This window comes from Desulforhabdus sp. TSK (genome assembly GCF_022836495.1).
Taxonomy (GTDB): Bacteria; Desulfobacterota; Syntrophobacteria; order Syntrophobacterales; family Syntrophobacteraceae; genus Desulforhabdus.
Window position 1 is genome coordinate 1 of sequence record NZ_BQXM01000001.1, and the last position, 54,403, is coordinate 54,403.

A 54,403-nucleotide genomic window follows, 5' to 3' on the forward strand; every position below is an offset into this window, starting at 1 on the left:
TGGATTTGAGGGATTTGCGGACACGCTTCCACCTGAGATTGGCCTTCTTGAGAGCCCTCTTGACCGTCCACTCGCTCACCTGCTTTCCTCTCTTATCTTGAAGCAAAGCGAGTATTTTCTTCACATTGCGGGGCTCCTCGCCTATTTGGCTTCGGATAAACTCTTCATCCTCTCTGCTCAGCTTCAAGGGACGTCCCTCTCTGGGCTCATCAAAGAGTCCGGTGAGTCCCCTCTCTTCCCATCTGTCTATCCAGTAGGCCACGGCCTGTCTGTGAACATCGAACATAGCCGCTATCTTCTTTATGGTGTAGCCGTTATGGCTCTGAATCAGTGCAAATGCCCGCATGCGGGCTCGACGAGATGAGTGGTGCTCACACATTTCTCGAAGTGTGATCAATTCGGCTTCGGATAATGGCTTTACGTACTTCACGCAGGCTCCTCGTAGAGGCTTTGACATTAACATCGTAATATCACTTATCCGATTTCGTTCATCATATCAACTTTGTTTGAAAATATTTGCTTGGGTACTTAGGTCATACAAAAAATCCCCAATTTTCATTTATGGGACAACCATTTACACAGAATGCTCGGTAAAGTCGGGCTAGAAGAGAGAAAACCTTAATCTCCCGCAAATAATGAAAAAAGAAGTCGAAAAGAGTAGCTTCATCGAGAGTGAAGACTGAATCCATTTCCCTTCGGCGAAAAAGATAGTCTGCCACCTTGGCATCGTCTCGCTCTGCTGTATTCCAGAAGAGCCGTTCCAAAACGGTCTGTTGCATTTGTTGTCGAGTGGGCATGTCCAAAAACCTGGTTGGAAAGGAAAAGGTCTCTCTGTCATAGACATCTCCACTCTATTTTCAAGGAAAACGATTTGAATGTCCAGAATTATATTTCTAATTAATTTAAGGTATTTATGCATAAGTATCTGAAAATTCATAGAACTGATCTAAAACCTTATATCGGAGTTCTAGAAAATATGGTCTCGGAGGTCAGGAATAAAATGGCCAGTAAGTTTCGTTACGAAGTCATCATCTACTGGAGTAATGAGGATCATGCCTTCATTGCTGAGGTTCCGGAACTACCCGGTTGTGCCGCAGACGGTGCAACCTACCAAGAGGCCGTATCCAATGCAGAAGTGGTGATCCAGGAATGGATTCAAACCGCACAAGAGCTCGGTCGTTCCATTCCCGAGCCCAAGGGGCGGCTCATGTATGCATAGCATCTCCGCAAGAGAACCCATGCCCTAACGGGTGAACATTCCCAAACCTGGGGGAGGAGCTCGAAAATTAGGTGTCCCCACCGTAATGGATCGGCTGATCCAGCAAGTGGTACTGCAGACATTGCCGTCGGAGTGGGACAAGACGTTTTCGCAGTGGAGTTTTGGATTTCGACCCGGACGCAGTGCCCATCAGGCATTCAGGTGTGCTCAGAATCCATCTGAGAAACGGATAAGGATATGTGGTGGACATGGATCTGGAAAAATTCTTCGATCGATTCAACCACGACAAACTCATCCAGGAAAGCATCGTGACTCCATTGGGCCTTTCCCTTGCTGCCAATCATTCGAGCAGACGCCGGACCACGCCCGAGGTGTTGCCTCAGGTCCCCGGCCGGCGCTGCCAACTCCCCATTCGCAGCGGGCAAAGTGTACATACTCAGCACCAGAGCATGTGACGAGGTTGAATATGACGATCAAAGAAATAGCCATAAAAAGCATTGAAGAACTCCCAGAAGATGCCACCTGGGAAGATATCCAGGAGCGCATCAATTTCATGGCGGGTGTACGCAAGGGTCTTCGTGAACTTGATCAAGGCAAGGGAATACCCCATGAGAAGATAAGGGAGGAGTTCAGGGAATGGCTTTCAAGCTGATCTGGTCCCCCACGGCTCGGCTTGATCTCAAAGACATCGCCGCCTATGTCGCAGAGGACAGTCCCTCGGCAGCAGACCGATTCGTGAGAAGATTGTTTCAGGCTGTGGAGAGATTGGCCGATTTCCCGGAGTCCGGGCCTATCGTGCCTGAGTTTGGTTGATCCAAATATCCGGGAAGTAATCCGCAAGCCGTGCAGGATTGCCTATAGAATCCGTCGGAGGAAACGCACTATCGAGATAGCGAGGGTGTGGCACGCTGCCAGGGGAACACCAGAGGTCTAGTAGTTGCTAACGAACGCATGCGGTCGGACACGAAACCACGCGGGGCATCTCCCGCTACCTCACCTCCAAGCTCAAGCTCAAAGTAAATGAAGCCAAGAGTGCTGTCGGAAGGCCATGGGAGAGAAAGTTCCTCGGTTTTAGCTTCAGCCGCCGCGGCTTCCGGCTCTTTGTCAGTGAATCGGCAGAGAAGCGGTTCAAGGAGAAGGTCCGAGAGATCACGGGACGCACCCGTGGTCGGAGCATCCGCCAGGTCGCCAAGGAACTTCGTGCCTACCTGCTTGGGTGGCGGGAGTACTTTGGTCACAGTGAGGTCCGCTCCGGCTGCAAGGAGCTCGACTCATGGATTCGCCGCCGCCTTCGCAGCTATCATTGGAAACAGTGGGGGCGAAGAGGCTACCGGGAGCTGCGCAAACGGGGGGTGAGCCGTCGGCTGGCCTGGAATAGAGCCAAGTCGGCTCATGGTCCGTGGTGTCTCAGCCGCTCTCCTGCGCTTGCTTTTGCTCTTCCGGGCAAATATTTCGATGAGCTCGGAGTGCCCCGGCTGTACATCAAACGATAATCTCGACCGAACCGACTTGGTACGTGATCCGTATGACAGGTGGTGTGGGAGGAGAGGGGCCGTGAGGCCTCTCCCTATCCCGATCAGCAATGAAAAGCAGGAAAATGAATCCTTACAAGAGATTCGGCGGATGCAAAACGGGTAGAAAATAATCTTAGCTGCCGAAAGAGGAAATTGACTATATATGGCTGGAAACAATGAACTGGAAAAGACCCTGTGGGCGGCGGCGGACAAGCTCCGTTCGAATATGGATGCCGCCGAGTACAAGCATATTGTTCTCGGCCTGATCTTTCTGAAATACATCTCGGATGCCTTCAGCGATCTACACGAGCAGCTCAAGGCCGGCATTGGGGAATTTGAGGGAGCCGATCCGGAGGACACCGATGAATACCTGGCCCACAACATCTTTTTTGTACCGGAAAAGGCCCGCTGGCAGTATTTGCAGGATCGCGCCAAGCAACCGGAGATCGGCAAGTGGCTCGACGAGGCCATGGACGCCATCGAAAAGAGCAACCCCTCGCTGAAAGGCGTGCTGCCCAAGATCTATGCCGACCCAGAGCTGAACAAGCAGCGCTTGGGGGAGCTTATCGATCTCATCGGCACCATCGGATTCAACCAGAGCGGTCACCAGGCCAAGGATTTACTGGGACGGGTATATGAATATTTCCTGGGCCAGTTTGCCGATGCCGAAGGCAAGAAGGGCGGCCAGTTCTACACCCCGGCGAGCATCGTCAAACTCCTGGTTGCCATGCTCGAACCCTACCAGGGCCGGGTTTATGACGGCTGTTGCGGCTCGGGCGGTATCTTCGTGCAAAGCGAGCGCTTTGTGGCGGAACATCAGGGCAACATCAAGGACCTCTCGATCTATGGCCAGGAATCAAACCCCACCACCCTGCGACTGGCCAAGATGAACCTGGCCATTCGCGGCATCGATGCGAAAATCGAGCTGGGCGATACCTTGCTTGTCGACAAACACAAGGACCTGAAGGCCGACTTCATCCTTGCCAATCCCCCCTTTAACGTCAGTGACTGGAGCGGCGAGCACCTGCGCGACGACCATCGTTGGAAATACGGGATACCGCCGGTGGGCAACGCCAACTATGCCTGGCTGCAGCACTTCGCCCACAAGCTGAGCCCCAGCGGTACCGCCGGGATCGTGCTGGCTAACGGCAGCATGAACTCCAACTCCGGCGGCGAGGGCGAGATTCGGAAGAACATGATCGAGGCGGGACTGATCGACTGCATGGTGGCTCTTCCGGCCCAGCTCTTTTACAACACCATGATCCCCGCATGCCTCTGGTTCCTGGCCCGCAACAAGGCCAACGGCAAATTCCGTAACCGCTCCGGCGAGATCCTCTTCATCGACGCTCGAAAGCTCGGCGCCATGATCAACCGCCGCAACAAGGAGTTTTCGGACGACGACATTGCCCTGATCGCCGACACCTACCACTCCTGGCGTTGTAAGGGCGAACCCCCGTGTTCGCCCTATGAAGACATCCCCGGCTTCTGCAAGTCTGCCACCCTGGAGGAGGTCCGGAAGAACAACCATGTCCTCATGCCGGGTCGCTATGTCGGCGCCGAGGCGGAAGAGGATGACGGCATTCCCTTTGATGACAAAATGAAGGGTCTCACCGCCAAACTGGCGGAGCAGTTTGCCAGGGGCAGAGAGCTGGAGATGTTGATCCGCGAGAATCTGAAAGGGATCGGCTATGAGCTCTGATCTGGTCTTTTACGGCGAGCTCCTGGTCGAGATAAAGAACCGAATCCGTCGGGGCCAGACCCGGGCGGCTCTCTCGGCCAATGCGGAAATGATCGCGATGTATTGGGACATCGGCCGCATGATCCATCAGCGCCAGAAGAAAAAAGGCTGGGGTGCGGGCATCATACCCCGGTTGGCTATCGATCTTAAAAATGAGTTTCCCGAAGTCAAAGGCTTTTCGGAGAGAAATATCGGATACATGATTCGGCTTGTCCGTGAATACGGGCCCCAGCCAATTTTGCAACAGACTGTTGCAAAATTGGCTGGTACGGGTAACCCGATGGAAAAAGTGCCGCAGCCCGTGGCACAAATACCGGAGACGGATTCCCTCCCAATTTTGCAGCGGCTCGTTGCACAAATTCCCTGGGGCCACAATATCCTGTTGATGGAGAGGGTCAAGGATCTCCCTGCCCGCCTCTGGTATATGAGGCAGACCATTGAGCAGGGCTGGAGCCGGGATATGCTGGCAGTCATGATCAAAAGCACGGCCCATGATCGACAGGGAGGAGCGGTCAGCAACTTTGCCGCTCGCCTTCCCTCCCCCCAATCGGAGCTCGCCCGGCAATTACTCAAAGATCCCTATGTATTCGATTTTCTGACCTTTGAGGAACCGTTTCACGAGCGGGAGCTGGAAACCGGATTAGTCCGGCACCTGGAAAAATTCCTGCTGGAACTGGGGTCCGGGTTTGCCTTTGTCGGGCGTCAATATCACCTGGAAGTAAGCGACAGGGACTTTTACCTTGATCTGCTGTTTTACCACCTCAAGCTGCGCTGCTTCATCGTTATCGAACTGAAAAAGGGCGACTTCAAGCCGGAGTACGCCGGCAAGATGAACTTTTACTGCTCGGTTGTGGATGACCTGCTCAGGCACGAGGCCGATCAGCCCACCATCGGCCTGATCCTCTGCCAGACCAAGGACCGTATCCTGGCCGAGTATGCCTTGCGCGACATCCACAAACCTATCGGCATTTCCAACTATGAGCTGACTCGGGCTCTGCCGGATAATCTTAAGTCCAGCCTGCCGACGGTGGAGGAGATTGAAGCGGAATTGGGAGGGGATTTGGGATGAGTGTGGGAGGATGGGAAACAATTTTACTTGGTGACATTGCTCAATTTCGTTATGGAAAAATGCCCGACAAGAAGATCGTAACAAATGAAGGAGATTATCCCATTTTTTCAGGCTACAAAGTAAACGGGTATTACCCAAAGTTCAACTGTAAAGCCAACAAGTTAATCGTCGTTGCGCGTGGTGTTGGTGGAACCAGGGATGTAAAAATTACTAAAGAACAATGTTGGCTAACAAATCTTTGCCAGTCCCTTCGAAGGGGGTAAGCTGTATTTCCTCAATGAGCCTGTTGATGCGCTGGAGGACCTTTCGGTCGGTTCGCTGCCAGTAGAGGTAATCTTCCCAGGCATGCTCGGAGAAAAGGATCTTCACTCCATCAGCTCCCGTTCGGAGCCACCACCCGATTCGAGCTCTGCAATGGACTCCAGGAGTCTTCGGGCATTTTTCGGGCTTCTCAGGAGATATGCGGTTTCTTCAAGTGCCTGGTAGTCTTCAAGGGAGATCATCACGACCGAACGCTGGCTTTTGCGCGTGATGATGATCGGAGAGTGGTCATCGCAGACCTTGTCCATGGTTTTAGCAAGGTCTCGCCGAGCCTGTGAGTAAGTGACGGCGTTCATCCATGGTCCTCCTGCGGTGAATGTTTGTATTATTTATTGTACAACATAATTTAGCTTCAAGCGGATGATCCGTCAAAGCTGTGGCTTCCCTTTTCCGTACAAAGCGTACAATTGAAGAACTGGGATTTGCATTCAGTGCTGAACGGATGGAATTCCATGGCGGTAGGGTCCAGATCTACAGGCTATGCAAAATCGCCCCAGGCTCCGGTGAGGAGCTCATTCTGGATTTTCTTAGATGCTGCCTAAAAAATGAGTCAATCATTCTGAGCATGCACCTTGTTTCGTCATTCCGGCGGTCTTTTAGCCGGAATCCAGGTTTTTGGCTGGGGTGGATTCCGGCTAAAAGACCGCCGGAATGACGAGGAAACGAATTTTTAGACAGCCTTTTCTCGTCACACCGGATATTCAACAGGTGTGGGAAAACCGGTTGACCGTGGAATGGGAGGGCGGTACGTTCAGTGTAGTTTCCCCTGAGGGACTGATTGCTCTAATCCTAGAACGAGAGATCCAGGCTCTCTCTCCCCTATTTTGGGGGAGAGGGAGTCTTCAGAAAGCTTTTGAGTGAATGGCGGCAAGAAAATTCTGCAAGGAGGAATGAAATGGCGGAATGTAACAAATGCGGGACGAGTATCGATGCGGATGAATCCTATGATTACCAGGGGAAAGCCCTCTGTGAAGATTGTTATATAGATGTGATGAATCCACCGAAAACCTGTGACCCGTGGGCTGTCCACCTGGCAAAAAGTACGGTGATCCAGGAAGGAGCTCAGCTGACTCCACTCCAGGAAAAGATCCTCAATCTCCTGAAGGAGCACGGCGCTCTCCAGGCGGAAGAGGTGACGGCGAAGCTCCAGATCAGCGAATCGGAATTCCGTAATGCCTTCGCCACGCTGCGCCACATGGAACTGGCCCGGGGCTTCAAGAAGGGCATGGATACCTACTACACCCTTTTCAACAGCTGAGGTGCCGCTCCCATGGAGGACTCCCCCCGACCGGCAGCGTTTATCCTCAATCGGGACGACGTCTCCACTTCGTGGCCCGCGGAGCGCATGCTCCTGGATTTCCTGCGTCAAGAACGTCGCTTGACGGGGACGAAGGAAGGGTGCAGGGAAGGGGAGTGTGGAGCCTGCACGGTGCTCCTGGGCAAATTGGAGGGAGAATCCCTCCGCTACCGGCCTGTCAATTCCTGCCTGCTCCCCATGGGAGAGGTGGCGGGAGCCCATGTGGTGACCATCGAGGGCCTGAACGGAGAGGGATTGACTCCCGTTCAGCAGGCCCTCGTGGACGCAGGGGCGGTTCAGTGCGGCTTTTGTACTCCCGGCATCGTTGTGGCGCTGACGGGGTATTTTGTCAATGCCGACCGGTGGGAAGCGCAGGAAGCGGTTTCCTCCCTGGATGGCAATCTCTGCCGCTGCACCGGATACCTGTCCATGAAGCGGGCTGTTTCCAGTCTTTGCAGCGCGCTTCAGCCGCCCTGGAAAAATTCCCGGGACGTCTCCCCTGCCATGGAGGCCCGGTTGGAAGGCCTGGTGCAATGCGGTCTGCTTCCAGGCTATTTTCTGGATATCCCCCGGAGGCTCACCCTCCTGAGAGAGCAGGGGGAACACGTTCTTCCCTTCGACCCTCGGGAAAGCACGCCTGTCGCGGGCGGAACGGATTTCTTCCTGCAGCACAGGGCGGATGACGGTCGGCCAAAGCTCTTTTTCCTCTCGTCCCGGGAGGATCTCCGGGGAATTCACATCCATGACGGCGTCTGCCGCATTGGCGCCGCCACGACCGTGGAAGAGATGGTCCGCTCGGAGGTCCTGGCGGCGATTTTGCCGCACGTAAAGGAGCATCTGGGACTCTTTGGCACAACGGCCATTCGTGCTCGTGCGACCGTGGGCGGAAACCTGGTGAACGCCTCGCCGGCAGCGGACGTGGCCATCATTCTTCTGGCCCTCGGTGCGACGGTCGGTTTGGCGGAAGGGAAGAAACGTCGCCAGGTGGCGCTGAAAGATTTTTTCAAGGGATACAAGCTCCTGGACAAGGCACCGGACGAATGGGTGGAGTGGGTTCAATTCCCCTTGCCATCCCGGAATGCTGCCTTCCATTTCGAAAAGGTCTCCCGGCGGCCCCGAGGAGACGTTGCGGGCGTCAATTCTGCGATTCTCCTGGAGGTGGACGGCGGAGTGATCCGGCACGCCCACCTGTCGGTGGGAGGTGTTGCGCCTGTGCCGTTTTATCTTGCGGAAACCGTAAAATTTCTGGAGGGCAGCGAGCTGACCCTCGAAGTTGTTTCGGAGGCGGCTGCGGTGGCCCAGGGGGAGATTTCTCCCATCAGCGATGTCCGGGGCTCCGCCGATTACAAGCGCCTCCTCCTGCGCCAGCTGGTTCTCGCGCATTTTCTGACCCTCTACCCAAGTCTTGCCGGCAAGGGATGTCTCCATGGAGCCCCGTGACGTCTTCCTGCATGTCCGAGGGGAAGCTGTTTTTGTGGATGATGCCCTCCTGCCTGCTGAGCATCTTTTCGCGGCGATCCGGACTTCGCATGTGGCTCATGGACACGTTCGATCCCTTGACATCGCTCCGGCCATGGCCGTTCCCGGTATTTACGAGGTTTTCACGGCCAGGGACATCCCGGGAGAGAACCAGGTGGGGAAAACCATCCTGGACGAGCCGTTGCTGGCCGAAAGCGAAGTCCATTTTGTCGGCCAGCCTCTGGCCATCGTGGTGGGGGAGAGCGCTGAGGCTGCGCGGAGGGCCGCGCGTGCCATCCAGGTCGAAATCGATCCCCTGCCTGCCATTTACGACGTGCGTCAGGCCTTTGCCGAAGGGAGCCTCATTGCTCCCCCCCGGACATTCTCCTCGGGGGATGTGGAAAGCGCCTGGGAACAGTGCTCCGTGGTGGTCAGCGGTACGGTGGAATCCGGGAGCCAGGAGCACGTGTACATGGAAACGCAGAGTGCGTTTGCGCTGCCGACGGATCGAGGGGGAGTGAAGGTCGTCTCGGCGACACAGTCTCCGTCCATGGTGCAACTGGTCGTGGCCCGCATTCTCGGACTTCCCATGCACGAAGTCGAGGTGGAAGTGCCACGCCTGGGGGGAGGCTTCGGCGGCAAGGAAGATCAGGCCACGCACTGGGCAGCCATGGCAGCCCTGGCGGCCTGGCGCCTCAAGAAGCCCGTCAAGCTTGTCCTGACGCGCCACGAGGATATGACGATGACGGGCAAGCGGCATCCCTACCTGTCCGACTACAAATTGGGGCTCGATGCCGAAGGTCACATGCTGGCCTACGAAGTCACCTTTTACCAGAACGGCGGCGCGGTGGCCGATCTTTCCCCGGCGATTCTCGAGCGTTCGCTCTTTCATGCCACCAACGCCTATGCCATCCCTCACGTCAAAGCCGTCGGCATCAGCTGCCGCACGCATCTCCCCCCCAACACGGCCTTTCGAGGGTTCGGGGGGCCTCAAGCCCTGTTTGTCCTGGAATGCGCCATTTTCAAGGCGGCGGAGGCCCTGGGAGTCGAACCCCGGGAGATCCAGAAGCGCAATCTCCTGCAGGATGGGGATGCCTTCCCCTACGGCGCACGGGTCGAGCGTTGCCGCCAGCGCCGGTGCTGGGACGTGGCGGAGCAGAAGTACAATCTTCAAGCCGGGCTGAAGGAAGTGCGCCAATACAATGGGAGGAATGCCTGGCGAAAGAAGGGGTTGGCCCTCATGCCCATCTGCTTCGGGATATCCTTCACCAGCACCTTCCTGAACCAGGCCGGTGCCTTCGTGAATGTGTATGTCGACGGCAGCGTCGGCATCAGCACTTCTGCCGTGGAGATGGGGCAGGGGGTGAACGCCAAGATCCAGGAGGTGGCTGCCCGCATCTTTTCCATCCGACCGGAGCGCATCAAGCTGGAGACCACCAGCACGAGCCGCATCGCCAACATGCCCCCGACAGCCGCCAGCACGGGAGCGGACCTCAACGGGCATGCCACGCGTTTGGCCTGCCTGGACATCGTGGAGCGTTTGAAGGATGCGGCGGCCAGATGCCTGGGGAAGAATGCTCCCCACGAAATTGAAATCCGGGATGAAGCCGTTTATGCGTCAGGCGAAGCGACGGAGCTCACCTGGGAGAAGCTGGTGAACCTGGCTTATTTCGATCGCGTGAGTCTCTGCGCCCAGGCCCATTGCGCCACCCCGGACATTTTTTTCGATCGGGATACGAACAAGGGCAATCCCTTCGCCTACTATGCCTACGGTACGGCACTCGTGGAGGCCTCCCTGGACTGTTTGCGCGGAACCTGCAGTATCGACGCCGTGCGCGTCGTGCACGATTTCGGCCGGAGCCTCCATCCTCTCGTCGACCTGGGTCAGATGGAAGGGGGCATTGTCCAGGGTGTGGGCTGGATGCTCCTGGAGGAGGTGATGCATGATGCCGACGGCAGACTCCTGACGGATACTCTGGCGACATATAAGATTCCGGACATTCACTCCATACCCGGAGAAATCCAGGTGCACTTCCTGGAAGACGCTGAAAATCCTCCGGGGATCTTTCAATCCAAGACCGTTGGGGAGCCGCCTTTCCTCTATGGCATAGGAGCGTACTTCGCGCTGCTGCAGGCCATGAAAGCCTTTCGCCCCGATGCCCACATCCCGTTTTCTTCTCCCATGACTCCGGAAAAGGTCCTCCTTGCCTTGTACCCCGGGGACCGTCCGGTTTGAAGCCCATTTGCGGGGCAGCCACGCTCCGTATGATAACCCAACGGTAAGCAAATCCTCTCAAGTCTTTGCCCTCTTGGGACGATGGAAAGCATCGGAGCGGCTTTCTCGTGTTTCGGGAAGAGGGGGGATTCGAGGATGGAGGAGAAGCGACGGCGTGAAAAAATAAGATGCCCCCACTGCGGCCGTGAAGGGGAAAACCCGACGGAATGCCTCCGCTGCGGGATCATTTTCCAACAGTACCAGGGGGCGCTCGTGTCTCGGTCGAAAAGAGCCGGCTTCTCCTCCGGTTTCATCACTTTTTATGACACCGAACGAGAAATGCGGCAGTTCCTCTTCCTTGCTTTCCTGGTTGCTCTCCTGGCGGGTATCCTTTACTATAACCTACATGTTTCAGCAGATGTCCGGCATCCTCCAGGCATCCTGGTTCCAGCCGAACCGGAGCAGGTGATCCTTAAAAACGGGGGCTCCTGGCGCGACGGGGACCGCCTCTTTGTTCCCCTGGCGCGGTTCCACCTGGAGGCCCGGGTGCTCGGTGCAGAATGGTATCGCTTCGATCGGATGGCGGACTTTTGTCCGGTCGATCTGGCTCTGGGGTGGGGGCCCATGTCCGATCAAAACGTCCTGGATCAATTGGAAATCGGGCAGGGCAGCCGACGGTTTTTTCTGACGTCTCTCGGCTGCAGTCCTCCGCTGCCCTGGCCCATCATCATGTCCCACAGTTCCAACATGCACATGATTCCGGCAAACGGGGCCGTGAAGAAATCGCTCCAAAGCGTTCGGGCAGGGGAACTCATCGAGATCGATGGGTTTCTCATGGGAATTCAGGAAGGAGGCTGCTGGGCATGGTTCAGTTCCCTCAGTCGGACGGATACGGGGGACGGGGCGTGTGAGATCGTCTGGGTCGAGCACCTGGCCCGCAGGCGCAACTAGGATCACCGTTTTGGAAGGAAGGACGGTTCTTCCCCCCTGAAGCCAAAAGACTGGGTATCTGCATAAAATCAACGGTCGGGGCGACTTATGCGATTGACGATCTTCTGGCGCGCCATCCTGGCTCAAAGTATTTTGATCGCGCTCATTTCCTGTATAGGCTTCTATGCCCACTCCAAGCTCAACGAGATCACTCAGTTGGGCGCGAGCATCCTGGAGGTGGATACGGCGTGCATCCGGGAAGAAAAGCAGCTCATCAAGATCTTCCTGACGGAGCTCCGCAATGGCGAAAAGTATCTTCTCTTTCGTGACAAGAACCTCAAAGCCGCTTTCCTCCAGGCCGGAACGGATTTCAACGAGTCGCTGGAGAGGATAGCCGGTCTTGCCGATAGCCCCTGGGAGCAGGAGACCCTTGCCGGGATCCGTGCTTCCCACGAACGCTACGGCGCCGAAGTGTTCCGTCTGCCGGCCGCCGGGAAGCCGGAAGGCAAGAGCAAGCGGACTGAAATCAGTGATGATGTCCTGGACCGGACAAATGAACTGATCCGCTACCGCGAACAGGTCATTGCCGACAAAATGGCCAGGTCGCGTGACGAGGCATCCTCTGCTGCGGAAACTATTCATTGGGTTGCCTTGAGAGGCATTCTGGGGGCTGTCCTGCTGGCGTACTTTTTTGCCCGGGGGTTGAGCACCCCGCTGCGAAAATTGGCGCGCGAGATGCGCCGGGTGGGGCGGGGGGAATTCGCACGGTCGCTGCGGATCAGAGCGCCCAAGGAAGTCCACGAACTGGCGGAGAGCTTCAACTGGATGACGGACAAGCTCGCCGAGCTCGACAAGCTCAAATCCGACTTTACAGCCCACGTCTCCCATGAGCTGCGCACTCCCTTGACAGCCATCAAGGAGGGATCCTCGCTGCTCCTGGAAGAGATCCCCGGCCCTCTCACTCCCTCTCAGCGAGAAATTGTAGAAGTCGTCAGCGGCCACTGCCAGCACCTCTTCCAAAGCATCTCGTCCATTTTGGATCTGTCCAAGATGGAAGCAGAGATGATGGAATACGAATTCGTGCCCTGCGATCTCGCGGCCGTCCTTCAAAAGAGCATCCAGAAGGTGGAATTGATTGCCCGCAGCAGGCGTATTCAATTGGAATGCTCCCTGACGAAAGATCTGCCCCTTCTGCGTCTGGATGAGAAAAGGATCCAGCAGGTTGTCGACAACCTGCTGAACAATGCGCTCAAATTCACTCCCGAGGGAGGGAAGGTGTCGGTGGAGAGCATTCTGAACAACGGCGGCAGCGATGGGCATGGCCAGGTCCAAGTGAAGATTTCCGACTCGGGAGAAGGGATCCCACGGGAAGAACTGAATCGAATTTTCGATCGTTTCTATCAAGGGGCCTCGGGCAATGGAAAAAGCCACGGGACTGGGCTGGGGCTGGCCATCGCCCGGTACATTGTTGAAGGCCACCAGGGAATGCTTTGGGCAGAGAGCGAGGCGGGGAAAGGCTCGACCTTTATTTTTACACTGCCCTTGCTCAAGCCGGAAGGGGAATTGCATTGAGAGTCAGAGGGAAAGAAAGGATGGGCTCAGCCTGGAGATGGATGGCATCAGGCTGCATGTTTTCGCTCCTGTGGCTTGCGGGTTGTGCGCAGGCACCCCCGAGGCCCACGCCTCAGGTGGTCTGGGAGTTCCCTCCACAAAAGGTCATGGAGAGCGGGGATTATGCGTCATTTCTGGAGGAGAATCAGAAGGTGCTCGAGAATTGTACTCCGGAGACCCAATGTGATAAAGCGCTTTTCAATGTGGCTTTTGTCTATGCCTACCCCGAGAGTCCTTATTACAATCGACCTGAAGGGCTGCGGCGCATGCAGGAAGTGGTGGAAAAATATCCGCAGAGTGCCTGGGCTTACGAAGCCAAAGCCATGGCGGTGCTCTTGAAGACCAGGATCGTCTTTATGGAGCCGAAAAAGCGTATGCGGATGAAGCGGCAGCTCAAATCCAAGGAAAGCAAGATCGAAAAATTGCAGGACCAGATCGAACGCTCTCGTGAAATAGACCTGGAAATAGACCGGAAGGAAAGGGAACTGCTTCAATAGAAAACTTATGGCCAACGAAAGAATCCTTGTAGTCGATGACGATCGAGGGCTGCTGACTCTCATGAAGGCCCGCCTGGAGGGCGCCGGGTACCAGGTGACTCTGGCCGACAGCGGTGGGGAGGCCCTGAAATCCGCCGTGGAAGAAGTCTACAGTGTTGCCATCCTGGACCTCAAGCTGGGGGAAATGGACGGCATCACCCTCATGGAAAAATTGCTCGCCATTCAACCGTATCTTCCCATCATCATCCTCTCCGCCTATGGGACCATCGCCACTGCGGTGGAAGCGACGAAGAAGGGCGCTTACGATTTCATGACCAAGCCGTTCGAGGCCAAGGATCTGCTCTACCGCCTGGAAAAAGCCCTCGAGGTGGGGAAGCTCAAGGTGGAGGTCGACCGGCTCCGAGCCCTGGTGCAGGAACGCTTTCACTTCGACAATATCATCGGCTCCAGCGAAAATATGCAGCAGGTTCTGCGGCAGGTGGCGCAGATTGCCCCGACGGATTCCACGGTCTGCCTGTACGGTGAAAGCGGAACGGGCAAGGAGCTCATTGCCAAGGCCATTCATACCAGCAGCACCCGGTCGCGGGGACCCTTCGTCGCCATCAACTGCGGGGCCATTCCCGAAGGACTCCTGGAAAGCGAGTTGTTCGGGCATGTACGCGGGGCGTTCACTGGGGCAGACCAGGCCAAAAAGGGACTTCTGCAGCAGGCCGAGGCTGGGACACTCTTTATGGATGAGGTGGCGGAGCTTTCCCTGGCTCTCCAGGTGAAGCTGCTCCGTACCTTTCAGGAGCATGAATTCTACCCCGTAGGGGGCGTTCATCCCCTCAAGACCAACATCCGGCTCATTGCCGCCACCAACCAGGATCTCCAAAAGGCGGTCAGTGAAGGCCGCTTTCGGGAAGACCTCTACTACCGTATCCACGTCATTCCCATCTATCTCCCTCCCCTGAGAGACCGCCGGGAAGACATTCCCCTCCTGGCACAGCATTTCCTGAGCCATTTCAATCGTGCCATGGGCAAGCATGTGGAGGGTTTTTCCCCGGAAGCCATGCACCAGCTCATGTTGCATCGCTGGCCGGGGAATGTGCGGGAGCTGTCCAATGTCATTGAACGGACCGTCGCCCTTGCCACGGGGGACCAGATCTTGCCCGACCACCTGTTCCTGGGGAAGGAAGGGCTGTCCTCTTCACCGCGTCAACCGACGGAGCTCCTGTCTCTCAACGAGGCTCGTGAAGAATTTGAACGGGCCTATCTGACTCAGGTTCTCACGGCAACGCAGGGGAATGTTTCCCACGGCGCCGCCCTGGCAGGGCGATACCGGCCGGAGTTCTACAAAATGCTGAAGAAATACCGGCTGGAGCCCAGCGCGTTCAAGAATCCCAAGCCCGTCCCCAGAGAGGACTAATGGAGCCGTGCCGCATTTTCCCACGTGAAGCAGTCGCGCTCGGCCGGCATCCATACCGGTCTGCCCGCTGGGGGGTGTTTTTTTGTAGGCCTGAGACTGCAGAAGTGTAGGGAAAAGCATACAGCAAGGGCGGGCAGGGAGGGTTGCCGCGGATCTTCCCGGAAAATGGGGCTTCCCTCATGAGCTCCCAGAGCAAATAGTCAATGAGTGAATGCACTTATTAATCAATCTGCCGTAAGCCTTTCGGTCTTTCCTTCCGTGTCCTTTCCTGGCTGACGTCGACAATTTCACCCTGAACATGAAGTACCGGCAATTTTCAGCTTTCTCTCCCCTGCGCGAACAATTCTTTTAAGGTCTCGAATAGATTGATTTTAAATACATCGTCCTACGGGCCCTCCCTCCATCTCAGGATCTGGCATGTCTATTGCTGTGTATTACAGGAAACCGGAAGGTCTTTCCGGGGGTCCCGCGACACGCTGGATGGTTTTATCCTGCATCACAAGGGGAGGTTCCCATGGCTAAAATATTGATTGTTGATGATGATGCGAGCTTCCGTTTCATCTTGAAGGACTTTCTCGAGATGAACGGCTATGATTGCATGGAAGCCGGCAACGTTGCCCAGGCACGGCGGCAGTTGTGGTGGAACAAATTCGACCTGATCCTTTCGGATCTGAATATGCCGAAGGAGTCCGGGTTCGATCTCCTGGACCACGTGATTTCTTTGTATCCCCGTACACCCTTTGTCCTGGTAACAGGGAACGGCGACACAGCAACCCGGACGCAGGCTTTGAAATTGGGCGCGTGCGCCTACCTTTCCAAGCCGTGCCGATTGAATGAGCTGCTTTCGGTCGTGATGGGCATGATCAAGGAGCCCACCGGCCTCGAGCTGTCTCTCATGACGTGGGGGATGCAGAACTGATCGGCAAACGGAGATCGGATCCCTTTCCGCACGGGGACAAACGAACATCGAACCCGCAGTGAGAATGCAGCATGGATGTTTCCGATGGAACGATCCTGGTCATGAAAGAGCGTGCTCAACAGGCGGCGGGGAACAGCTACTGCCGATACAGCCGCTTCCCGGTGGGGGCGGCTGTGCTGACGGAAACGGGGGAGATCCACACCGGATGCAACGTTGAAAACGTTTCGTACGGACTGACGGTGTGCGCCGAACGGACGGCCATTTTCAAAGCCATTTCCGAGGGATGCCGGAAAATCCTTGCGGTGGTGGTCTACACCCCCACTGAACATGCCGTCACGCCCTGCGGCGCCTGCCGGCAGGTCATCAATGAATTCGGTCCCAACGCACGCATCGTCAGCTTTTGCGCTTCCGAGCACCGGATCGATACCGCCCTGGACCGCCTCCTGCCCCACCCCTTCCAAGCCTTCTGAACCCTCCGCCTCGAGAAGCCAGGGGATGAAACGCCCGGTTTTCTGAATCTAATCTCCGGCCCGCTGACTTCCGCTTTTCTCGCCCGCTCCTCTAGATCGAAGCTCCCGTTTTTCCGAAAGACATCCAAATCCTTTTTGCCGAGCTGACACAGGCCAGGGCTATGCCCCCGGCGACGACACCCGCCAGGACATTCAGGAGGGTAGGCGCCAGTGCAGCCAGCACCCCACCGACGCCGGGCGCCCCACGAACCATTTCGGGTGCGTGATGCAGCACCTCATGCGAATGGGGGAGTCCGTGCACCAGGATGCCTCCACCCACCATGAACATGGCTGCCGTCCCGGCGATGGACAGGGTTTTCATGAGGTAGGGCGCCATCCCCGAAAGGAATACGCCGACGGTGCGCCGAACGCCCCCCCATGCCCCCCGGGTGCTGGTCTTGACCAGGTAGAAGCCGGCGTCGTCCAGCTTGACAATACCGGCCACCAGCCCATAGACGCCGAAGGTCATGATGACGGCAATACCGGCCACCACGGCCACCTGGGTGGGGAATTCCGCTTCCTGTACAGTGCCCAGTGCAATGACGATGATTTCAGCGGACAGGATGAAATCCGTACGGATCGCGCCCCGGATTTTTTCCTTCTCCAAAGCCACCAGGTCCATGTTCGGGTCGCTGAGGGCTTTAACGATCTCTAAAGGTTCGGATTGGCTGTTGTTCCTGCTGTGCAGAAACTTGTGCGCGAGCTTTTCAAACCCTTCGAAGCATAGGAAGGCCCCGCCCACCATCAACAGGGGGGTGACGGCCCAGGGGGCCACAGCGCTCATGAGGAGCGCCGCCGGCACCAGGATCAGCTTGTTTCTCATGGAGCCTTTGCCCACGGCCCACACCACCGGCAGCTCACGCTCTGCACGCACGCCTGCTACCTGCTCAGCGTTCAGCGCCAGGTCATCCCCCAGCACACCGGCGGTTTTCTTGGCTGCGACCTTCGTCATGAGGGCCACATCGTCCAATACGGATGCAATGTCGTCGATGAGAGCCAAAAGACTGGAACCGGCCACGTGTGGACTCCTTGCTTTTGAAGAGAGAATGCGGCACTGAAACATCTTGTCATTTCTATATATAGAGCACTTTGTGCACAGAAATGCCGCAGGGAGTCAAGGGGTCTGTTTGTCTTTTGCCATACGGAAGAGCTTCTGCTATAGGATTTATCCAGCTGCAACCAGAAATCTTTTCCCCTGCTCCCTCGTCCTTTGTGCCGGCTGTGGCCTGCAAAATATCCCGGCTTGTGCGGCATTTATCTTGTTGTCACACGGCCTCGTGATGGAAAGGAGAAGTTCCATGAATGTTGTTTTCATTTCACCGAATTTCCCGCCCACCTATTACCTGTTCTGCACAGCCCTCAGACAGGCAGGCGCCACTGTGCTGGGCATTGGAGACGCCGCCTGTGACGATCTGCGCCCGGAGCTTCGAGACGCTCTGACAGAGTACTACCGGGTTTCGACTATGTCTGACTACGATGTCATGCTGCGGGCCTGCGGCTTTTTCACCCACAAGTATGGCAAGATCGATCGTATCGAATCCCACACGGAATTCTGGCTGGACGTCGATGCAGGCCTGCGTGAGGACTTCAATGTGTTCGGGCAGAAACCGGCCGATCTCTCCGTCAACCGCCACAAGATGGGGATGAAGGCCCGCTTCATGGAAGCGGGCATCCCCTGCGCCAGGGGGATTCTTGCGTCCGATTCGGCTTCGGTGGAGACGTTCGTGAAAGAGTGCGGGTACCCCGTCATCTTCAAACCGGATCAGGGAGTCGGTGCGGCGGGGACTTTCAAGGTTTCAAGCGATCAGGAAATGAAGGCCGCCCTGGAGATGCTCCCCGAGGGCTATATGGTGGAAGCGGTCCTCGAAGGAGACCTTCTCAGCTTCGACGGCCTTACGGACCGGGACGGCAAAATCGTCTTTTGTACGGCCCACCACTTTTCCGGCGGGATCATGGAGATCGTGAGCGAGAGGCGTCCCATGCACTACTATTCCCTGCGCGATATTCCTCCATTGCTGGAAGAACTGGGCCGACGGACGGTGGAGGCATTTCAGGTCCGGGAGCGCTTCTTTCACATCGAATTCTTTCGCAAAGACGCCGCCCATTATTACGCCCTCGAAATCAATGTGCGCCCCCCGGGGGGATTCACCCTCGACATGATGAACTATGCCTGCGATTTCGATGTGTTCCGCTGGTGGGCGGACCTGGTCACCGGGAGCCGCGATGATTTTACGTTCGAACGCAAGTACCACGTGGCCCACGCATCCAGGCGCCATGGAATGAATTACCGCTGGGGACACGAAGAGCTCCTGGACCGTCTCGGCGTCCTCGTCGTCGCTCATCGGGAGGTCCCGCCGGCGCTGAGCGACGCCATGGGCAACTACGCCTACTTCCTCCGGACTCCTGCCCTGGATGAGCTCCTGGCAGGCATCGAGGAGGTGGAGAAGACGGCCTAAATGCCCTTGGCGTCTTCCAGGAGCCACAGCAGGATATCGGCGAGGCGTGCCTGCCATGCCTGCTCGTTGTGAAAGTGATCGGGGGCCACCACGTAGCGCAATTCGTGGTCCCCCAGGCCGATGCTCTTGAGATGATGGTAGAAGTCCCGGGTGGCGCTCACGTAGTCCAGGTAGAGGTCGTAGAACCAGTAGCGCTCCAGGGACCCCGTATCCATGTAGAGCTTGCACCATCGGCCGGTGGGGGCGTTCCAGAGCCTGAAGACGGCGCCGTCCGCCCACATGACCGAGGGCGAAACGGCTCCCATGCGGCCAAAGGCTTCCGGGTGCGTCTTTCCGATGACGAGGCTCATGAGTCCGCCCAGGCTGGCTCCCAAAACTCCTGTCCAGTGAGGCTCGGGAAGCGTGCGGTACGTCCGGTCGATGAACGGCTTCAGGTGATTCACGAGAAAATCCACGAAGAGCCATCCTCGTCCCTGAGCGCCCACAGAGGGTTCCGGCCATGGGGAATATTCACTGAAGCGATCGGGGAGATGATCGATGGCGACGACGATCCAGGGCCGCAGCTGTCCTTCGCCGATGAGCCGATCCAGGGTCGTATTGGCGCACCAGGTGTGATAGATGGCCGATTCGGGATGGTTGTAGACATTTTGTCCGTCCAGCATATAGAGCACCGGGAAGCGGTCGTTCGGTTGCGCTTCATAGGCATCGGGTGTGTAGGTCCGGAGGGTCCTGACCACGCCTTCGGGCTCGGAATAAAAATCTCGAAGAATTTGAATATAGCTCATGTTTACTCCCATCGTCGCAATGTGAATGGCCCGCCCTTTGAGGGCTGCTTTGCCTGTATGATGGGCGAGGAATGTTCAAAATTCAAGGGAATTGTCCGCACCGTCCGTGCCTGACTTGGAGGGAGTGGAGGAGAAACGGCATCCCATGGAACACCATGAGCCCAAATATCACATCGGCTTCAGCCGGGAGGATCTGGGGGACGATCCTCCGACCTTTGCACTCCTGTGCGGAGACCCGGAGCGGGCCGCCCGTATCGCCCTGGAAACGGATGGAGTGCGCCTGGAAAAAGTCCTGTCGGAAAGACGGGGCTTGAACAGCTACCTCGTGTCGCTTCCGGGTGGGCGGCGTGTCGTTTCGGCGACGAGCGGCATGGGGGCTCCGTCTCTCAGCATCGTGGTGAACGAGCTCTATGCTGTTGGAATCCGCCAAATCCTGCGCATCGGCACTTCCGGTTCCATTCAAAGGAACGTCAAGGTGGGGAGCATCGTCATTACGCGGGCGGCTCTCTGCCGTCAGGGTGCCGCAGCGGACATCGCTCCCCTCGAATACCCGGCCGCGGCCAATCCCTTCGTCACGGCAGCTCTCGTGCAGGCGGCACGGGAGCTCCAGGTGGACTGGCACCTGGGGGTCACCGCCTCGGTGGACACGTTCTACGAGGGCCAGGAGCGCATGGCATCTTCGGCCAATCCACATCTCCAGCGGTGGCTGGGAGGGATTTCCCTTCCCAGGGAGCTCCTCCGTCACCTGGGTGTTCCCAGAGAACGGTTGGAGGGTGTTCCGCAAGAGGGACTCCGCGTGGGGGGCATCACGGAAGAATACCGCGGGCTGAACGTACTCAATTACGAGATGGAATCTGGGACGCTTCTCAAAATGTCCGGGGTATATGGTTTTGCCGGGGCATGCGTGTGTGCCGTCGTGGCGGATCGCACCACCAGTGAGCACGTGGCGCGTGATTTGGTGGGAGCTGCCGAAGCAAATGCCATCCAGGTGGCATTGCGTGCCGTGGAAATCCTGGATCCCGAATACTTGAAGCCCCGCTACTGGGGATGAAGCGATCCGTCGAAAGATGACATCACGGTTTTGGATCCTGTAGCCCCGCTACTGGAGATGAAGCCTAAACAGTGTTTCATTTTTCTCAGCGCCTGTCAGCGTTTTCAGCGTCCCGCTTCAGTCCCGGTACCGCCGCAGGAGGTCCTGGTAGGCATCGATGCGTCGGTCCCTCAGGAATGGCCAGACGCGTCGGACGGATTCACTGCGCTCCAGGTCGATGGCGACCACTTTCACTTCTTCCCGGTCGTGAGAGGCTCTCGCGAGCATTTCCCCCTGCGGGCCGGCCGCGAAGCTGTTTCCCCAGAAGAGCTGTCCTCTGCCCGCTTCCGGCGAGGGCTCAAAACCCACCCGGTTCACGCTGAGGACCGGCAGCCCGTTGGCGACGGCGTGTCCCCGTTGGACGGTGATCCACGCGTTCAACTGTCGCTCCTGCTCGTCGGGCGGATCGCCGGGGTCCCATCCGATGGCCGTGGGATAGATCAGGACATCCGCCCCGGCCAGAGCCATGAGGCGCGCCGCCTCGGGATACCACTGGTCCCAGCACACCAGGACTCCCAGTTTGCCCAGGGATGTGGCAATGGGGTGGAATCCCGGGTCCCCTGGAGTGAAATAATACTTCTCATAATACCCTGGGTCATCGGGGATGTGCATTTTGCGGTAAATTCCGGCAATGGAGCCGTCCCGCTCCAGGACGACCGCCGTATTGTGATAGATGCCGGCCGCGCGCCGTTCGAAAAGAGATGTCACGAGGACGATGCCGAGCTCCCGGGCGAGGGTGCCGAAGCTTTCCGTGGAGGGGCCGGGGATGGGCTCGGCCAGGTCGAAGCGTTCAGGGTCCTCTGTCTGGCAAAAATAGAGCCCCGTATGAAGCTCCTGGAGCACGACGAGCTGTGCCCCCTCGGAAACCGCCCTGCGGATGCCGGCCGTGCTTTCGGCAATGTTGTCGGTCCGGCTGCCGGAGCAGCTCTGCTGAACGAGGCCTGCGAGGATCTTTTTCATAGAAAAGCTCCTTTGGGAAACTGCATGGTGACGCAGTGGAGGGATCCATTCTGCAGCAGGAGGGGGCTGCAGTCGATGCCGAAGACCTGTCGGCCCGGGAAGGCCTGTCGGATCGCAGCCAGCGCTGCTTCATCTGCGGCGTCGCCGTAAATGGGAGCGAGGACTGCACCGTTGAGGACCAAAAAATTGGCATACGTCGCGGGAAGTCGCGCCCCCGCGGCATCGAAGCGGGGTGCGGGCCAGGGCAGGGGAATCAGCCGGTAGGGGGCTCCCTTCCGGGTCGTGAATGCCTTGAGCTCCTCGCTCATGGCCCTCAGGGCATCGTAGTGGATGTCTGACGGATCGTCGCAGGCTGTGTAAAGGATCGTATCGTCCGGACAGAGCCTCGCCAGGGTGTCCACGTGTGAATCCGTGTCGTCGCCCTCCAGAAAGCCATGCTCCAGCCACAGGAAATAGTCGGCGCCCAGGAGTGACCCGAGCTCGGCTTCGATCTCCTTGCGGTTCAGATGAGGATTTCGATTGGGGCCGAGGAGGCATTCAGCCGTGGTGAGGATGGTGCCGTTCCCGTCGGATTCAATGCTCCCGCCTTCCAGGATCAGCCCTACGGTTTTCAGGGGATTTCCTTGAAACGCGCCCTTCAGGTAAAGCTCCCGGGTGATGCGGTTGTCCAGGTCTGCCGGGAACTTCAGCCCCCAGCCATTGAAGCCGAAATCCAGGAGGAGAGGGGATCCGTTTTCCAGTATGGTGATGGGGCCAAAATCCCGTGCCCAGGTGTCGTTGGTGTCGACCTCGTGGATGTGGAGGCGGTCCATAAAGATTCCGGCCCGCTTCAGCCGGAGGGAGATCTCGGCCGCACCGGGGCATACCAGGAGGCAGTGCTCGAAACGTGTGATGTACTGAAGGATTTCCAGGTAAACCGCCTGTACTGCCTCCAGGTGGCCGCACCAGTCCGTGTTGGAGTGCGGCCAGGCCAGAAGCACCCCGTCTTGTTCCTCCCACTCAGCGGGTAGTCTTCGATGCATGTGCCCTTCCTTTGCTAGGATTGTCCCCGGCGATGAAACCATCGATCCGGCCGGGGTAGCGAAGGGTATAGCGGAGATTTTCCATAAAGACAACCCGGCAGGTTGTGGGGATGTCTGGCGACTCGATCTGCAGCCTGTTCTCCGCAGGATGGAAGTTGTACCTTTGGAAAAGATGCCCCATAATGAACAGCCGCTGTTACCTGGAGCCCCCCAAAAAACAACTGAAGGAAAATGTCATGAAAAAGGACGATCGCAGTTCCATACAGAAGCTGATTCTGGCCCTCGAAGCGGCGGCACAGGAAATACGGATCCTTGAAGCCCAGGGGAAAAAGGCCTTGTTTTCCGATGACGATAAAGAGGCATACACCCGGAAGCTCAATGAGAAAGCCTTCCTCTTGATGGATCTTCCAGAGATGGCAGCCCCTTTCCTTGAAAAAATGGAAAGGGATGCGGCCCGCGATATCCGCTTCGTTTTGAATGACTTCGCCCGGAGGGCCGGTCAGGCCATGGAGCTTTCAAGCCTTTTCTACCTTTCCGCACTGCTCTACCCCGACGATTACCGGGAAGGGGACAAGAACGATCTCGAAAAGTTCATTGGTAGTCTGAAAGAAACGTATCCCACCGAGGGGGCCCTGTGAATGAAATAAAGGTCAGGCTCAGGATTTTTCTCATTCTCTTTTTCCTGCTGATGGTTTTGGGTGCGGTGGGCTTCATGCTCATCGAAGATGCATCCCTCATTGATTCCATTTATTTCATCGTCGTCACCATGGCCACGGTGGGTTACGGGGACGTTCACCCCTTTACTCCGCTCGGCAAAGTCTTCGCTCTCCTCATCATCGTCATGGGGGTCGGGATCTTTCTGGGGGTGGTGGCCAATGCTACCGAATTGATGTTGAGCAGGAGGGAGCGGGAATCCAAGCTGGAGAAGCTCAACATGGTCATCGGCGTCTTCTTCAGCGAAGTGGGTACATCGCTCCTGAGGATGTTCTCACATTACGATCCGGACTTCAGTCGAATCAGGAAAGAATTGATCATTACGGACCGTTGGACTCAGAGTGATTTTCTCGCTGTGAACCGACATCTGAGGGAATATTCTTATGAGGTTTCCATCCGCAAGGTCGATTTTGAGGGACTGCGGGACGCATTGCTGGAAAGGCGTGCTTTCATGCTGAGACTCCTGGAAAATCCCGTTCTGCTGGAGCACGAAGCCTTCACGGACCTCCTGCGTGGGGTTTTCCACCTGACGGAAGAGCTGGCCTGCAGGTCGGCTGTAAGGGAGATACCCGAGACGGACAAGGCTCATCTGGGGGGCGACATCAAGAGGGCCTACCTGCTGCTGCTCGACCAGTGGCTGAAATATATGCTTTATCTCAAAATCAATTACCCTTATCTTTACTCCCTCGCCATGAGGACAAACCCGTTCGATCTGAAGGCGTCACCCATCGTCAAGGAGTAGAGCGGCGGGGCGTAAGTCTTTCAGAGCGGCGTGTGGTGAAGTCCCTTCAATACCTGGCGGAACGCCTCGATGGAGCGGAGACCGACGATCTTGTCCCCACCGTCGAAAACGAAGGTGGGCAGCACGCTCACATCGTAGCGATCTCCTTCCTCGTGGCCGGCTTCCAGGCGGTCTTCGTACCGGTCGTCGTTGAGAGCTCTCTCCAGCTCATCCCTGTCGAGACCCACCTGGGAGGCAATGTCGAGAAGGACGGGAACCTGGCCGATATTGCGGCCTTCGCCGAAATAGGCGTGGAAAACCGCGGCGTGAAATGTGGCGTGCTTCCCGTGGTCCCTGGCGAATTCACCGGCTTCCAGGGCTTTCCTGGTGTTGGGCAGCAGCGTGGCGTCTCCGAATGTGTAGCCATAGCGCTCTCCCTTCGTCCTCAGTTCTTCGAAGAGGCCTTTGAGGTCGTAATCGGGGAATTTTTCGGAGAGCAATACGCCTTCCGGCGGAACTTCGGGGTGCAGTTCATAGCTCACCCATTCTTCTTGGATGTCGTATTCTTTTTTCAATGCTTCTACGAGGCCTTTGCCGAGGTAGCAGAATGGACAGGTGAAATCGCTGAATATTCTGATGTGAATGGGCATGGTGGGGATTAATCCTTTCCAACCGGATAGAACAGGGAGACATGAAACCAACAACTCTGAGGGCGGATGCCCTGCTTCTCATCACGGCAACCATCTGGGGATTTGCCTTTGTGGCCCAGCGAGTCGGAATGGAATACGTGGGGCCGTTCACGTTCAACGCCGTCCGATTCGCTCTGGGCAGCCTTTCATTGATTCCCCTCCTGATCTTTAACCGCAGCCGGGAAAAAAAGTACAGGGAAATCATGCCGGCCCCAAATGTACGGAAAGTCGCGGCGGCGGGGGGACTGACGGGGCTGGCGCTGTACATGGGATCCTCCCTGCAGCAGGTGGGGATCGTTCACACGACGGCCGGCAAGGCGGGATTCATCACCGGGCTCTACGTCGTTCTGGTTCCCATCCTGGGACTGTTCTGGAGGCAGAGGCCCGAGCTCGGAACCTGGATGGGAGCCGTTTTCGCGGCGGTGGGGCTCTACCTTCTCAGTGTGACCGGAAATTTCACGATTTCCTACGGCGACCTGCTGGTGCTCGTGGGAGCATTTTTCTGGGCTTGTCACGTCCACCTGGTGGGGCTTTTTGCAGCCAGGGTCGGTTCCATCCGGCTGGCATTTCTCCAGTTTGCCGTTTGCTCTGCATTGAGCGGTATCACGGCCTTCGCGGCCGAATCCGTCTCCCTGTACAGCCTGCAGCAGGGGCTGCTCCCCATCCTGTACGGAGGCTTCATGTCCGTGGGGATTGCCTATACGCTTCAGGTGGTGGCACAGCAGGAAGCCCATCCTGCCCACGCCTCCATCCTCCTGAGCCTGGAAACGGTGTTCGCGGCCCTGGGCGGCCGGCTCATCCTGGGTGAAACCCTTGCACCCCGTGGGCTGTTGGGCTGCGCCCTCATGCTGGCCGGGATGCTCTTCTCACAGTTCCATTTCACGTCAACCTCTCTGAAAGCCCTGTTGCGGCGGGCCCACCGCCCCGATCCCACCTGACGGCACGAGCAGATTTTTTAATGTCGGGCACGCCAACGCGCCGATAAAGAATCGAGCTCGCAGGCGGCCTGTCGGGAGGGGGAAGCGGCCAAAACTTCCTGGAAGCTGCCTGAGAAATGAATCAGTCGCTTTTGGCATCCACCTTGTTTTGTCATTCCGGCAGTCTTTCAGCCGGAATCTAGTTTTTTCGCTGGGCTGGATTCCGGCTGAGAGACGGCCGGAATGACGCGCAAAGGAATTTTTAAACAGCCGCTTAGCACAGGATGGGTTGACGGAGATGTTTGTCTATATCGGAATCGCTGTCGTGGTGTGTGCCGTGGTGGGCGGCTACATGATGGAGCATGGCAATCTGGGCATACTGGTGCAGCCCGTGGAGCTGATCATCATCTTCGGTGCGGCTCTCGGTGCGCTCCTCATTGCCTCGCCGGCAAAGGTCGTAAAGCTCATTTTCAGGGATATCGCCAAGATCTTCAAGGATCAAAGCATCCACACGCCCGCCTACCTCGAGCTCCTCATGCTCCTGAATGTGCTCTTCCGCAAGATGAAGAAGGAGGGGGTCATCGCCATCGAGGGGGACATCGAAACGCCCCACAAGAGTCCAATATTCAGCAAATTCAAATCGGTTGCTTCCAACCACCAGTTCTGCACCTTCCTCTGTGACAACCTGCGAGTCATCGTCAGCGGCGGCATGCCTCCCCACGAGCTGGAGAGCCTCATCGATCTGGATATCGAGGTGCGCGAGCATGAAGAGCTCATCCCTTCCATCAGTATCGCCAAGATTGCGGATTCTCTTCCAGGCCTCGGGATCGTCGCAGCCGTTCTGGGCGTGGTGCTCACCATGGAAAAGATCAACGAGCCTCCAGCGGTCCTGGGGCACTGCATCAGTGTTGCCCTCGTAGGCACCTTCCTCGGCGTGCTGGCCTGTTACGGGTTCATTGCGCCCATGGCGACGAACCTGGAGCATCAGGCAAAGGACAAAGTCGTCTATTTCAATGTCATCAAGACCGCTCTTGTTTCTTTTGCCGGGGGATCCGGTCCGCAGATTGCCATTGAATCGGCGCGCCGAGCCATTCCTGAAGGAGATCGCCCCTCTTTTGCAGATGTCGAGAAGGAGATGAAAAAGTGGAAGGCAACGTAATCATCATCAAGAAAGGGAAAAAGCGAGGACACGGCGCAGGGCATGGAGGTGGATGGAAGGTTGCCTATGCCGACTTCATGACCGCCATGATGGCCTTTTTCCTTCTCATGTGGCTGATTTCAATGGTTGCCCCTGAAAAAAGAGCGCAGGTCGCATATTATTTCAAACATTTCAGTATGTTTGAAAAAGGTGGGACCACGCTGATCGAGCTCAAGCATCCCAGTTCCGGGGTGTCGGTGGTGGACAGTTCATCGGCGGCGGAGGCTGTGGACCCATCAGAGGAAACTCCGGTAGCGGAGCCGTCTCCCGAAAAGGTGCTGGTGGAAAGATTGAAAATGGAGATTGAAACCCGCCTGGCCGACGTGAAAGATCAGATCATCGTGGACACCTTCGAGGGAGGAGTGCGCATCGACATGGTGGACAAAGAGGGGAATCCCATGTTTCCCGTCGGCAGCACGGAAATGACTCCCCATGGGAAGAAAATTCTTCGGGAAATCGCCGGGACTCTCAGAAGCTCCGGCGAAAGAATTGCCGTGGAAGGGCATACGGATGCACGGGTCTATACGACGGACCATTACGGCAATTGGGAGCTTTCCACCGAGCGGGCGTCCGCCGCGAGGAAAGAATTGGAACGAAACGGCGTCACGACGGAAAAGATTGTGAGAGTGGCCGGCTACGCCGCTTCGGATCCCCTGGTCAAAGAGAATCCTCTGGACGCAAGAAACCGCAGAATCAGCCTCCTCCTCTTCCGCACTTATGGAGCCACGGGAGGGATGGGCAGCTCCATCCCCGGAAGAGACAAGATCCGGAAAGAAGGGGAGAGCAACCCACCGTCCAATGCCTCGGACCTCCTCCACCAGTACCTCCTCCACCGTTGAACCCTGCCGCAGCTGAGCGGCCTACGGTGCCGCCAGATCCATCGCAGCGAGAGTCAGTCACCACCGAGGATGGGATGTTTTTGAGTCCTCCCTTTGCCTGCCCTGGTGCCTTCTCATGCTGGTTCTGTTCTTTTGGGGCTGTGGATGATATATAGGCGGTGAAGATTTTCCGTGCGGTGATTTCCAGGGTACGGAACGGTCTTCACCGTGCTCTGTCGCAAGGCAGTCTTGCTGCCGGCCTTTAAAATTCAAGTCGCGGGATTTTGGAAATTCAATCCATTATGATTCCCTTTATGCATCCGACCGTTTCATCCTTTGCATGCCGCCGTCCCATGCCCTTCCGCCATGCCCTGTGCCTGTTTGCCATCCTGTCCCTGGCTTTAGCCCCATTGCTTTGGGGGTGCTCCAAGGCTGCTTCGGGAGACGCACGGGGAAAGGATGCGGGCAAGAGCCCCGTGGTGCCGGTCCTGGCCGGCACTGCAGTGGAAAAAACCGTTCCGGTGGAACTGAGGGCCATCGGCAACGTTCAGCCCTACGCCACCGTGGCCATCAAGGCCCAGGTGACGGGCGAACTGGTTTCGGTGCAATTCAAGGAGGGCCAGGAAGTCAAGAAGGGCGACCTCCTGTTCACCATCGATCCGCGCCCTTTCGAGGCAAAGCTCCGGCAGGCCGAAGCCAACCTGGCGAGGGATCGGGCGCAGCTTCAAAACGCCCGCAAGCAGGCGGAGCGTTACAGCTCGGTAGCCCAAAAGGGATATGTCTCCGCCGAGCAGTTTGACCAGATCACGGCCAATGCGGCAGCCCTCGAAGCAAGTGTAAAAGCCGGGGAAGCTGCGGTGGAGAGCGCCAGGCTGGAGCTGAAATACTGCTCCATCCGATCGCCCCTGGATGGGGTGGCAGGGGTCGTCAAGATCGACCAGGGGAATATCGTCAAGGCAAGCGACAAAGACAACGTGCTTGTGGTCATCAACCAGGTGCGCCCCATCTATGTCTCTTTTTCCGTCCCGGAACAGAACCTGTTCTCCCTGAGGAAATACATGGCTTCCCAGAAGCTGGAAGTCACGGCCACTGTCCCGGGGGGCGAAGACCGGCCGCCGCGAGGGGAGCTCACCTTTCTGGACAACACGGTGGATCCCGCCACGGGAACCATTCAACTGAAAGCCACCTTTGCCAACACAGAAAAATTGCTCTGGCCCGGGCAGTTTGTGAATGTGCTGCTGCGCCTGACCACCCTGGAAGGTGCGGTGGTGATTCCCGGCGAAGCGGTTCAGACGGGACAGGAAGGCCCTTATGTCTACGTGGTGAAGCCGGATTTCACCGTCGAATACCGGAAAGTGGTTCTGGGGCGTCCCGTGGACAATGAGATCGTCATCCTCCAGGGGCTTGCCCCAGGAGAAAAGGTGGTGACGGACGGGCAGCTGCGGCTGGCTCCGGGGACCCAGGTGAAGATCCTGGATCCCCAGGCCGGTGAGAGCGGGGGCAAAGGTTCATGAGCATACCCGAGTTTTTCATCCGGCGACCCGTTACAACTACACTCCTCATGATGGGACTCCTGGTTTTCGGTGTCATGGGCTACCGCCTGTTGCCCGTGAGTGAACTGCCCAACGTGGATTTCCCCACCATCCAGGTGACCGCAAATCTTCCCGGATCAAGCCCCGAGACGATGGCCTCCTCGGTGGCCACCCCCCTGGAGCGCGAATTTTCCACCATTGCCGGCCTCGATTCCATGACCTCCACCAGTGCCCTCGGAGTGACCCAGATCACCCTGCAGTTTTCCATGAGCCGGCAGCTGGACGGTGCGGCCCAGGATGTGCAGACAGCCATTTCCAAGGCCCAGCGGCTGCTCCCGGCGGACCTGCCCACACCGCCCTATTTCAGGAAGGTCAATCCTGCCGATCAGCCTATCCTGTACCTGGTGCTGAGCTCCCCCATCCTGCCCCTGTCGACCGTCCATGAGTTCGCCGACACTCTCCTGGCTCAGCGGATTTCCATGATCAATGGCGTGGCTCAGGTGCTGATCTTCGGAGCCCAGAAGTACGCCGTCCGCGTGCAGTTGAACCCCGACCTTCTCAACACGCTGAGCATCGGGATCGACGAGGTGGAGGCGGCCATCACCAAGAGCAATGTGAACCTGCCGACGGGAACCCTGGACGGAAAGTACCAGGCCATCACCGTGCAGTCCACCGGTCAGCTCCTGCAGGCAGAAGCATACCGCCCCCTCATCGTGGCCTACCGCAACGGCTCACCGGTGCGTCTGCAGGACGTGGGGACCGTCATCGACAGTGTGGAAAACAACAAGGTCGCGGCCTGGTACAACAACACGCGCGCCATTGTACTGGCCATTCAACGCCAGCCGGGAACCAATACCGTGGAGGTGACCGACGCCATCAAAGCGCTGCTGCCTGCATTTCGTTTGCAGCTGCCCGCTTCCCTGGGACTTGACATCCTGTACGACCGGTCGGAATCCATCCGGGATTCCATCGAGGATGTGAAGTTCACGCTCCTGCTGAGCATCGGCCTCGTGGTGCTGGTGATTTTTCTGTTCCTGCGGAATCTTTCGGCAACCATCATTCCCAGCCTCGCCGTTCCCATGTCCATTGCCGGCACTTTCGCCGTCATGTATCTTCTCGGCTACAGCCTGGACAACCTCTCTCTCATGGCCCTGACGCTTTCCGTAGGCTTTGTCGTGGACGATGCCATCGTCATGCTGGAAAACATCGTGCGGCACCGGGAAATGGGGAAAGGACGACTACAGGCGGCTCTCGACGGATCCCGGGAAATCAGCTTTACCATTCTTTCCATGACCCTCTCCCTCGCCGCGGTTTTTATCCCTCTCCTGTTCATGGGGGGAATCCTGGGGCGTTTGTTTCATGAGTTCGCAGTCACCATCGGCGTGGCCATCCTGGTGTCAGGCGTAGTTTCTCTCACCCTTTCCCCCATGCTCTGCAGCCGCTTCCTGGGGTCTGCCGGGGAAGGGACAAAGCACGGCCGCCTTTACATGGCATCCGAGGCCTTTTTCGACGGGATGCTTCGGCTTTACGACACCACCCTCCGATGGGTTTTGAAGCACAGTCCTCTCACCCTGGCCGGTTCCTTCGCCTTGATGGGCGCGACGGTCTACTTGTTCATGATCGTCCCGAAGGATTTCATCCCCAGCCAGGATACGGGCCAGATATCCGGTATGACGGAGACGGCCCAGGGGACTTCCTTCGAAGCCCTGGTGAATCAGCAGAAGAAAGTGGCGGCCATCATTTCCCAGGAGCCGGCCATCGAGGGGTTCATGTCTTCGGCGGGAGCGGGTGGTCCAAGCACCACGGGGAACACCGGCAGGTTGGTCATTCACCTGAAGCCTCGCGCCGAGCGAGAGGAAAGCGCCAATCAGCTGATCCAGAAGCTGCGGAAAAAACTGGAGGGACTGCCCGGAATCAAGGTCTACCTGCAGAATCCGCCGGCGATTCAGATCGGTGGTCGCTCGGCCAAGAGCCTCTATCAGTACACCATTCAGGGGACGGACACGGCGGAGCTGTACGCCTGGGCGCCCCGCGTGGAAGAAAAGTTGCATGGTCTGGCATCGTTGCAGGACGTGAGCAGCGACCTCCAGATGACCAATCCGGAAGTCCTGGTGGAGATCGATCGGGACAAGGCGCAGGCGGTGGGCGTTACGGCCGAACAGATCCAAAATACGCTCTACAACGCTTACGGCTCGCGGCAGGTTTCTACCATTTACACTCCGGCCAATCAGTACCGGGTCATCATGGAGGTGCTGCCGCAGTTTCAGCTTTCTGCCGCCGCTCTCTCTCAGCTCTACATTCGTTCCTCAAGCAATCGCCTGGTGCCCATGGATTCCGTGGCAAAGATGCGCCGGCAGGCAGGGCCTCTCACCATCAATCATACGGGACAGCTCTCTTCCGTCACCGTTTCCTTCAACCTGAAGCCCGGCGTGGCCCTTGGGGGTGCAGTGGCCGACATCGAACGGAGCGTGAAGGATCTTCGCCTCCCTCCGACACTCTCCACGAGCTTCCAGGGGACGGCCCAGCAGTTCCAGGCCTCTATGAAAGGGATGTGGCTGCTGCTGATCATGGCCATCCTGGTGATCTATATGGTACTGGGAATCCTGTACGAAAGCTTCATCCATCCCCTGACAATCCTTTCCGGCCTGCCGGCGGCCGGTGTGGGGGCATTGTTGACCCTGATGATTTTTCGCACGGACCTGAGCATTTTTTCCTTTGTGGGGATCATCATGCTCATCGGGATCGTCAAAAAGAACGCCATCATGATGATCGATTTCGCCCTCAGCGCTCAGCGCCATGAAGGCAAATCGCCGGCGCAGGCCATTTATGAAGGCTGTATCCTGAGGTTTCGTCCCATCATGATGACCACCATGGCCGCCCTCATGGGGACGCTTCCCATCGCCCTGGGGATTGGCGCGGGAGCCGAGGCGCGTCGTCCCCTCGGTCTTGCGGTTGTGGGGGGGCTCCTCCTGTCCCAGCTTCTGACCCTTTACATCACGCCGGTGGTTTACATTTACATGGAATCGCTTCAGGGACGGTTGAAAAGAACCTTTGCCCGTCCCCGCCGGGTCGATGCCGCGCTTCGAGTGAATTCGTCCGACAAAGAGGAGAAAGCTGGATCTGAAACCGTTGCCCGGACGCCTTGATGATGGAGAACAGGGGAGCGTGCGATCTGAAGCTCATCGAGAATAGAATATTTCAAGGGGGAAAATGCATCATGTCCGAGCTGGATGATCTGCTCGATCAAATCAAAAGCAAATACGCCGTGGAAATCGTTCCTCTGAAGATTGGGGACAAGACACTGAAGCTGCTGCAGATCAAGGATCTCGAAGAATACATCGCGGATCTCGTCGAAGGCGGTTCCGTTCCCATCCTGGACCTGCCTTTCTGGGCAAAGGTGTGGGAGTCGAGCTTCCTGCTGGCTTATTTTTTGGGCAGGCGGCCCGTGGTGCTCGGGCAGCGTATGCTGGAAATCGGGGGAGGCATCGGGGCGGTGGGCATTTATGCGGCAATGTGCGGCCACAATGTGACCATAACGGACATCAACGAGGATGCGCTCCTCTTCGCCCGGGCCAATGTGCTCCTCAATGGCGTGGCGAGGGCACAGGTGCAGAAGTTGGACTGGAATGAGGCGAACCTCCCGGACCCTTACGATGTGATCGTTGGGGCCGAGGTCATCTATGACCGTGAATCGTATCCGCTCCTGGTCAATTTCCTGAGGAGGGCCATCGTCCCCAAGGGCATGATCTTCCTTGCCAAGAACGCCAACCTGCATGCTCCGAAGTTTTTTGTGGAGCTCACCCAGTATTTCGAATTCAAGCAGAATGTTCAGACCATTGGCAGCGGCGAGGATGCCCAGAAGATTGAGCTTTTTGCCATTCGCCTCAAAGCCGATGGGAAGGGCATGGGGAACTGAGCTTTACACCGGGATGCGTATAGTCCCGGTGGGGATGAAAAGCTTCATGATGAGAAGGGAAAAATACGCATGAGAGAAGGGCAAGCCATCTCCATTGCCACGGAGGCCGGACCTCTGGCCGCTGTCGTGCACCTGCCCCAAAGAATCCCCTCGCCTGTGGTGATCTGCTGCCATGGGATGCTCAGCAATAAAGACAGCAGCAAGTATATCGACATCGCCGACGCCTTCAACAGGGAAGGAATTGCGGTCGTCCGCTTCGACTTTTCCGGATGCGGTGAAAGCCAGGCCTCTCCGCTTCCCGACCTCATCACGTCCCGCGTTCGGGACCTCCACGCCGTCCTGGACCATGTGCAGGGTGCATCCTGGGCGTCGGGGCCGGTGGGCCTTCTGGGCTCCAGTATGGGGGGGTATATTGCCTGCCTGGTGGCTTCCTTCGGGCGGCATGACCTGGGGGGCTTGGTGTGCTGGGCGACGCCCTTCGATTTGACAAAAATAACCGGGGCGCGTGAAGTGATGGAAAATCATCAGCGCATCCTGCCCGGTGGCGTCGGGATCGGCCTTCCCTTAAATCTGGGCGCCATGGCTCCCGTACCCGGCGTGCTCGTCCTGCATGGTCGGCAGGATGAAATCGTACCCTGGAAGGATTGCCTCGATTTATACCACCATGCAGGGGAGCCCAAGCGCATTTACATCATGGAAACGGCGGACCATCGATTCGCGGACCCCGCTTGGCGGGAAATGGCCATCCGCATGAGCCTGGAGTGGTTCCTGGAGCGGGGGTTTGTAGAATCAGTGCCGACCTCCATGCCCTGAAGCAGGAGACTGTAAGGCTCCTGAAAGAGATTGCCGGGGATGGCGGGGATCTCGAGGTGCCAGCAAAATCAATTATAACTCCTCCCCTGTAAGATAAAGTGCATGTTTGTATACCCCTTCGCCATAAGGATGCGGGAAAATGAAAGATAAATCCTGCAATGTAGGAGCGACCTGCCTGTCTCCCCAACGAAACCGCCGTTCAATCCGGTTGCAGGGATACGATTATTCCCAGGCCGGAGCCTATTTCGTGACCATCTGCACCCAAAATCGAGAATGCCTGTTTGGGGAAATCGTGGACGGGGAAATGCGGCTGAATGCTGCGGGTGTTATGGTTCAAACGGTTTGGGATGAAATACCCGTCCATTATTCAGGCATCGATATCGATGAATTCGTCGTCATGCCCAACCACATCCACGGAATCATTGCCATCGTAGGGGCGGCCCCCTGTGGCCGCCCTTTCCGGGGGCAGGCACACGATGGGCAGGCACGGAATGCGCCACCCCAGGGCGGGCAGGCACGGGGCGGGCAGGCACGGGGGCCTGCCCCTACGCGGTTGTCGTTGTCGGATGTGGTGCATCGATTCAAAACGATGACGACCAAACTGTATGTGGATGGCGTCAAACAATCAGGATGGCCGCCGTTCCCCGGCAGGTTGTGGCAACGCAATTATTGGGAGCACATCGTCCGCAATCAATCAGAAATGGACCGCATACGGGAATATATCCTGAACAATCCCGCCCAATGGGAATTGGATAAATTGTTCGTAGGGGCGGCCCCCTGTGGCCGCCCTGATGAGGGGTAACCCCATGATCGGCAACCCCAGGGTGGGCACGCACATGATCTGCACGCACGGTATAGGAAATCCCTGGATGACCAACCACGGGGTGACCAACCACCGGTGGGCAGGCACGGGGGCCTGCCCCTACGGACGGGTTGTCCGTAACGTCTGCACCTTGCCGTCCGTTCCCCGTGTGAGCACCACATGCTCTCCTCACCTTTGCGGCATGCCCGGGGAATGAAGGCAGGTAAAAAGCACGACGGGCGATAGAGCCTCATTGCCCCTGACGGAGATGTCTGCGTATGATGAAGAAAAATGACCGGCACGTGTGTGCGGTTTGCGGAAAGACGTTTCAAACCCGCGACCTTGTCCCCGGTGCAGCCGTTCGAGACGTTATCGCCAAAGAGATTGTTCGCGATCATCCCGGTTGGTCGCCGGATGAGAGCTTCATCTGCCGGCCCGACTTGACGAAATACCGGGCGAATTATGTTCACTCCCTCCTGGAGTCTGAAAAGGGAGAGCTGACGGTCCTTGAGCAGGAGGTTCTGGACAGCATCAGGGAGCACGAGATCCTCTCGAAGAATGTCGATACGGAATTCGAACAGAAGTGGACCTTCGGCGAGAGCCTGGCGGATCGCATTGCGACATTCGGCGGAAGCTGGACGTTCCTCATTTGCTTTGGCGCTTTCCTCGCGCTCTGGATCGGGATGAATTCCACCGTCCTGTTGCTGCATCCTCCCGACCCTTATCCATTCATCCTGTTGAACCTTATTCTTTCCTGCCTTGCTGCCATCCAGGCCCCGATCATCATGATGAGCCAGAACCGCCAGGAGGCGAAGGATCGACTTCGTTCCCAGCACGACTACCAGGTGAACCTCAAGGCGGAGCTTGAAATTCGACATCTCCACGACAAGGTCGATCATCTCCTTTCCCACCAGTGGGAACGCCTGGCCCAGATGCAGGAGATCCAGCTCGATCTGCTGACAGAGATGGGCAAGAGACGGTGACCTGCGGTGGAGGGGGCCGCCGGGATCCGCCTGGCGGCCCCCCTTCCGTCACAAAATTGAAACGCTGCTTCACAGGTTCACGCTTCAAACCCCAATTTACAGCCGGACGCTCACGCCTTCCCCTGGAGGTATTCGAGGGCTTCTTTGCGGATGACTCGCTTGTTGAGCTTCCCCACGCTGGTTTTGGCGATGCTGTCCGTCAGGTTGATCCGGTTGGGGACGCCCCATTTGGAAATGACGCCTTTATCCACGTATACCTTGAAGAAATTTTGGATGTCCTCCTCCGAGACTTTTCCCTTGTAGTCTTCTTTGAGGACAACGAAAGCGAGAGGCCGTTCGCCCCACTTCTCGTCGGGGACGCCCACGACGGCGCATTCGCTGACGGCCTCATGGCCCATGAGGATGTCTTCCAACTGCAAGGAGGAGATCCATTCCCCTCCCGTCTTGATGACGTCCTTGATACGGTCCGTCACCTGGAGGTAGCCGTCGGGGTCAATGAAGCCCACATCGCCCGTGTGAAGCCAGCCATCGTCCCAAAGCTCTTCCGATCGTTCCGTCTCCTTGAGATATCCCTGAGTCAACCACGGGGCGCGGACGGTCACTTCGCCGGTGCTGACGCCGTCTTTGGGGAGAGGCTTTCCAGCCATGTCCACGGTCCTGAGATCCACCAGTGGGATAGGGATGCCCGTGCGGCATCGGATTCTGATCTGTTCCTCGGTTTCCCACTGCAGCATGTCCGGCTTCAGGTTGGCGAGGGTGAGGATGGGGCAGGTTTCGGACATTCCGTACCCTGTGAAGGTGTCGATCCCCAGCTTCATGGCCTGCCTGCAGAGTCCGCGGGACAGCGCCGAGCCCCCGATGATGAGCTTCCAGCCCGTGATGTCCACTTCTTTGACCACAGGGCTGCCCAGGAGCATGTGCAGGATGGTGGGCACGCAGTGAGAGAAGGTCACCTTCTCTTTGGCCACCAGCCTCAAAATATTGTCGGGAATGTAGCGTCCGGGATAAACCTGCTTGACTCCGAGAACCGTGGCCACGTAAGGCAGCCCCCAGGCATGCACATGGAACATGGGGGTGAGCGGCATGTACACGTCGTTGGCTCCAAACCTTGGCGGCGCCGTGAATCCGCTCAGACCCGCAAGGGTCCCCAGGGTATGCAGGACCAACTGGCGATGGCTGAAGTAAACCCCCTTGGGGAGTCCCGTCGTGCCGGTGGTGTAAAAGGTCGTGGCCATGGCGTTCTCGTCGAAATCCGGAAAATCGTAGGCGGCATCGCTTTCCGCCAGGAGCGCCTCGTACTCTCCCGCGAAGCCGTCCGACGCATCGGCGCTTTTTCCCTCATCCGTGATGAGAACGATCTTCTTCACCGTTTCAAACTGGTCTTTGATCTGCTCCAGTATGGGCAGAAACTCCCCATTGATGAGGAGCACGTCGTCCGCTGCGTGATTGATGGTGTAGAGAATCTGGTCGGGGGAGAGTCTCACGTTGATGGTGTGCAGAACCGCGCCCATCATGGGAACGGCGAAGAAGCATTCCAGGTACCGGTGGCTGTCCCAGTCCATCATGCCGACGGTGTCTCCCTCCTTTACTCCCAGCGCCTTGAGCGTATTGGCCAACTGACCGATGCGCCGGTTGAGGGTTTCGTAGTCGTAACGAACGAGCTCCCTGTAGACAATTTCCTGCTCCGGTGAGTAGGCGAGGGGGGTATGCAGCAGACGTTTGATGAGAAGCGGGTATTCATAGGCTGATGCTGTCTTCTGGATGAGTTTTACCGACATGGGGGTCTCCTCCCTTTAAGAAATAATTCCCTGAGATCTCCAATCCTTAATCCCGAATCACGATGGTGCTCATTCCCATACCACCACCCACGCAAAGCGCCGCCAGGCCCACTTCCAGGTTGCGGCGCGCCATTTCATAGGCCAGTGAAATGACGATGCGCAGCCCCGTGCAGCCCACCGGGTGCCCCAGGCCGACTCCGCTCCCGTTGACGTTGGTGATGGTGCGGTCCAATCCCAGACCACGCTCGCAGGCGATGTACTGAGAAGCGAAAGCTTCATTGACTTCGATCAGCTGCATGTCCTTGACCTGCATACCGGCTTTTTTGAGGACCTTTTCCGTGGACGGCACGGGCCCGTAACCCATGAGGTGCGGCTCGACTCCCGCTGCAGCCTGGGCGGCGATGCGGGCCATGGGGGTGAGCGCCAGCTCCCGGGCACGCTTTCGAGTCATGAGAATGGCGGCAGCCGCACCGTCGTTGAGCCCCGACGAATTTCCCGGTGTGACAGTGCCGCTCTTTTTAAAGACGGGCTTCAGCCTGGCCAGATCTTCCAGGGTCAATCCAAACCGCGGATGCTCGTCCTGCTGAAAGACGACTTTGCTTCCCTTTTCTCCGGCGACTTCCAGGGGGACGATCTCTTCTTTGAAGCGGCCCGCCTTGATGGCGGCCTCGGCCTTCTGGTGACTTTCCAGCGCCAGCTGATCCTGATCCTCACGCGAGATTCCATATTTTTCCGCGAGGTTTTCCGCTGTCACCCCCATGATCATGGGGTCCCCCAGCAGCCGGCTCCCCGAATGGAGCATCTCCCACATGGCATCGGTCACTTCATGGTTGGTGAGGCGCATGCCCCACCGGGCGTTGGCCAGGTAGTAGGGAGCGGAGCTCATGGATTCGACGCCCCCCACCAGGACGACTTCCGCATCGCCGCAGCGGATTTGCTGGACCCCGGAAGCCAGGGCCTGCATGGAGGAGGCGCACTGACGCTGCACCGTGAAGGCCGGGATGTGAGAGGGCAATCCGGCCACGAGGAGCGCCGTCCGTGCTGTGTTGGCCTCATCGAAGCACTGCACGCAGTCCCCGAAAATGACCTCCTCGATGAGGTTGGGGTCCAGGTTTCCCGCGCGCTGGATGGCTTCTTTCATGACATGGGCGCCCAGCTGTGTCGCCCTCACTCCCTTCAGGGCGCCCCCGAATTTTCCAATGGCGGTACGCGCCGCCGAAACAATGACTACGTCGTTATCTTTGATCATATTCTCATTCCTCCGAACAACGGGAAAGTGCAACCACGGCTGCAAGGGTGACCTAAAGGGTTTTCGAAATCACCAGCCGCTGGATTTCGTTGGAGCCCTCGTAGATCTGAGTGATTTTGGCGTCGCGCATCATGCGCTCCACGGGGTACTCCTTGATGTAGCCGTAGCCCCCCAGCACCTGGACCGCCTCCGTCGCCACCCACATGGCCACGTCGCTGCAGTAGCACTTGGCCATGGAGCTCATGCGCATCATTTCGGGCGAAAGCTGGCTCATATCCTTGGACAAGCCTTCAAACATGCTGCACGCCTTGTAGAGGAGCTGGCGGGCCGCTTCGGTGCGCATGGTCATATCCGCCAGTTTGAACCCGATGCCCTGGTGTTGGATGATGGGCTTTCCGAAGGTTTCTCGTTCCTTGGCGTAGGCAACGGCATACTCCAGGGATCCGGCCGCAATCCCCAGGGCCTGGGCCGCCACGGCAAGACGTGAGAAATCGAGGGTTTTCATCATGATGTGGAACCCCTGTCCCTCGACTCCCAGGAGGTTTTCGGCGGGTACACGGCAGTCCTCGAAAATGAGCTCCACCGTATCCGACCACCGAATGCCCAGCTTGTTTTCCTTCTTGCCCACGGAGAAGCCCGGAATTCCCTTTTCCAGGATGAACACACCGGCGTTCTTGTGCGCCGGCTTGTCCGGATTGGTGACGGCATAAACAGTGATCACGTCGGCCACTCCGCCGTTGGTGATGAACGTTTTTGTGCCATTGAGGATGTAGTGGTCGCCGTCCCTGACGGCGCGGCATCGGAGCCTTGCCACATCGGAGCCGGCGGCGGGCTCTGTCAGGGCAAAGGCGGCGAGATGCTCACCGGAAGCGAGCTTCGGCAGATACCTGGCGCGCTGGCTCTCGTTGGCAGCGAGGATGATGGGAAGCGATCCCAGTTCCTGGTCGGCGATGAGCAGACCCGCTGCTGCATCCACCTTGGAGAGCTCTTCGACGGCGATGGCGAGGGCCAGCATGCCGGCTCCCGATCCGCCGTGGTCTTCGGGGAAGTCAATGCCGTAGAGTCCATTTTCACGGAGGAGATCGACCATCTTCCAGTCGAAATGAGCCTCTTCATCCCGTTGCCCGGCGCCTGGGGCGACCTTCTCCCTGGCGAGGCGGCGCACGGTATCCTGGAGCATCCGCTGTTCTTCTGTCAGATCATATTGCATGGTGGATAGTTCTCCCTTGAAGTGAAATCCAAATCCCTTCCGTCAAGAGCATCAACACGGATGAGCCCTGTCGGCTCGCCCAGACTCACCAGTCGGCAAGCATTTCGATGAAGGCCTGGGCCAGCTCATCGATGGTCTGCTCCCCTTCCCGCAGCAGCCCCTGCACGGCGATTCCCTGGACGAGCCCGACAAAGGCCATGGCCGTCATTCGAGGGTTCGTGATGCGCGGGTTGTCCCGGAGCACCCGTGAAAGGGCATCCACAAAGCCCGTGTAAATGTCCTTGAGCCGTTGTTCGACGGGGTGGTTGCTGCCCGCGAACTCCGTGGCCAGCGCGGCAAGACAGATGGTGGCCTCGGGTTGGCGGTTGAAATGGCTGCACATGATGCGCACCATTTCCGTCACCACTTTCAGGGAGCCCTTTTCGACACCGTTCAGGTAATCCGAGTAGATGCGAATGCCCCGTTCGAGGCGCTCGATGACCGCATCGAGCACAGCCTCCTTGGACGAAAAATGGTGAAAGATGGCGCCCGAAGTCAGACCGATTGACTGGCAAATGTCCGTAATGGTGGTCTTATGATAGCCCTGCCGCGCGAAGAGCTGGGTGGCCGCCACGAGGATCGTTTTGCGCGTGTGCTGTGCCTGCACTTCTTTTTTTGAACCGGTTTTCGTTTTCATGGGAGATATAAATATTACATAGTAGGTAGTATGTCAAATGTATTTTGCAGGATCCGCGAATTTTACAGCACCGCTGTGCCGGCCAATCCGTCCGCCACGTATGGGGGAGGGGGGCAATGTTGTCGGCCTAAGCTCCATCGTCATTCCAGCGAAAGCCGGAATCCAGGGAAATCCAGACTCTTTGGAGCCCGGTTTTCACCGGATTGATCTACAGTGGCCATTGTGGGAGGGGAAGGGGCTCCGGGTCCGACTGCGAGGGCCTCCGGCATTTGGGGAAAATCCTTGCAAGGACTTTATGCATAAAATAGAATAAAGCCCCATAAGGATGTGGGAGAATCCTTTTCTGCAATGTTGTCCCCAATGCCACGTTTCCCGCCCCTTTGAGATTTCCAGGCTTGTCCCACATCTCGAGAGGGTGCAAAAGTCAATGCTGTTGCATCGAGTGCTTGTGGCCGTACCGGCGAAGCCTGAGCGCGGGTTTTTCCCACCGTTCTATTCCGGGTTTTTGCCAGGGTGATGTTGAGTCGGCAACACGGTCAACCTTTCGATTTCTCTTACCGGATGTGAAACCACGACCCTGATTTGGAAAGGAGCTCCCATGAACGACGGCAGCTTTAAAGTGAGACTCATGAAGGCCGACGATTTCGACGCAGTTGTCGCCATCGACGAAAAGGTACTCAAGGCGCGGCGGCCCGAATACTACGAAATGAAATTTGAACGGCTGGTCAGATCCAGAGATTATGTGCCCGCCTCACTCGTGGCGGAGAAAGCGGACGGCACGGTGGTGGGTTTTGTCATGGGGGAAATCTATATGGGAGAATATGGAATCTTCCAGGAGCAGGCTACCCTCGATACCCTCGGCATCGATCCGGATTACCAGCATAAAGGCATCGGCAAGCAGTTGATGGATGAATTTGTGGGGCATTTGAAAAAGCTCGGGGTTCAAAAGATATACACCCTCGTCACCTGGAATGATTCCAAGATGATCCATTTCTTTGGCTCCAACCAGTTCACTCCGTCCAGAACCATCAACCTGGAGCGCGTTCTTTAATGGGATGGCTGGCGTCTCGTATCCCGTGGGTGTTCATTCCACCGGCTTCGGGACCGGCTGATGCTCGCCAGGGAACAGAATTTCATTTCCCGTTCGCCTTTCCATACCCGGGGCGAACGGGGAGCCACCTAGGCGCGTTCGTGCTGAGGGACAGAAGCACGAGCGCAAGCTCTCAAGCTCAACAAGTGGAATGCAGTGGAAAGGGAAGAAAGAGCAGATGATGGAGGAAGTAGGGGCCTTTGATCCTGTCCCCAAAGAAGAGCTGTTGAAGCGCATGGATGGGCTCAAAGGCCTGATGGCAAAAAGTGGCATCGATTTTGGCGTCATTTTTCAGAACGTGGACGAATTCTATTTCACCGGTACCACCCAGAAAGGGGTGCTCGTCATCCCTCTCCATGGCGAACCCCTCTTTTTCCTGGAAAAGAGCATCGAACGGGGAAGACTGGAATCGCCCCTCGACATCATCCCCATCAAGAAGGAAAAGGAAATCAAGGAAGTCCTCCAGTCGAAGGGGCTTCTCAGGGGCATAGCCGGACTGGAGCTCGACGTGCTGCCCGTGGCGGCTTTCGAGAGGTTGAGGCGCAACCTCGGTTTCGACCGCCATGCCGATCTGGCTCCATGCATCAGGGAGGTGAGGATGGTCAAGAGCCCCTTTGAGATCACTCAGCTCCGAAAGTCCGGCGGCATGATGGCCCCCGTATTCGAGGCTGCCAGACATGCGGTCCGGGAAGGGGCATCAGAAATCGACATCGAAGCGGCCCTCATCGGCATCGGTCGAAGGCATGGCCACCAGGGCTTCCTGCGAATGCGGGGGATCAACCAGGAAATGACCCTCATGGCCGTTCAGGCGGGGTATACGGGCGCCATGGTCACTTATGCCGACGTACCCATTGCAGGTGCGGGCATTACTCCGGCGATTCCACAGGGCTCCTCCTTCAAGTGCGTGGAACGGGGGATCCCCGTCACCATCGATTATGGTGGAGGATACAACGGTTATATCACTGACGAAACAAGGACCTTTGTGGTGGGCAAGCTTGCAGAGCCCTTCCAAAGGTTTTTCCAGTGTGCCCTGGAAATCATTGAAGACGCCATGGCCTACGTGAAAGAGGGCGTTGAATGCACGGACGTCTTCGCTCGAGCGTATCGCATCGCGGAAAAGGCGAGCCTTCAGGACTATTTTATGGGACACGGGGAAGGGCAGGTGTCCTTCATCGGACATGGCATCGGCCTGGAAATCAACGAGCTTCCTGTTATTACCGCCCGGCACAGGAGGGTACTGACAGAGGGAATGGTGTTTGCCTTTGAACCCAAATTTGTCCTGCCGGGGCAGGGGGCTGTCGGAATCGAGCTCGATTTCATCGTGCGCAAGGATAAGCTCGAGCGGGTGACAAACGATTCCTTTGAGCTTGTCACCGTGTGACGGCTGTGAAGCGCCGACCTATATTCCAAATGGATGAGATCGTGACTTGTTGATGATCCTGTAGGAGCGGCTTCCAGCCGCGATGGAAACAGTTGGTTCCTTGAGAATCGCGGCTGGAAGCCGCTCCTGCAAGAGTCAAGATTTTACCCGTTCGCAGTATATCTGCGAAGGGCAAAACCATCGGGGAGTTGGCGAATGCGATGAAGATTCCCGCCAGGGAATTTTCGTGAAACGCCCAAGAAAGAACTTCCGGCAAGGACGGGCTGGTTGTTCGAGTTATTCGGGAAAGAGGTCCTGTGCTCTCAGCTCAAGAGATACGGTGTCGATGTGAAATGCGTCATCTCCGGCGTAAATCCCTACTCTTCCGTATTTCCCGTCGATAGACATGAATTTTTCGATGAACCCGGCGTCGGGATCGATAATGAAATACTCGACGACACCCGAGCGTTCATACAGCTCCATCTTCTCCCGACGATCCTTGAGAGATGTGGAAGGAGAAGCAATTTCGAAAATAACGTCTGGGGCTCCCGACACATGGGTCCTCTCTATCTTTTGTCGGTCGCACACGATAAATACATCGGGCTGAACGATCTGATCTTCGGCGATAACGACGTCCAGAGGGGCGCCGAACACCTGGCAGGCATGGGCCTGTTCCCTCAGATAGCTCCATATCAGCCCATGAACCTGCCCCAATATACGCTGATGCCCTGGCGTTGGGGAAGGGGTCATCTCATAGATTTGCCCGTTGATGATTTCGCATCGAAAATCATCCGAGAAAGTCAGATAATCCGTATAAGTGTAGTGGTTCGCTTCTTTGACCGCTTGACCAGACATCTATTTCAGCCTTTTCATCGAGGTTTGGAAAATAGAATGGAAAGACTCATCAAGAATGATCGTCCAGGAGCTTCCCGATCCGCTTCCGCCACACTCAGGGTGGCAATGTACTGAATGCCCTCCCTTTTATTGATACTACACACCGGGCAGTGGAGGGTCAATATCCGACGCCCCGCCAAACTCCAGATAACCACAAAGTAACGCCTGTGAAGACTTCAGATCATTCCTGACGGGGCCTCTCTCATTGAAACCATGTGCGACAGGTCAGGATAGCTGGAAGATCAGGAAGCACACCAGATTTGCCCATGGCGTATTCTGTGACTTGCCGTCATGCGGGATCCATCAGAGACCCTCATGTCAAAGTTTCTCGAAATTTGACATGGATTTCTTATAGACGTATAATTTGGTTAATCATACGTCATCGGTTATGGAGATTGTCCATGCAAACGAAACTGACATTGCGTTTGGACGACTGGCTTATCAGGAAAGCAAAGAGGTTTTCCAAAAAGACTGGAAAATCAGTCTCAAAGATCGTTGCGGATTACTTTGAAAAGCTCGATGCACCGTTGTCTGACGAGACTGAAAAAATCACACCGAAGGTTGCGAGCCTCAAAGGCATACTCAAAGCCAGCGGTGTCGCGGAAGAAGAATACCATAGGCATCTAGAGGAGAAGCACCTTTGAAAGTGCTCTTCGACACCAACGTAGTCTTAGATCTCCTGCTCGATAGGGAATCCTTTTCACTGGATGCTGCAAGGTGCTTTTCACGGGTAGAGTCAGGCGAGATTGAGGGGTGGTTGTGTGCGTCCACTGTGACAACGCTCCACTATTTGATCAAAAAGTCGGTGGGAGCGGGAAAAGCCTTTGACAGTATTTCCCTTATACTGTCTCTTTTCGAAATCGCTCCAGTCGACAAGTCGGTTCTGGAAAGTGCACTACATTTGCCCTTCAAAGACTTTGAGGACGCCGTGCTGCATGAAGCGGCCCGGTACTCAAACGTCGACGTGATTGTTACTCGTAATGTCGCCGACTTCAAGAATTCCTCCATCCCCGTCCAATTGCCTGGAAACCTGCAGCACCGATAGTTACCGTGAAAATCTCTCTCCGCTACATGGTCGTGACTCAGGGCGTATCCCTCTAGGGAATTTAGCGCGGAAATCTCCTCTGACCCCGTCCCCAGTGGTTTCAGTCAAGAAGGAGCCCTCAGGTACGACTGCCTGCTTTCAATTTCGTCCTTATTTTTGCCTTGACGAATACGGACTCTTGAATAGAAAGAGATCTGAGTGGTGTTGTCTGAGGCGGGCCAGGAGGAAATTATGACAGAAACGGCACGAAAGAACGCGAAGTATGAGGATCTCTACGCCATCCCCGACAACATGGTCGGCGAGATAATAGATGGTGAGTTGATCGTGACCCCAAGGCCTACGAGCAAACACGGTTATGCTGCAACGGCTCTGATCGAAGAAGTCGGGCCGCCATACCATCGCGGTCGCGGCGGCCCGGGAGGGTGGATCTTCATTGTCGAACCGGAAATTACGTTCGGCAATCACACCATTGTTCCCGATATAGCAGGATGGAAAACAGAAAGGTTCGTCTGGGAACAGAATCCTATACCAGTGGTTCCCGACTGGGCTTGCGAAATCCTTTCCCCGAGTACCGCACGCCTGGACCGCGTGAAAAAGATGTCTAAATACGCTGAGCATGAAGTTTCATATTTTTGGCTGGTCGATCCCGGGCAAATGATTCTGGAGGTCTATCGGCTTGAATCGGGTCGTTGGTCTTTGCTGGGGGCATTTGAAGCATCTGCGAAATTCCGAGCCGAACCATTTCAAGAGATTGAAATCAACTTAGGGGACTTGTGGCCCGGACCCTGACATACCCTATACCCTGGTTTGCACTTCACGAATCGCTTCGCAAGATCCTTCCTTTCGCCCAGTCCGCCCCCCTCCCAAATGGTCCGGATTGCTTACTATCCCGCAGGGGATGTTCTGGCAGCTTGCCCTCTATGGCTCGATGCAGTCGGCTCAGTATGGGCGGTACAGGTGCTCTCGAGTGCACGGCATTGTGGAAGGCCCTTTGGCTTTGTGCCTGGTGGCCACAGTCTGGTAAATGCGGGCGCCTCCATCGCCTAGTGCAAACACGCACCCGGCCAGGTACAGGGCCCACATGCGATACTTCTCTTCACCGACCTGGCGGATGGCCTCTTCCCGATGAGCTTCCAGCCGCCGACACCAGTGTCGACAAGTCAGTGAATAGTGGTCTCGCCACCCTTCGACATCGTGTACCTCGAAGCCCTTGCTTTCCATGCACTGCACCATGTGGCCCAGATGGTCCAGCTCGCCTCCAGGGAAAATATACTTGGCCAGCAGCCGTCGCTCCGATGACATCTTCCGGAAGGCCTTGTCCGTGAGCTTGGCCGGGCGGGTGATTCCGTGATTCAGAAAGATGCCGCGATCCGGAAGCAGTGAACTGATCTTTCCCATGTAATCTGCCATGTTGTCGATGCCAACGTGCTCGACCATGCCGATGCTGGAGATCTTGTCAAACCGACCTTCGACGTGCGCATAGTCCTTTAGCTCCACTGTTACGCGCCCTTCCAGCCTGAGACGACGAATCCGCTCCTCCGTCAGTGTCAACTGCTCTTTGGACAGCGTGATTCCGTGAGCTTCAACTCCGTAATAACGAGCGGCGTGGCAGATGAGTGCTCCCCAGCCGCAGCCGATATCCAGCATGCGTTCGCCCGGCTTCAGCTGAAGCTTGCGGCAGATCATGTCCAGCTTATTGAGCTGAGCCTGTTCCAGAGACTCGCCCCAGTCATGAAAATACGCACAGCTGTAAACCATCTGTTCGTCCAGGAACAGACGGTAAAAATCGTTGCTGATGTCGTAATGGAACTGAATGAAGTCCTGATTCTCCTGCTGCTTCCTCCTCAAGCCGGTTTCATCGCCGCGATAGCAGTGGTCGACATCGGTGACTTCACCGCGAACGAGCAGAAACGCCGATACAAATTTCGCCAGCAGGCCGACAGGCAGTCCTTTCGCTTTCCGGCGGCTGTTCCGGACCCTGCCCGTCTCAATGAATGTCACCAGGTCCGCTCCGCGATAATCGACGGCTCCCCGAGCATACAGTCTCAGGAGCGTTTCAGCGCTTGGTCTTCGCAGCAGTGTCCCGAAGACTCCCGGACCGGAGATGACAATCTCGAGACCCGGTTCCGGATTGTCGCCGAGCGGCACAAGGCTGCCGTCCCAGAGTCTCACGGAGATCGGTGAATTCATTCGGCCTCGAAGGTGGTCGATCAGTTCCCTGGCGCGACGAATCTGTCGCTCAGCCGTCATTTCCCTGTTGAGCATCGTGCAACTCCGCTTTGTCATCTCCGGCCATCGCCTGCCGGTTCCTTGATGTTCTCCCAAAATTTGGGGTCAGGTCTTGTATTATGAAATCATGAAGCCCGGCGCAAGCCTCAACGACTTTTATGGGTTGATCCACACCCGGATTCCCCCGTACTTGGTGGTTTCAACCATGGAGGAACCCTCCGGGGGGCACCTGAAGTCTTCAGCATTCTAAGCCCAAATGCAGCATCATTGCCTTCTCGATCCCAGCCATCATATCTGTTGGTAACTCCCCAATGCGCTTGACCAGCCTGGATCGATGCAATGTCCTTATCTGATTGGCCTTTGCCTTGGAATCCTTCGGTAGATTGGCGGTCCCCTTTGGAAGAAGCGCTTCAAAAGGGTAGATCTTTTCCAAACTGCCGGACGTGATCGGCAAGACCGTTACGGTTCCAGAGAATTCGTTGTTCAGATCGTTTGAGACAACGACAACGGGTCTGGTCTTTGCGATTTCTCTTCCCACAACGGGATCGAGAGCTGCAAGATAAACCTCCCCCCTCCTAATAGTCATCCCATCCCTCCAGATCCGAGGCTTCGAATTCACACGACAATTCCTCGTCTTCGTGTCTCGTGGCCCGGTATCCTTCCGCCAGCACCCTTCGAAGTCTCTCCTTTTCCAATTGGACGATTTGTCGTTTGACTGCATCGGCGATAAACTGACTACGCTTCCGTCGCCCAGCGACTTGGTCAATCTCCCTGATCAGGGCGTCAGGCAGTACAATATTCAATCGAGAACTGCTCATAGCATCGCACCTCCATATGTGCTATATTGTGTATTATAGAATACATACTAAGATTACATAAAGCAAGCCCCACAGGATATTCCATGGTTTCAATCATTGAGGATCCCTCGGTGGGTACTTGAGGTTTGTAGTAGTGTGAAAATTCCCCTCCTGATACCTCCCTGATGCTCGAAACCACCGGGGAGTTGGAGGTGCGATTCCACACAGGTATTCCCCCTGACTCTTCCGTGACCGACCCCTCCCCGGTGGATTCAATCATGGAAGATCGTCACCCCCGGTATGCAAAACTGCTCTTCTGAAAAGACGAGCGATTTCGACTTGAGCCTTCAGCTATGTGTATATACTAAAGCAGTCTTTCAATACATGCACACACACGAAGGTGTTATGGCGCTTAGCATCAGGAATCCAAGAGAGGAGAAGCTGGCCCGAGAAGTTGCAGCGGAAACTGGAGAAAGCATAACGGAGACGATCATCCACGCACTGGAGGAGCGACTTGTGCGCCTCAAGGGACGGTGCTCAACCACAGAAGTCGTCGATGAGATCATGAAGCTATCGATGCGGTGCAGGGCGCTGCCGGAAAAGGACTGGCGCGAAGCAGACGAGATTCTTGGCTACGACGAGATGGGGGTCCCAAAGCAATGAACATTGGCACGTCAGCTCTGATCGCAATTCTTCTTGGTGAACCGGAGGCCGAACTTTTCGCTCATGCAATAGCCAACGCTCCACAGAGGCTTGTCAGTTCCTTTACGGCATTAGAGCCCGGAATTGTGATAGAAGCAATGAAGGGCGATCTTGGGGGGCGTGAGTTGGATCTTCTCATCCACCATGCAAAGATTGAAATCCTTCGCCTGACAGTTGAGCAGTTGGAAATCGCACGATCTGCGTGGAGAAAGTACGGCAAAGGCCGACATCCGGCGGGACTCAATATAGGCGACTGCTGTTCCTATGCTCTTGCAAAGTCTGCCGGCGAACCCCTTCTTTTCAAGGGATGTGATTTTTCTCAGACGGACATTGAAGCAGTTCATTGAAGGTCCTGATCATAACCGATGACCTGACCCCAAATGTGCACATCATAATGCGTTTGCTGAAAGCCCCAATTCATCGAGTTCTTGTTCCAGAATCTCACCTGGATGAATGGGACGCATGCCGTTTGGCATGGTGATCTCCTTCTTCAATGATAGTCAACGATCTCTACATGGTGCGGGCCGTCTTCATGCCACTCGAAACAGATCCGCCACTGCTGGTTGATGCGGATGCTGCATTGGCCCTTCCTATTTCCTGAAAGGGCTTCGAAACGATTGCTCGGAAGAAACATCAGAAGAGGGCGCGGAGGAAAGGTGCGCCCTCCCTTAGGTTGGGAAGTGGTATGGCTCTAGGATCTTTCTGAAATCTCCACCAGGACCCCAAAGGTGGATTTGGGGTGGAGGAAGGCGATTTTGGCTCCGCCGGCGCCTTTTCGCGGCGTTTCATCAATGAGCTTGATGCCCTTGGCTTTCAGCTCCGCCAGAGCCTCTTCAATGTTTTCCACCCGGAAAGCGATGTGCTGCACCCCTTCGCCCTTCTTTTCGATGTATTTGCCGATGGGGCCATCCGGGGCGGTGGATTCCAGGAGCTCCACCTCGGTATCGCCGACGGGAAAGAACGCGGTGGTTACCTTCTGCTCGGCCACCGTCTCACTTCCGGCATGGAGCAGTCCCAGAATATCGCTGTACAGTTTCTTGGTCTCTTCGATGCTCTTCACTGCAATTCCGATGTGGTCGATCTTCAAAACCTTCATGATGTCTCCTTCTGGTGTTGAGGAAGAGAAATCCATTTTCCTGTGATTTCCCGCATGATGCTGTAGGGATCCCGCTTGTGATCCAGGATATCCGTCACGAGATTGTCCAATTGACCGCTGTCCTGCAGCTGTTCCCTCACGACACGAAACAGCTCGTTGTGGATCATGCGCAGTGTCTCGTTGCAGATGCGCTCACGCCGTTTTTCATGCAGCTTACCGGTCTTTTCCAGCATCGCCCGGTGACCGTCGATGGCCTGCCATAACTCTTCGAGCCCCTGATCTTCGACGGCGACGGTCTTCAAGACGGGAGGGGTCCAATCCTTCACCTTGATGTGGGAATCCTGATCGACCCGGGCGCACACTTCGGCCACCACCTGGTCGGCTCCTGCCCTGTCCGCCTTGTTGACGACGAAAATATCGGCGATTTCCATCACGCCGGCCTTCATGCTCTGGATTCCATCACCGAGTCCCGGGACGAGGATCAGGCACGTGGTATCCGCGAGACCGATGATGTCGACCTCGTCCTGGCCGACTCCGACCGTTTCGATGATGATAACATCCTTGCCGAAGGCATCCAGGACCTTGACCACATCGGCCGTAGCCTTGGAGATGCCGCCCAGGAAGCCCCGTGTCGCCATGCTACGGATGTAAACGCCCGGATCGATGCTGAGCTCGCTCATGCGCACACGATCTCCCAGCACCGCACCCCCGGTGAAAGGGCTGGAGGGGTCCACCGCCACGATGCCGACGCTCAGCCCTTTTCTGCGAATGGTGCGGGTCAGCTTGTCGGTGAGGGTGCTCTTTCCAGCTCCCGGTGAACCGGTGATTCCGAGGATGTAGGCTTTCCCCGTATGGCGATAGATTTCCTCCATCACAGGGTAGGCTCTTTCATCCTCGTCTTCGAGCCAGCTCATGAGGCGCGCCACGGCCCTGGGTGAGCCCTGCAGGATTTCTCTTGCATAATCCATAGTCATTAAATCGTATTTCCTTTCACCTCTCCACCCGAGAAAATGACCGCCGGCGTTCGCCATTCCGGCCTGGAGCCGGAATCCGAAAAAGGCGTCGGATGCCGCCTTCCGCCGGCATGATGCCATGAAACGGGTCGGTCATTTTCGAGGGGAAGCCGTACTCAGCGCTCGCGTACATTCTTCTGGATGTATTCGACAATTTCCGTCGTAGGCGTTCCGGGTCCAAAGATGGCGTTCACGCCGGCCTTTTGGAGACCTTCGTAGTCTTCCCTCGGGATAATCCCTCCTCCCACGACGAGGACGTCGTCCAAGCCCTTGGCGCGCAGGAGCTCGACGACTTTGGGGAAGAAATAGTTGTGGACTCCGGAAAGGCTGCTGAGACCCACGACATCTGCGTCTTCCTGGAGTGCCGTTTCCACGATCATTTCAGGAGTCTGGCGCAGTCCCGTGTAGACGACTTCCATCCCGGCTTCCGCAAATATTCTCGACAACAATTTGGCACCGCGATCATGGCCGTCCAGACCGGGTTTTGCCACGATGATTTTTATCTTCTTAGCCATGGAATTTACCTCCAACATAACAGGTCATTTGCAGAGCAGTCCGCTGTAAGCCTCGATGAACTTGGAATCAGACGTATTCTTTCGGTCGGAACTGTCCGAAAATGTCTCGCCACACGTCGCAGATTTCGCCCACGGTGGCCTTTGCCTTCACTGCTTCGATGACACTGGGCATGACATTTTCATCCGTCTGGGAGGCTTGGCGCAGCTTGTCGAGAGCAGCTTTCCATTTGGCCTCGTCTCTTTCGGCACGGAGCTTCTTCAGCTTACCTGCTTCGACTTCGCCCACCGACATATCCACCTTGAGAAGACCTTGCGGAGGCGGTTCTTCCATGGTGTACTTGTTGATGCCTACGTAGACGCGCTCGCCGGATTCGATTTCTTTCTGGAATCGGTAGGCGCTGTTCTGAATTTCCTTCTGAATGTACCCCTGCTCGATGGCGACCAGGGTGCCGCCCATGGCATCGATCTTCTGAAGGTAGTCCATGATTTCGGCTTCGATCTTCTCGGTCATGGCCTCGACGTAGTAGCAGCCGGCCAGAGGATCGATGGTGTCGGCGGCACCGCTTTCTTCGGCCACGATTTGCTGGGTGCGGAGGGCGACGGTCACCGCCTGCTGGGTGGGCAGACAGAGTGCTTCGTCGTAGGAGTTGGTATGCAGGGACTGGCAACCACCGAGGGCCGCCGCGTATGCCTGGAGACCCACGCGAACGACATTGTTCAGAGGCTGCTGCGCGGTCAGGGTCACACCGCCCGTCTGCACGTGGAAGCGCAGCATCATGGAGCGCGGATTCTTGGCTCCGAAGCGCTCTTTCATGATCTTGGCCCATACCCTGCGGCCGGCGCGGAACTTGGCGACTTCTTCGAGGACATTGGTGAATGCGTTGAAGAAGAAGCTCAGGCGCGGTCCAAAGGAATCGACATCGAGGCCGCGCTCCACGCACGCCTGTACATAGGCGATCCCGTCGGCAATGGTGAAGGCCATTTCCTGGGCAGCTGTGGAGCCGGATTCACGGATGTGATAGCCGCTGATGCTGATGGTATTCCATTTGGGAACGTTCTTGAGGCAATATTCGATGAGATCGGTGGTGAGTCTCATGGTTGCCTTGGGGGGATAGATGTATTGGCCGCGTACGGTGATTTCTTTCAAAACGTCGTTTTGTACGGTTCCGCCGACCTTGTCGAAGGATACGCCCTGTTCCTCGGCAATGGCGAGGTACATGCCGAGAAGGATGCCGGCAGGAGCGTTGATCGTCATGGAGGTGGTGACCTTATCGAGAGGAATCTGGTCGAACAGGACCTTCATGTCTTCGATGGAGTCAATGGCAACGCCCACTTTGCCGACCTCACCCATGGAAAGGGGATGGTCGCTGTCGTATCCCGCCTGGGTGGGAAGGTCAAAGGCCACGCTCAGACCTGTCTGTCCCTGGCTCAGCAGGTAGCGGTATCGGGCATTGCTTTCCTTGGCGCTGCCAAAACCGGCGTATTGACGCATGGTCCAGAATCGGCCGCGGTACATGGTGGGCTGTACGCCCCGCGTGAACGGATAAAGCCCCGGGTAGCCGAGATCCTTCCCGTAGTCGAGGCCGGCGACATCGAGAGGCGTATAGAGTCGTTCCACCGGCGTCCCGGAAATCGTGGTAAAGACTTCTTTCCGTTCGGGGTTCTTGGCAAGAGTTTTGCCGACCACATCGTTGGACCATTTTTCTTTACCGGCTTTGATGGTTTCTAACGCTTTTTCGTCAAACATGCTTTCCCTCCTCAACACGATTGCCACACGATACTTCCCGTCAATGGTTTAGACGGACTCTGCCAGAACAGCAGGAACCAGATAGCTCCATCGCCTGGGGCCATTTTCGTCCTCAGGCCAAAAGCGGCCGGCGTCAAGCGAACAGATTTGAACAGTCATTAGATGGGTGTTATGAGGTTGAGCAGCGCATCATGCCTGGGTCGAGAGAATGCGCCTCATGTTTTCGGGTATCAAAAAACTTATCCCTGAGGGATATACCAGCAAGACAGGCAAGAATCAACTTCTATTGCTATATTACTGTGAAAACTCTGAAAAAAAATGGTATTTCACTTTTCCAGGCACGCTCTCAGGGGGCCTCCCGGCAGAACGTGCTCTCTCCCGTTTCCCCGTGGGGATGAAAGTTGTCCGCGAAGGCTTTACTCCAAGATTCGCAGTGACCATTATACCCATTAGGATTGATTCCCGAGGGAGGAGAACGCTGTATATGTTTATGGTGAGTATTTTAAGGAGACTTCAGTGACGACACTCTATGATCTGGTGGAAAAAGTTAAGGCGGAAATAGACGTGGCCAGGGTGGGCATGATCGTTTGCCACAACGGCATCGTGCGGGCAACCAGCCGTGCAGGGGAGCCTGCGGAATACCTCGATGTCGATGTGGACCAGGCGGTATGGGATAAGATCCTGGAGGAGATGCGCAATGAAGAGGGCATTTCCGCTGTAGAGGCACACCTGTTTACCGGTCGGCGGAACATTGGGGATGATGTCATGCTGGTTGTCGTAGCGGGCGATATCCGGGAAAACGTTTTCCCCGTTTTGGAGAAGACGGTGAACCGGTTGAAGAAGGAAGCCGTCTTGAAAAAGGAAAAGATTACGGCGTGAAG

General features: G+C 56.7%; 59 protein-coding genes and 3 pseudogenes. 40 read left to right on the top strand and 22 right to left on the bottom strand.

What is annotated here, in order from left to right; translation table 11 throughout:
* The coding region (locus tag MWC30_RS00005) for a helix-turn-helix domain-containing protein (protein ID WP_244082088.1) at window positions 1–430 on the bottom strand (430 nt) is incomplete at its 3' end.
* A 570-nt stretch (window positions 431–1,000) separates the two neighbouring features.
* Here MWC30_RS00005 and MWC30_RS00010 point away from each other — a divergent pair.
* From MWC30_RS00010 to MWC30_RS22795, 9 genes are all read left to right on the top strand, one after another.
* Window positions 1,001–1,219, top strand: coding sequence for a type II toxin-antitoxin system HicB family antitoxin (locus MWC30_RS00010; protein WP_244082089.1), 219 nt, complete (start codon window positions 1,001–1,003; stop codon window positions 1,217–1,219).
* A 248-nt stretch (window positions 1,220–1,467) separates the two neighbouring features.
* On the top strand, window positions 1,468–1,674 hold the full coding sequence (locus MWC30_RS00015) for a hypothetical protein (protein ID WP_244082090.1): 207 nt from the start codon (window positions 1,468–1,470) through the stop codon (window positions 1,672–1,674).
* A gap of 11 nt (window positions 1,675–1,685) precedes the next feature.
* Entirely contained in the window at window positions 1,686–1,871 is a 186-nt protein-coding gene (locus MWC30_RS00020) for a hypothetical protein (protein WP_244082091.1), read from the top strand.
* Complete coding sequence (locus MWC30_RS22465; protein ID WP_254006152.1) at window positions 1,856–2,032, top strand: type II toxin-antitoxin system RelE/ParE family toxin; 177 nt, start codon at window positions 1,856–1,858, stop codon at window positions 2,030–2,032. The genes MWC30_RS00020 and MWC30_RS22465 overlap by 16 nt, the downstream gene beginning before the upstream one ends.
* Window positions 2,025–2,153: a type II toxin-antitoxin system RelE/ParE family toxin gene (locus MWC30_RS22785; protein WP_368860766.1), complete on the top strand. Its 129-nt coding sequence runs from the start codon at window positions 2,025–2,027 to the stop codon at window positions 2,151–2,153. The genes MWC30_RS22465 and MWC30_RS22785 overlap by 8 nt, the downstream gene beginning before the upstream one ends.
* A gap of 46 nt (window positions 2,154–2,199) precedes the next feature.
* Window positions 2,200–2,712, top strand: a complete 513-nt coding sequence (locus tag MWC30_RS22790) for a group II intron maturase-specific domain-containing protein (protein ID WP_368860770.1) — start codon at window positions 2,200–2,202, stop codon at window positions 2,710–2,712.
* 184 nt (window positions 2,713–2,896) lie between these two features.
* A complete protein-coding gene (locus MWC30_RS00030) occupies window positions 2,897–4,432 on the top strand; it encodes a class I SAM-dependent DNA methyltransferase (RefSeq protein ID WP_244082092.1) in 1,536 nt (511 codons plus the stop codon).
* A complete protein-coding gene (locus MWC30_RS00035) occupies window positions 4,422–5,540 on the top strand; it encodes a YhcG family protein (RefSeq protein WP_244082093.1) in 1,119 nt (372 codons plus the stop codon). The genes MWC30_RS00030 and MWC30_RS00035 overlap by 11 nt, the downstream gene beginning before the upstream one ends.
* Before the next feature lie 59 nt (window positions 5,541–5,599).
* Entirely contained in the window at window positions 5,600–5,803 is a 204-nt protein-coding gene (locus MWC30_RS22795; RefSeq protein ID WP_368860771.1) for a hypothetical protein, read from the top strand.
* On the opposite strand, the pseudogene MWC30_RS00040 reads toward MWC30_RS22795, so the two are convergent.
* A pseudogene (locus tag MWC30_RS00040) lies at window positions 5,778–5,909 on the bottom strand (type II toxin-antitoxin system YoeB family toxin); the annotation flags it as partial. The gene MWC30_RS22795 and the pseudogene MWC30_RS00040 sit on opposite strands and share 26 nt — an antisense overlap.
* A complete protein-coding gene (locus MWC30_RS00045; RefSeq protein ID WP_244082095.1) occupies window positions 5,906–6,157 on the bottom strand; it encodes a type II toxin-antitoxin system Phd/YefM family antitoxin in 252 nt (83 codons plus the stop codon). The pseudogene MWC30_RS00040 and the gene MWC30_RS00045, both read right to left, overlap by 4 nt.
* A gap of 599 nt (window positions 6,158–6,756) precedes the next feature.
* On the opposite strand from MWC30_RS00045, the gene MWC30_RS00050 reads away from it, so the two are divergent.
* From MWC30_RS00050 to MWC30_RS00090, 9 genes are all read left to right on the top strand, one after another.
* Window positions 6,757–7,119 carry a hypothetical protein gene (locus MWC30_RS00050; RefSeq protein ID WP_244082096.1) on the top strand — a complete coding sequence of 121 codons (363 nt, stop codon included), beginning with the start codon at window positions 6,757–6,759 and terminating at the stop codon, window positions 7,117–7,119.
* Window positions 7,120–7,131: 12 nt separating this feature from the next.
* Window positions 7,132–8,598 (top strand): FAD binding domain-containing protein, encoded by a 1,467-nt coding sequence (locus tag MWC30_RS00055; RefSeq protein ID WP_244082097.1) that lies wholly within the window; start codon window positions 7,132–7,134, stop codon window positions 8,596–8,598.
* Complete coding sequence (locus MWC30_RS00060) at window positions 8,585–10,852, top strand: molybdopterin cofactor-binding domain-containing protein (protein WP_244082098.1); 2,268 nt, start codon at window positions 8,585–8,587, stop codon at window positions 10,850–10,852. The genes MWC30_RS00055 and MWC30_RS00060 overlap by 14 nt, the downstream gene beginning before the upstream one ends.
* A gap of 135 nt (window positions 10,853–10,987) precedes the next feature.
* Window positions 10,988–11,782 (top strand): hypothetical protein, encoded by a 795-nt coding sequence (locus MWC30_RS00065; protein ID WP_244082099.1) that lies wholly within the window; start codon window positions 10,988–10,990, stop codon window positions 11,780–11,782.
* Between the two features lie 87 nt (window positions 11,783–11,869).
* Window positions 11,870–13,333: a HAMP domain-containing sensor histidine kinase gene (locus MWC30_RS00070; protein WP_244082100.1), complete on the top strand. Its 1,464-nt coding sequence runs from the start codon at window positions 11,870–11,872 to the stop codon at window positions 13,331–13,333.
* A gap of 41 nt (window positions 13,334–13,374) precedes the next feature.
* Window positions 13,375–13,869: a hypothetical protein gene (locus MWC30_RS00075; protein ID WP_244082101.1), complete on the top strand. Its 495-nt coding sequence runs from the start codon at window positions 13,375–13,377 to the stop codon at window positions 13,867–13,869.
* 7 nt (window positions 13,870–13,876) lie between these two features.
* A complete protein-coding gene (locus MWC30_RS00080) occupies window positions 13,877–15,277 on the top strand; it encodes a sigma-54 dependent transcriptional regulator (protein WP_244082102.1) in 1,401 nt (466 codons plus the stop codon).
* Window positions 15,278–15,791: 514 nt separating this feature from the next.
* Window positions 15,792–16,196 (top strand): response regulator, encoded by a 405-nt coding sequence (locus tag MWC30_RS00085; protein ID WP_244082103.1) that lies wholly within the window; start codon window positions 15,792–15,794, stop codon window positions 16,194–16,196.
* Between the two features lie 71 nt (window positions 16,197–16,267).
* Window positions 16,268–16,666, top strand: a complete 399-nt coding sequence (locus tag MWC30_RS00090; RefSeq protein WP_244082104.1) for a cytidine deaminase — start codon at window positions 16,268–16,270, stop codon at window positions 16,664–16,666.
* Window positions 16,667–16,757: 91 nt separating this feature from the next.
* Here the strand turns inward: MWC30_RS00090 and MWC30_RS00095 are convergent, their stop codons facing one another.
* Complete coding sequence (locus MWC30_RS00095; protein ID WP_244082105.1) at window positions 16,758–17,723, bottom strand: DUF808 domain-containing protein; 966 nt, start codon at window positions 17,721–17,723, stop codon at window positions 16,758–16,760.
* A gap of 280 nt (window positions 17,724–18,003) precedes the next feature.
* Here MWC30_RS00095 and MWC30_RS00100 point away from each other — a divergent pair, with 280 nt between their 5' ends.
* Window positions 18,004–19,161, top strand: coding sequence for an acetyl-CoA carboxylase biotin carboxylase subunit family protein (locus MWC30_RS00100; RefSeq protein ID WP_244082106.1), 1,158 nt, complete (start codon window positions 18,004–18,006; stop codon window positions 19,159–19,161).
* Here the strand turns inward: MWC30_RS00100 and MWC30_RS00105 are convergent.
* On the bottom strand, window positions 19,158–19,946 hold the full coding sequence (locus MWC30_RS00105) for an alpha/beta hydrolase (RefSeq protein ID WP_244082107.1): 789 nt from the start codon (window positions 19,944–19,946) through the stop codon (window positions 19,158–19,160). The genes MWC30_RS00100 and MWC30_RS00105 overlap by 4 nt on opposite strands.
* Window positions 19,947–20,091: 145 nt before the next feature.
* On the opposite strand from MWC30_RS00105, the gene MWC30_RS00110 reads away from it, so the two are divergent.
* The gene (locus MWC30_RS00110) at window positions 20,092–20,997 is read left to right on the top strand and encodes a nucleoside phosphorylase (protein ID WP_244082108.1); all 906 of its coding nucleotides are present in this window, start codon (window positions 20,092–20,094) and stop codon (window positions 20,995–20,997) included.
* Between the two features lie 117 nt (window positions 20,998–21,114).
* On the opposite strand, the gene MWC30_RS00115 is transcribed toward MWC30_RS00110, so the two are convergent.
* Window positions 21,115–21,996 (bottom strand): carbon-nitrogen hydrolase, encoded by an 882-nt coding sequence (locus MWC30_RS00115; RefSeq protein ID WP_244082109.1) that lies wholly within the window; start codon window positions 21,994–21,996, stop codon window positions 21,115–21,117.
* The gene (locus MWC30_RS00120; RefSeq protein WP_244082110.1) at window positions 21,993–23,018 is read right to left on the bottom strand and encodes an agmatine deiminase family protein; all 1,026 of its coding nucleotides are present in this window, start codon (window positions 23,016–23,018) and stop codon (window positions 21,993–21,995) included. Before MWC30_RS00120 ends, MWC30_RS00115 begins: the two co-directional genes overlap by 4 nt.
* Window positions 23,019–23,254: 236 nt before the next feature.
* Here MWC30_RS00120 and MWC30_RS00125 point away from each other — a divergent pair, with 236 nt between their 5' ends.
* Both MWC30_RS00125 and MWC30_RS00130 read left to right on the top strand, forming a co-directional pair.
* Window positions 23,255–23,656, top strand: a complete 402-nt coding sequence (locus MWC30_RS00125; RefSeq protein WP_244082111.1) for a hypothetical protein — start codon at window positions 23,255–23,257, stop codon at window positions 23,654–23,656.
* The gene (locus tag MWC30_RS00130; RefSeq protein WP_244082112.1) at window positions 23,653–24,474 is read left to right on the top strand and encodes a potassium channel family protein; all 822 of its coding nucleotides are present in this window, start codon (window positions 23,653–23,655) and stop codon (window positions 24,472–24,474) included. The genes MWC30_RS00125 and MWC30_RS00130 overlap by 4 nt, the downstream gene beginning before the upstream one ends.
* 20 nt (window positions 24,475–24,494) lie before the next feature.
* Here the strand turns inward: MWC30_RS00130 and MWC30_RS00135 are convergent, their stop codons facing one another.
* Entirely contained in the window at window positions 24,495–25,103 is a 609-nt protein-coding gene (locus tag MWC30_RS00135) for a DsbA family protein (RefSeq protein ID WP_244082113.1), read from the bottom strand.
* Between the two features lie 41 nt (window positions 25,104–25,144).
* On the opposite strand from MWC30_RS00135, the gene MWC30_RS00140 reads away from it, so the two are divergent.
* The 10 genes from MWC30_RS00140 (at window position 25,145) to MWC30_RS00185 (ending at window position 36,121) form a co-directional block, all read left to right on the top strand.
* Entirely contained in the window at window positions 25,145–26,080 is a 936-nt protein-coding gene (locus MWC30_RS00140) for a DMT family transporter (RefSeq protein WP_244082114.1), read from the top strand.
* Window positions 26,081–26,357: 277 nt separating this feature from the next.
* Window positions 26,358–27,218, top strand: coding sequence for a flagellar motor stator protein MotA (gene motA / locus MWC30_RS00145; RefSeq protein WP_244082115.1), 861 nt, complete (start codon window positions 26,358–26,360; stop codon window positions 27,216–27,218).
* Window positions 27,203–28,096: a flagellar motor protein MotB gene (locus tag MWC30_RS00150; protein ID WP_244082116.1), complete on the top strand. Its 894-nt coding sequence runs from the start codon at window positions 27,203–27,205 to the stop codon at window positions 28,094–28,096. Before motA ends, MWC30_RS00150 begins: the two co-directional genes overlap by 16 nt.
* Before the next feature lie 293 nt (window positions 28,097–28,389).
* On the top strand, window positions 28,390–29,589 hold the full coding sequence (locus tag MWC30_RS00155; protein WP_244082117.1) for an efflux RND transporter periplasmic adaptor subunit: 1,200 nt from the start codon (window positions 28,390–28,392) through the stop codon (window positions 29,587–29,589).
* The gene (locus tag MWC30_RS00160) at window positions 29,586–32,753 is read left to right on the top strand and encodes an efflux RND transporter permease subunit (protein WP_244082118.1); all 3,168 of its coding nucleotides are present in this window, start codon (window positions 29,586–29,588) and stop codon (window positions 32,751–32,753) included. The genes MWC30_RS00155 and MWC30_RS00160 overlap by 4 nt, the downstream gene beginning before the upstream one ends.
* A gap of 71 nt (window positions 32,754–32,824) precedes the next feature.
* Window positions 32,825–33,523, top strand: a complete 699-nt coding sequence (locus MWC30_RS00165) for a methyltransferase (RefSeq protein ID WP_244082119.1) — start codon at window positions 32,825–32,827, stop codon at window positions 33,521–33,523.
* 69 nt (window positions 33,524–33,592) lie between these two features.
* Window positions 33,593–34,336 carry a S9 family peptidase gene (locus tag MWC30_RS00170; RefSeq protein WP_244082120.1) on the top strand — a complete coding sequence of 248 codons (744 nt, stop codon included), beginning with the start codon at window positions 33,593–33,595 and terminating at the stop codon, window positions 34,334–34,336.
* 139 nt (window positions 34,337–34,475) lie between these two features.
* Window positions 34,476–35,138 carry a transposase gene (locus tag MWC30_RS00175; RefSeq protein WP_244082121.1) on the top strand — a complete coding sequence of 221 codons (663 nt, stop codon included), beginning with the start codon at window positions 34,476–34,478 and terminating at the stop codon, window positions 35,136–35,138.
* 4 nt (window positions 35,139–35,142) lie between these two features.
* Window positions 35,143–35,355, top strand: a complete 213-nt coding sequence (locus MWC30_RS00180) for a hypothetical protein (protein WP_244082122.1) — start codon at window positions 35,143–35,145, stop codon at window positions 35,353–35,355.
* A gap of 61 nt (window positions 35,356–35,416) precedes the next feature.
* Window positions 35,417–36,121, top strand: a complete 705-nt coding sequence (locus tag MWC30_RS00185) for a DUF1003 domain-containing protein (protein ID WP_244082123.1) — start codon at window positions 35,417–35,419, stop codon at window positions 36,119–36,121.
* A 110-nt stretch (window positions 36,122–36,231) separates the two neighbouring features.
* Here the strand turns inward: MWC30_RS00185 and MWC30_RS00190 are convergent, their stop codons facing one another.
* From MWC30_RS00190 to MWC30_RS00205, 4 genes are all read right to left on the bottom strand, one after another.
* Window positions 36,232–37,899, bottom strand: a complete 1,668-nt coding sequence (locus tag MWC30_RS00190) for a fatty acid--CoA ligase (protein ID WP_244082124.1) — start codon at window positions 37,897–37,899, stop codon at window positions 36,232–36,234.
* Window positions 37,900–37,945: 46 nt separating this feature from the next.
* Window positions 37,946–39,148 carry a thiolase family protein gene (locus MWC30_RS00195; RefSeq protein WP_244082125.1) on the bottom strand — a complete coding sequence of 401 codons (1,203 nt, stop codon included), beginning with the start codon at window positions 39,146–39,148 and terminating at the stop codon, window positions 37,946–37,948.
* A gap of 52 nt (window positions 39,149–39,200) precedes the next feature.
* Window positions 39,201–40,358 (bottom strand): acyl-CoA dehydrogenase family protein, encoded by a 1,158-nt coding sequence (locus tag MWC30_RS00200; RefSeq protein WP_244082126.1) that lies wholly within the window; start codon window positions 40,356–40,358, stop codon window positions 39,201–39,203.
* Between the two features lie 85 nt (window positions 40,359–40,443).
* Window positions 40,444–41,034: a TetR/AcrR family transcriptional regulator gene (locus MWC30_RS00205; RefSeq protein WP_244082127.1), complete on the bottom strand. Its 591-nt coding sequence runs from the start codon at window positions 41,032–41,034 to the stop codon at window positions 40,444–40,446.
* A 598-nt stretch (window positions 41,035–41,632) separates the two neighbouring features.
* On the opposite strand from MWC30_RS00205, the gene MWC30_RS00210 reads away from it, so the two are divergent.
* Together MWC30_RS00210 and MWC30_RS00215 are read left to right on the top strand one after the other, a co-directional pair.
* Complete coding sequence (locus MWC30_RS00210; RefSeq protein WP_244082128.1) at window positions 41,633–42,085, top strand: GNAT family N-acetyltransferase; 453 nt, start codon at window positions 41,633–41,635, stop codon at window positions 42,083–42,085.
* A gap of 217 nt (window positions 42,086–42,302) precedes the next feature.
* Window positions 42,303–43,505 carry a Xaa-Pro peptidase family protein gene (locus MWC30_RS00215; RefSeq protein ID WP_244082129.1) on the top strand — a complete coding sequence of 401 codons (1,203 nt, stop codon included), beginning with the start codon at window positions 42,303–42,305 and terminating at the stop codon, window positions 43,503–43,505.
* A 276-nt stretch (window positions 43,506–43,781) separates the two neighbouring features.
* Here MWC30_RS00215 and MWC30_RS00220 read toward each other — a convergent pair whose 3' ends face one another.
* Entirely contained in the window at window positions 43,782–44,339 is a 558-nt protein-coding gene (locus MWC30_RS00220) for a Uma2 family endonuclease (protein WP_244082130.1), read from the bottom strand.
* Window positions 44,340–44,779: 440 nt separating this feature from the next.
* Between MWC30_RS00220 and MWC30_RS00225 the strand changes: the two genes are divergently transcribed.
* The 3 genes from MWC30_RS00225 to MWC30_RS00235 all read left to right on the top strand — a co-directional run bounded on the left by MWC30_RS00225 (window position 44,780) and on the right by MWC30_RS00235 (window position 46,212).
* Window positions 44,780–45,022 carry a DUF6364 family protein gene (locus MWC30_RS00225; protein WP_244082131.1) on the top strand — a complete coding sequence of 81 codons (243 nt, stop codon included), beginning with the start codon at window positions 44,780–44,782 and terminating at the stop codon, window positions 45,020–45,022.
* A 2-nt stretch (window positions 45,023–45,024) separates the two neighbouring features.
* Window positions 45,025–45,423, top strand: a complete 399-nt coding sequence (locus MWC30_RS00230) for a PIN domain-containing protein (RefSeq protein WP_244082341.1) — start codon at window positions 45,025–45,027, stop codon at window positions 45,421–45,423.
* Window positions 45,424–45,654: 231 nt separating this feature from the next.
* Window positions 45,655–46,212, top strand: a complete 558-nt coding sequence (locus tag MWC30_RS00235) for a Uma2 family endonuclease (RefSeq protein ID WP_244082132.1) — start codon at window positions 45,655–45,657, stop codon at window positions 46,210–46,212.
* Between the two features lie 150 nt (window positions 46,213–46,362).
* Here MWC30_RS00235 and MWC30_RS00240 read toward each other — a convergent pair whose 3' ends face one another.
* From MWC30_RS00240 to MWC30_RS00250, 3 genes are all read right to left on the bottom strand, one after another.
* Complete coding sequence (locus MWC30_RS00240; RefSeq protein ID WP_244082133.1) at window positions 46,363–47,688, bottom strand: cyclopropane-fatty-acyl-phospholipid synthase family protein; 1,326 nt, start codon at window positions 47,686–47,688, stop codon at window positions 46,363–46,365.
* A gap of 202 nt (window positions 47,689–47,890) precedes the next feature.
* A complete protein-coding gene (locus tag MWC30_RS00245) occupies window positions 47,891–48,271 on the bottom strand; it encodes a type II toxin-antitoxin system PemK/MazF family toxin (protein WP_244082134.1) in 381 nt (126 codons plus the stop codon).
* Window positions 48,228–48,470, bottom strand: a complete 243-nt coding sequence (locus MWC30_RS00250; protein WP_244082135.1) for a ribbon-helix-helix domain-containing protein — start codon at window positions 48,468–48,470, stop codon at window positions 48,228–48,230. Before MWC30_RS00250 ends, MWC30_RS00245 begins: the two co-directional genes overlap by 44 nt.
* Window positions 48,471–48,833: 363 nt before the next feature.
* On the opposite strand from MWC30_RS00250, the gene MWC30_RS00255 reads away from it, so the two are divergent.
* Both MWC30_RS00255 and MWC30_RS00260 read left to right on the top strand, forming a co-directional pair.
* A complete protein-coding gene (locus MWC30_RS00255) occupies window positions 48,834–49,112 on the top strand; it encodes a type II toxin-antitoxin system VapB family antitoxin (protein WP_244082136.1) in 279 nt (92 codons plus the stop codon).
* Window positions 49,109–49,498, top strand: coding sequence for a type II toxin-antitoxin system VapC family toxin (locus tag MWC30_RS00260; protein WP_244082137.1), 390 nt, complete (start codon window positions 49,109–49,111; stop codon window positions 49,496–49,498). Before MWC30_RS00255 ends, MWC30_RS00260 begins: the two co-directional genes overlap by 4 nt.
* A gap of 45 nt (window positions 49,499–49,543) precedes the next feature.
* On the opposite strand, the pseudogene MWC30_RS22800 reads toward MWC30_RS00260, so the two are convergent.
* The 6 genes and pseudogenes from MWC30_RS22800 to MWC30_RS00285 form a co-directional block, all read right to left on the bottom strand.
* Window positions 49,544–49,627, bottom strand: a pseudogene (locus MWC30_RS22800) (transcriptional regulator); the annotation flags it as partial.
* A gap of 14 nt (window positions 49,628–49,641) precedes the next feature.
* A pseudogene (locus MWC30_RS22805) lies at window positions 49,642–49,779 on the bottom strand (type II toxin-antitoxin system RelE/ParE family toxin); the annotation flags it as partial.
* A gap of 63 nt (window positions 49,780–49,842) precedes the next feature.
* Window positions 49,843–50,247: a methylmalonyl-CoA epimerase gene (mce, locus tag MWC30_RS00270; RefSeq protein ID WP_244082138.1), complete on the bottom strand. Its 405-nt coding sequence runs from the start codon at window positions 50,245–50,247 to the stop codon at window positions 49,843–49,845.
* Window positions 50,244–51,215 carry a methylmalonyl Co-A mutase-associated GTPase MeaB gene (gene meaB, locus MWC30_RS00275; protein ID WP_368860772.1) on the bottom strand — a complete coding sequence of 324 codons (972 nt, stop codon included), beginning with the start codon at window positions 51,213–51,215 and terminating at the stop codon, window positions 50,244–50,246. Before meaB ends, mce begins: the two co-directional genes overlap by 4 nt.
* Before the next feature lie 161 nt (window positions 51,216–51,376).
* Window positions 51,377–51,775 carry a cobalamin B12-binding domain-containing protein gene (locus tag MWC30_RS00280; RefSeq protein WP_244082140.1) on the bottom strand — a complete coding sequence of 133 codons (399 nt, stop codon included), beginning with the start codon at window positions 51,773–51,775 and terminating at the stop codon, window positions 51,377–51,379.
* 67 nt (window positions 51,776–51,842) lie between these two features.
* Window positions 51,843–53,522: a methylmalonyl-CoA mutase gene (locus MWC30_RS00285; RefSeq protein WP_244082141.1), complete on the bottom strand. Its 1,680-nt coding sequence runs from the start codon at window positions 53,520–53,522 to the stop codon at window positions 51,843–51,845.
* Between the two features lie 516 nt (window positions 53,523–54,038).
* Between MWC30_RS00285 and MWC30_RS00290 the strand changes: the two genes are divergently transcribed.
* Window positions 54,039–54,401 carry a molybdenum cofactor biosynthesis protein MoaE gene (locus tag MWC30_RS00290; protein ID WP_244082142.1) on the top strand — a complete coding sequence of 121 codons (363 nt, stop codon included), beginning with the start codon at window positions 54,039–54,041 and terminating at the stop codon, window positions 54,399–54,401.
* The last annotated feature ends 2 nt before the right edge of the window (window positions 54,402–54,403 follow it).

What these genes read in the sequence shown, in the direction of transcription:
- MWC30_RS00010 (WP_244082089.1), top strand. Translation starts at nt 1,001, where the DNA reads ATGGCCAGTAAGTTTCGTTACGAAGTCATCATCTACTGGAGTAATGAG.
- MWC30_RS00015 (WP_244082090.1), top strand. Translation starts at nt 1,468, where the DNA reads ATGGATCTGGAAAAATTCTTCGATCGATTCAACCACGACAAACTCATC.
- MWC30_RS00020 (WP_244082091.1), top strand. Translation starts at nt 1,686, where the DNA reads ATGACGATCAAAGAAATAGCCATAAAAAGCATTGAAGAACTCCCAGAA.
- MWC30_RS22465 (WP_254006152.1), top strand. Translation starts at nt 1,856, where the DNA reads ATGGCTTTCAAGCTGATCTGGTCCCCCACGGCTCGGCTTGATCTCAAA.
- MWC30_RS00030 (WP_244082092.1), top strand. Translation starts at nt 2,897, where the DNA reads ATGGCTGGAAACAATGAACTGGAAAAGACCCTGTGGGCGGCGGCGGAC.
- MWC30_RS00035 (WP_244082093.1), top strand. Translation starts at nt 4,422, where the DNA reads ATGAGCTCTGATCTGGTCTTTTACGGCGAGCTCCTGGTCGAGATAAAG.
- MWC30_RS22795 (WP_368860771.1), top strand. Translation starts at nt 5,600, where the DNA reads ATGCCCGACAAGAAGATCGTAACAAATGAAGGAGATTATCCCATTTTT.
- MWC30_RS00045 (WP_244082095.1), bottom strand. Translation starts at nt 6,157, where the DNA reads ATGAACGCCGTCACTTACTCACAGGCTCGGCGAGACCTTGCTAAAACC.
- MWC30_RS00050 (WP_244082096.1), top strand. Translation starts at nt 6,757, where the DNA reads ATGGCGGAATGTAACAAATGCGGGACGAGTATCGATGCGGATGAATCC.
- MWC30_RS00055 (WP_244082097.1), top strand. Translation starts at nt 7,132, where the DNA reads ATGGAGGACTCCCCCCGACCGGCAGCGTTTATCCTCAATCGGGACGAC.
- MWC30_RS00060 (WP_244082098.1), top strand. Translation starts at nt 8,585, where the DNA reads ATGGAGCCCCGTGACGTCTTCCTGCATGTCCGAGGGGAAGCTGTTTTT.
- MWC30_RS00065 (WP_244082099.1), top strand. Translation starts at nt 10,988, where the DNA reads ATGGAGGAGAAGCGACGGCGTGAAAAAATAAGATGCCCCCACTGCGGC.
- MWC30_RS00070 (WP_244082100.1), top strand. Translation starts at nt 11,870, where the DNA reads ATGCGATTGACGATCTTCTGGCGCGCCATCCTGGCTCAAAGTATTTTG.
- MWC30_RS00075 (WP_244082101.1), top strand. Translation starts at nt 13,375, where the DNA reads ATGGCATCAGGCTGCATGTTTTCGCTCCTGTGGCTTGCGGGTTGTGCG.
- MWC30_RS00080 (WP_244082102.1), top strand. Translation starts at nt 13,877, where the DNA reads ATGGCCAACGAAAGAATCCTTGTAGTCGATGACGATCGAGGGCTGCTG.
- MWC30_RS00085 (WP_244082103.1), top strand. Translation starts at nt 15,792, where the DNA reads ATGGCTAAAATATTGATTGTTGATGATGATGCGAGCTTCCGTTTCATC.
- MWC30_RS00090 (WP_244082104.1), top strand. Translation starts at nt 16,268, where the DNA reads ATGGATGTTTCCGATGGAACGATCCTGGTCATGAAAGAGCGTGCTCAA.
- MWC30_RS00100 (WP_244082106.1), top strand. Translation starts at nt 18,004, where the DNA reads ATGAATGTTGTTTTCATTTCACCGAATTTCCCGCCCACCTATTACCTG.
- MWC30_RS00105 (WP_244082107.1), bottom strand. Translation starts at nt 19,946, where the DNA reads ATGAGCTATATTCAAATTCTTCGAGATTTTTATTCCGAGCCCGAAGGC.
- MWC30_RS00110 (WP_244082108.1), top strand. Translation starts at nt 20,092, where the DNA reads ATGGAACACCATGAGCCCAAATATCACATCGGCTTCAGCCGGGAGGAT.
- MWC30_RS00115 (WP_244082109.1), bottom strand. Translation starts at nt 21,996, where the DNA reads ATGAAAAAGATCCTCGCAGGCCTCGTTCAGCAGAGCTGCTCCGGCAGC.
- MWC30_RS00120 (WP_244082110.1), bottom strand. Translation starts at nt 23,018, where the DNA reads ATGCATCGAAGACTACCCGCTGAGTGGGAGGAACAAGACGGGGTGCTT.
- MWC30_RS00125 (WP_244082111.1), top strand. Translation starts at nt 23,255, where the DNA reads ATGAAAAAGGACGATCGCAGTTCCATACAGAAGCTGATTCTGGCCCTC.
- MWC30_RS00135 (WP_244082113.1), bottom strand. Translation starts at nt 25,103, where the DNA reads ATGCCCATTCACATCAGAATATTCAGCGATTTCACCTGTCCATTCTGC.
- MWC30_RS00140 (WP_244082114.1), top strand. Translation starts at nt 25,145, where the DNA reads ATGAAACCAACAACTCTGAGGGCGGATGCCCTGCTTCTCATCACGGCA.
- motA (WP_244082115.1), top strand. Translation starts at nt 26,358, where the DNA reads ATGTTTGTCTATATCGGAATCGCTGTCGTGGTGTGTGCCGTGGTGGGC.
- MWC30_RS00155 (WP_244082117.1), top strand. Translation starts at nt 28,390, where the DNA reads ATGCATCCGACCGTTTCATCCTTTGCATGCCGCCGTCCCATGCCCTTC.
- MWC30_RS00160 (WP_244082118.1), top strand. Translation starts at nt 29,586, where the DNA reads ATGAGCATACCCGAGTTTTTCATCCGGCGACCCGTTACAACTACACTC.
- MWC30_RS00165 (WP_244082119.1), top strand. Translation starts at nt 32,825, where the DNA reads ATGTCCGAGCTGGATGATCTGCTCGATCAAATCAAAAGCAAATACGCC.
- MWC30_RS00170 (WP_244082120.1), top strand. Translation starts at nt 33,593, where the DNA reads ATGAGAGAAGGGCAAGCCATCTCCATTGCCACGGAGGCCGGACCTCTG.
- MWC30_RS00175 (WP_244082121.1), top strand. Translation starts at nt 34,476, where the DNA reads ATGAAAGATAAATCCTGCAATGTAGGAGCGACCTGCCTGTCTCCCCAA.
- MWC30_RS00180 (WP_244082122.1), top strand. Translation starts at nt 35,143, where the DNA reads ATGATCGGCAACCCCAGGGTGGGCACGCACATGATCTGCACGCACGGT.
- MWC30_RS00185 (WP_244082123.1), top strand. Translation starts at nt 35,417, where the DNA reads ATGATGAAGAAAAATGACCGGCACGTGTGTGCGGTTTGCGGAAAGACG.
- MWC30_RS00190 (WP_244082124.1), bottom strand. Translation starts at nt 37,899, where the DNA reads ATGTCGGTAAAACTCATCCAGAAGACAGCATCAGCCTATGAATACCCG.
- MWC30_RS00195 (WP_244082125.1), bottom strand. Translation starts at nt 39,148, where the DNA reads ATGATCAAAGATAACGACGTAGTCATTGTTTCGGCGGCGCGTACCGCC.
- MWC30_RS00200 (WP_244082126.1), bottom strand. Translation starts at nt 40,358, where the DNA reads ATGCAATATGATCTGACAGAAGAACAGCGGATGCTCCAGGATACCGTG.
- MWC30_RS00205 (WP_244082127.1), bottom strand. Translation starts at nt 41,034, where the DNA reads ATGAAAACGAAAACCGGTTCAAAAAAAGAAGTGCAGGCACAGCACACG.
- MWC30_RS00210 (WP_244082128.1), top strand. Translation starts at nt 41,633, where the DNA reads ATGAACGACGGCAGCTTTAAAGTGAGACTCATGAAGGCCGACGATTTC.
- MWC30_RS00215 (WP_244082129.1), top strand. Translation starts at nt 42,303, where the DNA reads ATGATGGAGGAAGTAGGGGCCTTTGATCCTGTCCCCAAAGAAGAGCTG.
- MWC30_RS00220 (WP_244082130.1), bottom strand. Translation starts at nt 44,339, where the DNA reads ATGTCTGGTCAAGCGGTCAAAGAAGCGAACCACTACACTTATACGGAT.
- MWC30_RS00225 (WP_244082131.1), top strand. Translation starts at nt 44,780, where the DNA reads ATGCAAACGAAACTGACATTGCGTTTGGACGACTGGCTTATCAGGAAA.
- MWC30_RS00235 (WP_244082132.1), top strand. Translation starts at nt 45,655, where the DNA reads ATGACAGAAACGGCACGAAAGAACGCGAAGTATGAGGATCTCTACGCC.
- MWC30_RS00240 (WP_244082133.1), bottom strand. Translation starts at nt 47,688, where the DNA reads ATGCTCAACAGGGAAATGACGGCTGAGCGACAGATTCGTCGCGCCAGG.
- MWC30_RS00250 (WP_244082135.1), bottom strand. Translation starts at nt 48,470, where the DNA reads ATGAGCAGTTCTCGATTGAATATTGTACTGCCTGACGCCCTGATCAGG.
- MWC30_RS00255 (WP_244082136.1), top strand. Translation starts at nt 48,834, where the DNA reads ATGCACACACACGAAGGTGTTATGGCGCTTAGCATCAGGAATCCAAGA.
- MWC30_RS00260 (WP_244082137.1), top strand. Translation starts at nt 49,109, where the DNA reads ATGAACATTGGCACGTCAGCTCTGATCGCAATTCTTCTTGGTGAACCG.
- mce (WP_244082138.1), bottom strand. Translation starts at nt 50,247, where the DNA reads ATGAAGGTTTTGAAGATCGACCACATCGGAATTGCAGTGAAGAGCATC.
- meaB (WP_368860772.1), bottom strand. Translation starts at nt 51,215, where the DNA reads ATGGATTATGCAAGAGAAATCCTGCAGGGCTCACCCAGGGCCGTGGCG.
- MWC30_RS00280 (WP_244082140.1), bottom strand. Translation starts at nt 51,775, where the DNA reads ATGGCTAAGAAGATAAAAATCATCGTGGCAAAACCCGGTCTGGACGGC.
- MWC30_RS00285 (WP_244082141.1), bottom strand. Translation starts at nt 53,522, where the DNA reads ATGTTTGACGAAAAAGCGTTAGAAACCATCAAAGCCGGTAAAGAAAAA.